The sequence below is a fragment of the Kribbella sp. NPDC002412 genome, assembly GCF_053592935.1.
Genome location: NZ_JBSFBL010000014.1, coordinates 111,088 through 153,265 on the forward strand (window position 1 = coordinate 111,088; position 42,178 = coordinate 153,265).

General features: G+C 70.1%; 33 protein-coding genes, 1 tRNA gene and 1 riboswitch (1 of these 35 cut by a window edge). Of the genes, 5 read left to right on the forward strand and 29 right to left on the reverse strand.

Annotation, left to right across the window (positions count from 1 at the left end):
- On the reverse strand, positions 1 to 2,930 hold the 5' portion of the coding sequence (eccCa, locus tag ACWCOV_RS14375; RefSeq protein WP_449829683.1) for a type VII secretion protein EccCa. 1,099 nt of this gene lie to the left of the window's left edge; only the first 2,930 of its 4,029 coding nucleotides appear in the window; its start codon is at positions 2,928 to 2,930; its stop codon lies beyond the left edge, outside the window.
- Between the two features lie 134 nt (positions 2,931 to 3,064).
- Between eccCa and ACWCOV_RS14380 the strand changes: the two genes are divergently transcribed.
- Positions 3,065 to 3,913, forward strand: coding sequence for a hypothetical protein (locus ACWCOV_RS14380; RefSeq protein ID WP_449829684.1), 849 nt, complete (start codon positions 3,065 to 3,067; stop codon positions 3,911 to 3,913).
- A 16-nt stretch (positions 3,914 to 3,929) separates the two neighbouring features.
- Here ACWCOV_RS14380 and ACWCOV_RS14385 read toward each other — a convergent pair whose 3' ends face one another.
- The 13 genes from ACWCOV_RS14385 to uvrA form a co-directional block, all read right to left on the reverse strand.
- Positions 3,930 to 4,205 carry a hypothetical protein gene (locus ACWCOV_RS14385; protein WP_449829685.1) on the reverse strand — a complete coding sequence of 92 codons (276 nt, stop codon included), beginning with the start codon at positions 4,203 to 4,205 and terminating at the stop codon, positions 3,930 to 3,932.
- On the reverse strand, positions 4,205 to 4,678 hold the full coding sequence (locus ACWCOV_RS14390) for a hypothetical protein (protein ID WP_449829686.1): 474 nt from the start codon (positions 4,676 to 4,678) through the stop codon (positions 4,205 to 4,207). The genes ACWCOV_RS14385 and ACWCOV_RS14390 overlap by 1 nt, the downstream gene beginning before the upstream one ends.
- Positions 4,678 to 12,573, reverse strand: a complete 7,896-nt coding sequence (locus ACWCOV_RS14395; RefSeq protein ID WP_449829687.1) for a toxin glutamine deamidase domain-containing protein — start codon at positions 12,571 to 12,573, stop codon at positions 4,678 to 4,680. The genes ACWCOV_RS14390 and ACWCOV_RS14395 overlap by 1 nt, the downstream gene beginning before the upstream one ends.
- Before the next feature lie 64 nt (positions 12,574 to 12,637).
- Positions 12,638 to 12,919, reverse strand: coding sequence for a hypothetical protein (locus tag ACWCOV_RS14400; RefSeq protein ID WP_449829688.1), 282 nt, complete (start codon positions 12,917 to 12,919; stop codon positions 12,638 to 12,640).
- Positions 12,916 to 13,287: a DUF6507 family protein gene (locus ACWCOV_RS14405; RefSeq protein ID WP_449829689.1), complete on the reverse strand. Its 372-nt coding sequence runs from the start codon at positions 13,285 to 13,287 to the stop codon at positions 12,916 to 12,918. Before ACWCOV_RS14405 ends, ACWCOV_RS14400 begins: the two co-directional genes overlap by 4 nt.
- A gap of 100 nt (positions 13,288 to 13,387) precedes the next feature.
- Positions 13,388 to 13,693, reverse strand: coding sequence for a pore-forming ESAT-6 family protein (locus ACWCOV_RS14410; RefSeq protein WP_360521496.1), 306 nt, complete (start codon positions 13,691 to 13,693; stop codon positions 13,388 to 13,390).
- Between the two features lie 14 nt (positions 13,694 to 13,707).
- A complete protein-coding gene (locus ACWCOV_RS14415) occupies positions 13,708 to 14,046 on the reverse strand; it encodes a hypothetical protein (RefSeq protein ID WP_449829690.1) in 339 nt (112 codons plus the stop codon).
- 172 nt (positions 14,047 to 14,218) lie between these two features.
- On the reverse strand, positions 14,219 to 14,743 hold the full coding sequence (locus ACWCOV_RS14420) for a hypothetical protein (protein WP_449829691.1): 525 nt from the start codon (positions 14,741 to 14,743) through the stop codon (positions 14,219 to 14,221).
- Positions 14,740 to 19,842: a toxin glutamine deamidase domain-containing protein gene (locus tag ACWCOV_RS14425; RefSeq protein ID WP_449829692.1), complete on the reverse strand. Its 5,103-nt coding sequence runs from the start codon at positions 19,840 to 19,842 to the stop codon at positions 14,740 to 14,742. The genes ACWCOV_RS14420 and ACWCOV_RS14425 overlap by 4 nt, the downstream gene beginning before the upstream one ends.
- Positions 19,843 to 19,848: 6 nt before the next feature.
- A complete protein-coding gene (locus ACWCOV_RS14430) occupies positions 19,849 to 19,971 on the reverse strand; it encodes a hypothetical protein (RefSeq protein ID WP_449829693.1) in 123 nt (40 codons plus the stop codon).
- Complete coding sequence (locus tag ACWCOV_RS14435; protein ID WP_449829694.1) at positions 19,968 to 20,414, reverse strand: DUF6507 family protein; 447 nt, start codon at positions 20,412 to 20,414, stop codon at positions 19,968 to 19,970. The genes ACWCOV_RS14430 and ACWCOV_RS14435 overlap by 4 nt, the downstream gene beginning before the upstream one ends.
- A gap of 34 nt (positions 20,415 to 20,448) precedes the next feature.
- Positions 20,449 to 20,616 (reverse strand): hypothetical protein, encoded by a 168-nt coding sequence (locus tag ACWCOV_RS14440; protein ID WP_449829695.1) that lies wholly within the window; start codon positions 20,614 to 20,616, stop codon positions 20,449 to 20,451.
- 124 nt (positions 20,617 to 20,740) lie between these two features.
- Complete coding sequence (gene uvrA / locus ACWCOV_RS14445) at positions 20,741 to 23,800, reverse strand: excinuclease ABC subunit UvrA (protein WP_449829696.1); 3,060 nt, start codon at positions 23,798 to 23,800, stop codon at positions 20,741 to 20,743.
- A 183-nt stretch (positions 23,801 to 23,983) separates the two neighbouring features.
- On the opposite strand from uvrA, the gene ACWCOV_RS14450 reads away from it, so the two are divergent.
- Complete coding sequence (locus tag ACWCOV_RS14450) at positions 23,984 to 24,643, forward strand: MBL fold metallo-hydrolase (protein WP_449829697.1); 660 nt, start codon at positions 23,984 to 23,986, stop codon at positions 24,641 to 24,643.
- A 6-nt stretch (positions 24,644 to 24,649) separates the two neighbouring features.
- Here ACWCOV_RS14450 and ACWCOV_RS14455 read toward each other — a convergent pair whose 3' ends face one another.
- From ACWCOV_RS14455 to ACWCOV_RS14465, 3 genes are all read right to left on the reverse strand, one after another.
- Entirely contained in the window at positions 24,650 to 25,171 is a 522-nt protein-coding gene (locus ACWCOV_RS14455; protein WP_449829698.1) for a CGNR zinc finger domain-containing protein, read from the reverse strand.
- Positions 25,168 to 26,022 (reverse strand): alpha/beta fold hydrolase, encoded by an 855-nt coding sequence (locus tag ACWCOV_RS14460; protein WP_449829699.1) that lies wholly within the window; start codon positions 26,020 to 26,022, stop codon positions 25,168 to 25,170. The genes ACWCOV_RS14455 and ACWCOV_RS14460 overlap by 4 nt, the downstream gene beginning before the upstream one ends.
- A gap of 80 nt (positions 26,023 to 26,102) precedes the next feature.
- Complete coding sequence (locus ACWCOV_RS14465; protein ID WP_449829700.1) at positions 26,103 to 26,591, reverse strand: cupin domain-containing protein; 489 nt, start codon at positions 26,589 to 26,591, stop codon at positions 26,103 to 26,105.
- Between the two features lie 87 nt (positions 26,592 to 26,678).
- Between ACWCOV_RS14465 and ACWCOV_RS14470 the strand changes: the two genes are divergently transcribed.
- The gene (locus ACWCOV_RS14470; RefSeq protein ID WP_449829701.1) at positions 26,679 to 27,812 is read left to right on the forward strand and encodes a LuxR C-terminal-related transcriptional regulator; all 1,134 of its coding nucleotides are present in this window, start codon (positions 26,679 to 26,681) and stop codon (positions 27,810 to 27,812) included.
- Here ACWCOV_RS14470 and ACWCOV_RS14475 read toward each other — a convergent pair.
- Positions 27,801 to 28,424 (reverse strand): tetratricopeptide repeat protein, encoded by a 624-nt coding sequence (locus ACWCOV_RS14475; RefSeq protein WP_449829702.1) that lies wholly within the window; start codon positions 28,422 to 28,424, stop codon positions 27,801 to 27,803. The genes ACWCOV_RS14470 and ACWCOV_RS14475 overlap by 12 nt on opposite strands.
- Positions 28,425 to 28,439: 15 nt before the next feature.
- Complete coding sequence (locus tag ACWCOV_RS14480; protein ID WP_449829703.1) at positions 28,440 to 29,384, reverse strand: S1C family serine protease; 945 nt, start codon at positions 29,382 to 29,384, stop codon at positions 28,440 to 28,442.
- A 117-nt stretch (positions 29,385 to 29,501) separates the two neighbouring features.
- On the opposite strand from ACWCOV_RS14480, the gene ACWCOV_RS14485 reads away from it, so the two are divergent.
- A complete protein-coding gene (locus tag ACWCOV_RS14485) occupies positions 29,502 to 30,050 on the forward strand; it encodes a TetR/AcrR family transcriptional regulator (protein ID WP_449829704.1) in 549 nt (182 codons plus the stop codon).
- Between the two features lie 48 nt (positions 30,051 to 30,098).
- On the forward strand, positions 30,099 to 32,261 hold the full coding sequence (locus ACWCOV_RS14490) for an MMPL family transporter (protein WP_449829705.1): 2,163 nt from the start codon (positions 30,099 to 30,101) through the stop codon (positions 32,259 to 32,261).
- A gap of 54 nt (positions 32,262 to 32,315) precedes the next feature.
- Here ACWCOV_RS14490 and ACWCOV_RS14495 read toward each other — a convergent pair.
- From ACWCOV_RS14495 to ACWCOV_RS14540, 10 genes are all read right to left on the reverse strand, one after another.
- Positions 32,316 to 32,389 (reverse strand) — tRNA-Pro (locus ACWCOV_RS14495).
- Between the two features lie 70 nt (positions 32,390 to 32,459).
- The gene (der, locus tag ACWCOV_RS14500) at positions 32,460 to 33,839 is read right to left on the reverse strand and encodes a ribosome biogenesis GTPase Der (protein ID WP_360521551.1); all 1,380 of its coding nucleotides are present in this window, start codon (positions 33,837 to 33,839) and stop codon (positions 32,460 to 32,462) included.
- Positions 33,832 to 34,560 carry a lysophospholipid acyltransferase family protein gene (locus ACWCOV_RS14505; RefSeq protein WP_449829706.1) on the reverse strand — a complete coding sequence of 243 codons (729 nt, stop codon included), beginning with the start codon at positions 34,558 to 34,560 and terminating at the stop codon, positions 33,832 to 33,834. Before ACWCOV_RS14505 ends, der begins: the two co-directional genes overlap by 8 nt.
- Positions 34,557 to 35,243 (reverse strand): (d)CMP kinase, encoded by a 687-nt coding sequence (gene cmk, locus ACWCOV_RS14510; protein ID WP_449829707.1) that lies wholly within the window; start codon positions 35,241 to 35,243, stop codon positions 34,557 to 34,559. The genes ACWCOV_RS14505 and cmk overlap by 4 nt, the downstream gene beginning before the upstream one ends.
- Positions 35,244 to 35,282: 39 nt before the next feature.
- A complete protein-coding gene (locus tag ACWCOV_RS14515) occupies positions 35,283 to 36,347 on the reverse strand; it encodes a prephenate dehydrogenase (protein WP_449829708.1) in 1,065 nt (354 codons plus the stop codon).
- A 7-nt stretch (positions 36,348 to 36,354) separates the two neighbouring features.
- Positions 36,355 to 36,723: a chorismate mutase gene (gene aroH, locus ACWCOV_RS14520; protein ID WP_360521563.1), complete on the reverse strand. Its 369-nt coding sequence runs from the start codon at positions 36,721 to 36,723 to the stop codon at positions 36,355 to 36,357.
- A gap of 516 nt (positions 36,724 to 37,239) precedes the next feature.
- The gene (locus tag ACWCOV_RS14525; protein ID WP_449829709.1) at positions 37,240 to 38,073 is read right to left on the reverse strand and encodes a bifunctional 5,10-methylenetetrahydrofolate dehydrogenase/5,10-methenyltetrahydrofolate cyclohydrolase; all 834 of its coding nucleotides are present in this window, start codon (positions 38,071 to 38,073) and stop codon (positions 37,240 to 37,242) included.
- A gap of 30 nt (positions 38,074 to 38,103) precedes the next feature.
- Positions 38,104 to 38,192: riboswitch (ZMP/ZTP riboswitch) on the reverse strand.
- Between the two features lie 5 nt (positions 38,193 to 38,197).
- Positions 38,198 to 38,833 (reverse strand): GNAT family N-acetyltransferase, encoded by a 636-nt coding sequence (locus tag ACWCOV_RS14530; RefSeq protein WP_449829710.1) that lies wholly within the window; start codon positions 38,831 to 38,833, stop codon positions 38,198 to 38,200.
- Between the two features lie 36 nt (positions 38,834 to 38,869).
- On the reverse strand, positions 38,870 to 41,506 hold the full coding sequence (locus ACWCOV_RS14535; protein WP_449829711.1) for a beta-N-acetylglucosaminidase domain-containing protein: 2,637 nt from the start codon (positions 41,504 to 41,506) through the stop codon (positions 38,870 to 38,872).
- An 88-nt stretch (positions 41,507 to 41,594) separates the two neighbouring features.
- Positions 41,595 to 42,178, reverse strand: a 584-nt coding sequence (locus tag ACWCOV_RS14540; RefSeq protein ID WP_449829712.1) for an NUDIX hydrolase, incomplete at its 5' end; no start/stop codon positions are given.

Genomic DNA, 42,178 nt, shown 5'->3' on the forward strand with positions numbered 1-42,178 from the left:
TGCAGGATGTCGGTGATCGGCTCGTCCAGCTCGTCGAACGTGGTCCGGATCGCGCCGAAATTGTCGATCACCAGGACGACGTCGGCGGTCGGCAGTTCCTGGATCCGGCCTGCCGCGTGGTCCTTCCGCAGGCCCTCCATGGTGTCGATGGCGTGGTTGCGGAACACCCGCTCGCGGTGGTCGATCATCGCGCGGATCTCCTCGACCGTCCGCCGGATCCGCTCCCGGTCTGTGCGCAGCGCGACGCCGCCGACGTGCGGCAGCTCGGACAGCGCCTGCATCCCGCCGCCCGCGAGGTCGAGCGCGTAGATCGCGACCTCCTGCGGGGTGTGGGTGTGCGCCAGCGAGGTGACGAGCGTCCGCAGCGCGGTCGTCTTGCCGGACTGCGGACCGCCGACGATCGCGGCGTGCCCGCCGGCCCGGGTCAGGTCCAGCCGGAAGACTTCCTGGCGCTGGTTCGCCGGGTCGTCGACGACACCGACCGGCGGCTTCATCTGCGGCGCCCGGACCGCCAGCTGCAGGCCGCGGCCGTCGACGTAGTCCGCCCGGCCGCCCAGCGCGTCCAGCGTGCACGCGGACGGCAGCGGCGGCAGCCAGATCTTCAGCACCTGCTGCGCGGCCCGCCGTACCTGGTCGACGAACACGTTCAGCTCCGTCGGCCCCGTCGTACGCTCCGTCGCCTTCGCCTCGGCGGCCGGTTTGGCCGCCTCCAGCTCCGCCTCGGACAGCTGGTACGGCGTCAGCTCGTGCGGCCGCACGCCCGTGCCCTCGTCCTCGATGACCTCGTCGTTCGGCGGGACGTACGGACCGGACACGTACGCCGCCCGGAACCGCTGGTAGACGCTCGTGTCGACCTTGAGGAACCCGAAGCCCGGCAGCGGCGGCAGGTGGAAGGCGTCGGTGGTGTCCAGCACCGTCCGGCTCTCCTCCTCGGAGAACGTCCGCAGCCCCAGCCGGTACGACAGGTAGGTCTCCAGGCCGCGCAGCTTGCCCGACTCGACCCGCTGGCTGGACAGCAGCAGGTGGACACCGATCGACCGGCCGATCCGGCCGATCGACAGGAACAGGTCGATGAAGTCCGGCCGCTCGTTCAGCAGCTCGCCGAACTCGTCGATGATCACGAACAGGTGCGGCAGCGGCGGCATGTCGGGCTTCTGCCGGCGGTGCAGCCGGTAGTCGGTGATGTTGGCGATGTTGCCGGCGTCCTTCAGCACCTGCTGACGGCGCAGCACCTCGCCTTCGAGGCTCTTGTACGCCCGCTCGATCAGGCTGGCGTCGTCGCGCAGGTTGGTGATGATGCCGGCCACGTGCGGCACCCGCTCGAACGGCGCGAACGAGGCGCCGCCCTTGAAGTCGACCAGGACGAACGAGAGGTCCTCGGGACTGTGGGTGGCCATCAGTGCCATCACCATCGTCCGCAGCACCTCGGACTTGCCGGAACCGGTGGCGCCGACGCACAGGCCGTGCGGGCCCATACCGAGCTGCGCCGACTCCTTCAGGTCGACCAGTACGACGGCGCCGCTGTCGTCGACGCCGAGCGGCACCCGCAGGAACGCCCGGTCGGACCGCGGCTGCCACAGGTGGTTGAAGTCCAGCTTGGCCACGTCGGTGATCCCGATCAGGCCCATGAAGTCGACGTCGTCGTGCTGCCCGTCCTCGTCCAGCGACTCCGCCGACAGCCGCAGCGGCGCCAGCTCCCGGGCAATGCCCTCGGCGACCGGCGCCTCCATCCGGTCCACCTGACCGCTGGCGGCCATCGGGTACTGGCCGCGCAGGTCCTCGATCCGGACCTCGTCGCCGTACACGGTGATCCGCATCGTCACCGAGCTCGGCTCCTGCAGCCGGTCCGAGACCAGGTGCAGGACGGTGACCCCGAGCTCACCGGGAACGAGCGAGTCGTCGGCCTGCGGGCGAACCTCGGCGGCGACGTCGCCGTACGTGTCGTGCAGCACGAGCAGCCGTCGGGTCAGCCGGCGGCGGTCCTCGAACGCCACCGACCCGCGGCGCGACTCGGTCGCCCACTGCACCCGCTCGCTCAGGTCGTCGGACAGCAGCCGCGACAGCTTGAGCGGGGTCTCCGCGATCCGGCGGAACGGCGTCGGGCCGTCCTTGCGCTCCGCGTCCTGCACGTGCGGCAGCCAGTTCAGCCAGTGCCAGTCCGGCATCGCGGCCGGCGGGTACGCCGCCGCGATCATCACGTCCTCGGGCGCGTGGAACACCGCCGTCTGCACCAGCAGCGAGCGGGCGACCCGGACCACACCCTCGCGGTCCCCGACGATGCTGACGTTGCCGACGTGGTCCAGCGGGACGGTCAGCGGCATGTCCGGCATCTCGGTGAACCGCCGGACCAGCGCGTTCGCCTCGGCCATCATGAACTGGTCCGGCGGCTCCATCGCGGAACCGCCCTGACCGACCGTCGCCGGCACCACCGGCACCCGTCCGCTGCCGCACCGCGGCTGCAGGAAGTCACTGTCGGTACGGCGCCGCTCCCACAGCCGGGAGACGTCCGTCACACAGTCGAGCAGCGCGTCCGGCGGCGGGTTCAGCTCGAGCGCCTGGGCCCGGGCCTTGCGCTCCTCCTTGGCGAAGTCGTCGCGCATCCGCTCGAGGTAGTCCAGGTAGCGGGTGCGCTGGCTCTTGCGGTCCTTGCCGCCCCTGCCGCGGGACGCGAGCATCCCGCCGACCGAGCCGACCAGGGTCAGCCCCAGCATGCCGATACCGACCATGACCATCGGGCCGGAGCGGCCCATCGTCATCATCGCCACCGAGCCGATGCTGCCCACCATCGGCAGCAGCATCTGCAGCGCGCCGCCGCCACCCCCGCCGCCTCCGCCGTCTCCGAGGCTCGGCGCGACCTCGATCACGCGCTGCTGCTGCACCCCGGGGGCAGGTGTGCGCCGCGCCGGGCGGTGCACGATCCGGCTTGCCACTAAGGTTTTCCTCCGCTGGACCAGCCCGCGGTTGCGCGGGGGACTTCGTACTTCTTACCGACGGACGTGCGAGACACTGTAGTGGTGGGTGAGGTCATCGAATGACAGGCACGAACGATTCCACCGTGGTCGAAATGATTGCGGAGCTGGCGCCGATCTGGCTGCCGGGCTGCGTGGTGGACGCCACACAGCGCACGGTCGAGGTCGGCTGGGGACGCGGCGCGTTGCAGATGTCCGCGGTGGTGGGCGTCGGCGAGATCGTCGATCGTTGCCTTCAGCTACCACAGGAACGCTGGCCCGAGCAGATCGAGGCGTGGCTGCGCGCGGTCGTCGCCGAGGGTGAGCTCGCCACCCAGGAGCACCGGTTCGGCGACGTCGCGGAACGCCAGCGCGCGCTGCTCGTGCAGCGCGGCTGGTCGGCGCGCACGGCCGGCCCGGTGGCCGACGCCCTGCTGCCGTTCGGCGACCACTTCGAGGTGGTCGTGTTCGTCCGGACCGGCGAGGAGCTCCGGCGGCTGACCGTCGTACGGCGTTCCATGCTGGGGCTCGGGGATCCGGGCGTGCCCTCGCCGGTGCGGCTCACGCTCGACGAGATCGCCGACCTGGTGCCGCAGGAGCGGGACGGGATCTCGATCCTCAGCCGGGACAGCGACCCGCTGGTGTCGATGGCGATCGTCGACCGGGAGAACTTGTTGCCACAGGCATCCATAGGCGCGGGGGTGCTGATCGGCGTGCCCCGGTTGAGCACCGTCGCCTACTGCCCCGCCGACGCGGGTCAGGAGCGCGCCGACGCTCTGGCCCGCTGGGTCGCCGACAGCTACCGCGGGGCCCCGGACCAGTGCTCCCCCGACCTCTACTGGCTGCAGGGCGACCAAATGGTCCAGGTCCCGGTGACGCTCGCCACACCGCCCAGCGCCGTACTCCCCGCCGCCCTGAAGCCACAGCCGCGCCGGACGTGGCTACGCCACCTCTTCGGCCGCTAGCCCTACTAGGTGGCGGTCACTTGGACGGCGAAGGACTGACCGGGCCAGAGGTGGTCTGCGTCGGCGTCGGCTGCTGCTTCTCTTTCTCCTTCGCCTGCGCCGACTGGAAGTACGACACCCCCGCACAGCCGGCACACGCCACCGCGCCGATCATCACACTGGCCAGCACCTTGCCGGTCTGCTCGTTCAACGTGTTCTTGGCCCGCTCGGCCCCAAACAACCAGGCCTCCCGCAACCGCCGCCGCCGAACAGCGACCGACTCGATGACCTGCGTCCCATAGTTCCCGGACATCAGGCCGGCACCCACCCGCGCCACTGGCCGGCGTCCGGCTCGTCGATCGTCGTGCCGGTAGGGAACTCCTGGACGCCCTTCCCCGGCAGATAGGCCGCGATCAGCAGGTCGAGATCGTGACAAAGCAGCATCGGAACATCTGGGCGCGACTCGACCAGACGGTCGAAGACCAATCGCGCCTCGTGCCGCTGGACCGCCTCGTCGCGTCCCAGCCAGATGTCGACCTCGAGCGGGTACGCGTCGATCGCCTGCACGTCTTCCGGTTCCGCGTCCGGGACGACGTGGTTGTTCGGCTGGACGACGTACCCCAGGACACCGTCGACCGTCCGGGCCGGACCACGCAGGCCGAACTGGTCCGGCCCGGCCGCCGACTGGTCCGGGATCGGCTCCAGCCCCAGCAGATCCTGCAGCAGCTTCGTCTCGTCACGCACCGCCGAACTCGACTGCAGGAAGATGTTCTCCCGCACTGCCATCAGTTCTCCTTCACGTACGTCACGACCTGTCCATCGCCGAGGATGATATGCACCCTCGCGGCGACCGTCTTTCCCGGTTGTCCCTTCGCACCGCCGTACGCCCGGTCCGCGAGCTCCCGGGTCAGGCCGACGTTACGGCCGTCGATCACCACCTCACCGTCCGGCGGCACCTGGTCGCTGGCCTCGTTGATGTTCCGCCGGATCGCGTTCCTGCCGCCGCTCTTCGGCGTCTTGAACTCCGTGGGCAGACCCTCGTCGCCCGGATCCTTGCGCACCATCGAGTCCGGGTTCTTCATGCCCTTCTTCGAGTCGTCCCGGAAGCGTGCATCGACACGCCAGCCCTCGTCCTCCAACCGGTCGGCGATGTCCCGTTCCCAGGGCTCGAAGACACCTTCCGGGTCGTGCACGCTCGGCGCGAACTCGTCCCCGAGCGCCTTGTGGTGGAAGGCGGGATCGAAGCCGGGCTTGTTCGTGACGCCGAACCCGCTGTCACCCGGGCGCCAGTCCTGTCCGTCGGCCGAACCGGAGCTGGACGCTCCGTCGCCGCTCGGTTGTGACTCAGGCGCTGCGCCGTACGGGTCGGGCTGCGAGCCGTACGGATCCGGCTGCGACCCGTACGGGTCCGGCTGCGACCCGTACGGGTCCGGTTGGCCGCCGTACTGGTCGGGCTGGTTGTGGGGTTGGCCGGGGGTGTGTGGGGCGTCGGGTTTGAGGTGGCCCAGGCCGTAGTAGTCGAGGTCGTCGACGTCGACCAGGTGGACGACGATCTTGTCCACCCGGGGGCCGCCGTCGGTGCCCGGCTTCATCGACTCGAAGTTGACCTTCTCGCTGACCGCGACCGGGACGAACCTCTCGTTGTCGGGCAGCGTGTACTCGCCTTCCGACTCGTCCCGCGAGCTCAGCTTGCCCAGCGGCGCGCCCTTGCGGGTGTGCATCTCGAACACCACACCGATCCGGTCCGAGACGGTCGTGAACGCGGCCCCGACCTTCGGGTGGATCGACGTGTGCTGGAACCCGCCGAAGTGGATCGGCTCGCCGATCTTGAACTTCTCCCGCGCCCAGGCGAGCAGGTTCTCCGGCTTCATCCCCTTCGGCGCGCGGACACCCCGGTACAGGGTCCGCGGCGCGTCGGCGAGCGGCGCCTTCCGGATCAGGTCCCGGAACTTCCTGGCCAGGTCGATCGCTTCCGGTGTGATCCCGCTGTTGCCGTCGTTCAGCAGTTCGGGCAGGTCCTCGACCCGGTGTCCCCGGTGCATCGCCCGGTTCACGAACGTGTGCGTACTCGCGGTGAACCGGCTGGCCGCCTCGGCCTCCTCCGGCGTAGCCCGCCGCGCGAAGTCCTCCGACTCCTCGTCGAACTTTCGCTGCGCCACCGGATCCGTCTCCCGAGCCCGCTGAGCCGGCGGGAACCCAAAGTCCTCCGGCGCCACATCCGGCACCCGCTCCCCACCAGCCGCATCCTGCCTAGGCGAATGCCCAGCCTGCTCAGGAGTGCGCTGCTCAGGCGTCCGCTGCCCCGGCGCGTGCTGGCCTGGGGCGTGCTGCTCCGGTGCGTGCTGTCCGGGAGTGTGCTGCCCCGGCACCTGGTGCTGCTCCGGCGCCCGCGACTGGCCGGGCGTCTGCGGTTGTTCCGGCGTGTGGCGCGCGTACGGCCCGAACTCATCCGGCCGAGCCCCCGGCCCGAACGGCTGCCGCGGCACCTCGTACGGCGCCTGCCCCGGGTGCCGCGGGTCGTAACCCGGCTGCTGGTACGGGTCCTGGCGCCCAGGCTGTTGGTAGGGGTCGTGGCGACCGGGCTGCTGGTACGGGTCCGGTTGCCGCGGGTCGTATCCCGGGTGCTGCCCCGGCTGACCAGGCTGTTGCCCCGGCTGCTGGTACGGGTCGTGGCGACCCGGCTGCTGGTACGGGTCCGGCTGCCGCGGATCGTGACCCGGCTGGCCCGGCTGCCGCGGGTCGTACCCAGGATGCTGACCTGGGTGCTGACCAGGCACGCCTGGCTGTACGGGCTGCTGATACGGATCCGGCTGCCGCGGGTCATAACCCGGCTGACCAGGCTGTTGCCCCGGCCGCTGGTACGGATCTGGCTGCCGCGGATCGTAGCCAGGTCGCTGCCGCGGATCGTAAGCCGGCTGACCGGGCTGCCGCGGATCGTGGCCCGGGTACTGACCCGGCTGACCTGGCTGTCCAGGGTGCTGTCCAGGCTGACCGGGGTGTTGACCCGGCTGACCCGGGTGCTGGCCGGGCGGCGGGAACTGCTGCGGTTGCCGCGGATCGTACCCAGGCTGTCCGCCTGGCTGCTGCTCCGGATACCGGTGCGGCGCAGGCACCTCGTACGGCGGCCGCCCCGGCTGCTGACCGGGCTGGAACGGATCCGGCTGCCGCGGGTCATAACCCGGCTGCTGTCCCGGATACCGCCCAGGCTGCTGACCCGGGTACTGCCCAGGCTGGCCCGGCTGCTGGGGGTACTGCCCCGGCTGCCGCGGGTCGTACCCAGGCTGCTGCCCAGGTCCGGGCGACTGCTGCGGCTGTCCGTGATGCCGCCCAGGTGCCTGCGACTGCCCCGGCCCGAACGACTGCCCCGGACCATGCGGCTGCTGACTCGGCGACTGCGACTGCCCGGGAGCGTACGACTGCTGCGGCGGACCGTAGTTCGGCTGCTGCGGCCCCGGACCGTAGTCAGGCTGCTGCCCAGGACCGAACGACTGCTCCGGCTGCTGATGCGGCGCCTGCGACTGGCCCGGACCGTACTGTCCCGGCTGACCGGGCTGATGCCCCGTCGGACCGAACTGGCCCTCGGGCTGCTGCCCCGGGTGGTAGCCCGGCTGCTGGCCGGTGGGGCCGAACTGGCTTTCAGTGTGGTAGCCCGGGTGCTGTGGTCCGAACTGGCCCTGCGGTTCGTAGGAAGGCGCCTGCCGCTGAGCGTCGTCGATCGTGTTCCGCGGGATCGCCTGCGTCGTCTCAGGATCAAACACCGGCTGCTGCGGTGCCTGCTGCCCCGGGCCGAACGGCGTCTGCTGCGGCGGCCCGTAGTTCGGCTGCTGCGACTGCCCCGGTCCGTACGACGGCGCTGGGCCGTAGTCCGGCTGCGACTGGCCTGGGCCGTGCGACGGCTGCTGCCCCGGGCCGTACGACGGCTGCTGTTGCGCGGGGCTGTAGCCCGAGGGCGGGCCGTAGTCCGGCTGGGGGCTGGGGTCGAACGGGGTGAACGGCGGCTGCGGTGTGTTCTGCGGGGTCGACTGGCGGACCGCCTGCTGTGCCCAGTAGTTGTTCGCCGCTGGGCGCTCGACAACGATCGGCGCCGGGCGCTGACCGGGTGGGAGGTCCAGCGGACCGCCGTGGTCGCGGACATGCAGGTGCCAGGTGTCGGTCTCCGGGTCGTGCTCCAGCTTCGTCGGGTAGAACGGCTGGTGCGGCCCGTGCATGACCTCGTCGATACCGACGGCCGGGTCACGCATGAACGACATGTCCTTGCCGTGCCGCGCATCGATGTGCAGTACGACGCGGCCCGCGGCGTACCTGCCTCCGCTGAAGTCCTGGGCGCCGTTCTCACCCTTGGCAGAGTGCGTGAACGCCGGCTCCCGGACCGAGTTGCCGGGCAGGTACCGGTTCAGGAACGCCTCCAGCTCGTCCGCCGACTGGAAGCTGAGGCCGCGATGGATCGTGCCGCGGAAGTCGGGCAGCTTGTTCATCACCGACGCCGCGACCCGGGCGACCGGGTTCTGCTCGACCGAACGGTCACCCGCCCGGTAGGCGTCGTTGATGTCCTGGTGGTCGTGCCCGATCAGCATTCGCTCCAGGGCGGTGAGCTCGGTCTCGGACAGATCGTCGACCTGATCTCCGAGCTGCTGCCGGCCGCGCTCGCGGATCAGCGCCAGCTTGCCCGGCTCCAGACCGCCTTGGGCACGCAGCGCCGCCAGGTCCCGCTCCGAGGCCCGGAAGTTCCGGTCCCCCAACGCCGACCCCACGAACGGCCCGTCATCCGGCACCGCACCATACGGATCAGCCCCACCATCCGGCACCCGCGACTCCGGCACACGACCGTCAGGCACCTGCGACTCGGGCGCACGACCGTCCGGCGAGTGCCCGTCCGGGGTGCGCGAGTCCGGCGAAGCGGACTCGGGTGTGCGTGACTCGGGAGCACGAGACTCCGGAGCGTTGCTCTCCGGCGCACGGCCGTCGGGTGTACGCCCGTCCGGCGCATGCCCATCCGGGGCGTGCGCGTCCGGCGTACGCCCATCCGGGGTGCGTGCGTCCGGGGTGCGTGCGTCCGGTGTACCAGTGTCAGGCGCACGACCGTCCGGGGCATGCCCGTCCGGCGTCCGCGAGCCCGGGGGCCCCGTCTCCGGCGTGCGCCCGTCCGGGGTCCGCCCATCCGGCGTACCGGTCTCCGGCGTTCGTCCGTCAGGTGTGCGTCCGTCTGGGGTGCGCGCGTCCGGCGTACCGCTCCCAGGCGCACGACCGTCCGGCGCACGACTGTCCGGGGTGCGGCCGGTTGGTGCGCCTGTGTTCGGGGTGTGGGTTCCGGGGGTGTTGATGTCCGGGGGGCGGTTCGCGCCGAGGGGGGTTTGGGGGCGCATGAACTGGAGTTGCGACGCCGGCGGGGTGTCCGGGGTGCGCGGCGGGCCTTCCCAGCGGCCGCCCGGCTCGCGTACGGCGAACTGGATCGAGGTGATGTCGCCGGGGTTGCCGTTCGCGGGGTCGGCGTACGGGTTCTTCGGGTACGGGCTGTGGTGACCGTCCGGGAACGCCTCCACGATCCGGCCGCCGGGCGGCTGGGCGTCGAGGAACTTGACCCGGCCGTGCTGGTCGACGAACGCGTTCAGGACGTGCCCACCGCCGGGGATGTTGGGCATCGACGATCGCCAGGTGACGAAGATGTTCGCGTGCGTGCCCGGCGGACGGCCGCTCAGCGCGTCGTAGACCCGGCGGTAGGCGGCGTTGGTGAAGTCGGCCGGATCGGCGTTCCAGTCCTGCACCGCCATCTTCTGGTCCGCCGGGAAGTCCTCCAGGTCCATCCACTCGAGGGTGGCTTCCGGGTTCTCGCCGTTCGCGAGCTTGCGCCCGGCGGCCAGGTCCGGGGTGCCACCGTTCAGGATGTCCGCGACCTTGCGCGAGACGTCCGCGCAGTTCATCCGGTACTGCGGGCCGATGCCGTGGTCCGGGTTGACGTTGCCGACCCAGTTCTCGGGGTTCTCGTGCGGCGGGCGGCCGACCGACTCGCGCAGATCCGACCGGCGAGGGTCGGCCGCATGCGGCTCGATGTACTGGTCCGGGTCGATCTGCGACCGGGGCTTGCCCGGTTCCGGACGCAGGTACTCCGGCTTCAGCCGGTCGATCTCGATCTGACGCGCCAGCGGGGTGTCGTACGTCGGGTCGTTGCCGCCGTCGGGCGAGTCCGGTTCCCGCCGTACGGCGGTCGGGTCGTGCTCCGGGTCGTAGCCGCGCGGGCCCCAGGACTCCGGGTTGGCCGCCGGCGGCTCCACCCGACCCGGCCGGAGCAGCGCGCTGGGCGTCTGGGCCGGGTCCAGCGTGTGCGGCTGGTTCGGAGTGTGCGGCTGGTTCGGCGTGTTGGGGGTGTTCGGCGTGTTCGGGGCGTGGTTGGTGTGACCTGGTACGCCGGGATGCAGCGGCATGACCGGTGCGACTGCCGGGTCCGCGTTCCGCGCCGCGATCGGGTCGGGGGTGTGCGTGGTCGGTGCGTTCGGAGCGTTCGTCTCCGGGACCCGGGAGGTGCCGGGCGTGTTCGGAGTCCCCGTCTCCGGCACCCGGGAGGTGCCGGGCGTGTTCGGAGTGCTCGTCTCCGGCGTGCGCGTGGTGCCCGGCGCGTGCGTCTCGGGCGTCCGCGTGGTCCCCGGCGTCGCCGTCTCCGGAGTCCGTGAGGTCTCCGGCCTGTGTGTCGTCGAGTCCGGCGTCCGCGAAGTCTCGGGCGTGTGTGTCGTCGAGTCCGGCGTCCGCGAGGTGCTCGCCGCGTTCGAGTCGGGAGTACGCGAGGTGCTCGGCGTATTCGAGTCCGGAGTACGCGACGTCTCCGGCGTGTGCGTCGTCGAGTCCGGCGTCCGCGAGGTGCTCGGCGCGTTCGCGTCGGGAGTACGTGACGTGTTCGGCGTATTCGAGTCAGGCGTACGCGAAGTGCTCGGCGCACTCGAATCCGGAGTACGCGACGTACTCGGCGCGCTCGAGTCCGGCGTGCGCGTCGTACCCGGCGAAGTAGACGAGTCCGGCGTGCGCGAAGTACCGGGCGTCGTGGTCGAGTCCGGGGTGCGGGTGCCGGGCGATGTCGGGGCGTCCGGTCCGCGGCCGCCCGGAGTCGTCGTGGTCGTGTCGGGGGTGCGCGTGGTCGGCGACGCCGTCGTGTCCGGTGTGGTGGTGCCGGGAGAAGTGGTTTCCGGCGCGCGGTTGGTCGGCGTCGTCGTACCGGGGTCCGAGTGCGAGACAGGCGTCGACGGCGAGTCCGCGCTCGGCGCATGCGTCGTGCTCGGTGCATCGACGTTCGGAGTATTCACCGAAGGCGCGTCGACCGACGGCGCGTTGACCGCGGGGGCATCCACCGACGGAGCGTGAGCCGAAGGAGCGTCCACCGACACGTTCGGCGTGTCGACGCTCGGCGTGTCCACCGACGGCACGTCGATCTTCGGGACGCCCTGCATCTTGAAGGTGTCGCCGACGATCGGGATCTTCGACAGTCCCCCGACCACGTCGCCGACCTTCGGGATCTTCGTCACCGCGCCGAGCGCCATGTCGTGCATGGCGACCCGCATGCCCTGCAACTTCGAGGCCGCGCCGGCCACCTTCGACACCGCCATACTCGCGGCGCCGAACTTGCCGGCCATCGCCGCGGTCTTGACCGCGCCGGCAGTGCCACCACTGGCCACGGTCGCGACGACGTTGGTGAGCGCCATGCCGAGCGCCTTGCCCGGGTTCTTCGCCCACTCGTCCCAGGCGACGAAGCCCTTGAACATCTGCTCGCCCATGGTGAGGCCCATCTCGCCCCAGTCCTTCACCCAGTCGGGGCGAGTGTCCTGGCCGGTGAGCTTGTCCATACCCCACCAGGCGAGCTGGATCGGCGCGGTCACGATCTGCCCGACCATGGTGCCGAGGCCGACCCAGGCGTTGCCCGCGTCCTCCCAGGTCGGGATGTCGTACCCGAGGGTGTCCTTCGCCCAGTCCTTCAGGCCGGGGATCATGCCCAGCAGCGGCAGCACCGGAATCAGCGTCAGGACGCCCTCGATGGTCTCACCGACGACAGTGGCGACGCCGACGACGAAGTCCACCGGGAACTCGACGATGTCCTGCCACAGCGGCTTGTCCCGCTCTTCCGGCGTACCCCACGCGGGCTCCGGCGGGTCGCCTTCCTCTTCCTTCGGCTCCGGCGGCTTCTCGCCCTCGCGGACACCGGTCTCCGGGTCCCAGGTCTTGCCGCCGTGCAGCTTGACGATCTCGTTGGCCGCGGTGAAGCAGAGGTCGGGCAGTTCCTCCTGGACGATCCGGGTGACGTCACCAACCATCCGGTTGTTGTCGTCGATCATGTCCTGGTCGTTCTGCCACTCCGGGTTCCGGTTCTTCCGGCGGTGCCACTCGTAGGCCTCTTCCCGGATGTCCTTCAGCGTCCCCAGCCGGCTGCGCACCGCGTCGGCGAGCGTGTCCAGGTGCCCGGAGATCTTCGGCAGGCTCGGGCCGAACTCGGTGAGGTTGGTCTGGATCTTCTTCGTCGAGTTGACCAGCAGCTCGCGCTCCGGCGCGTGGTACACGCCGTTCAGCCGCTGGAAGGTGTTGTGCACACCGTTGCCCACGTCGGTGAAACCCTGCCCGAGGCCGCCCAGCTTCGACACGTTCCGGTCGAGGGCGGAGACCACTTTGTCGAGCTCTGTGATCGGGATGCCTTCGGGTTTGATCATGTCAGTTCAGTCCTCGGTCAGACACGGGATCAACGATTGCTGCTGGTACGGCGTACTGCCGGGATCACGACTGCGGGCGGGCCTCGGCCATCGCCTGCTCGAGCGTCCGCTCGCTCGGCGCGAACGAACTGATGCCGTGGTCGGCCACCAGGAACATCAGGTTCGCGTAGCCCGGCGGCACGAAGACGAGGTACTCCTGCACCTGGTACGCCGCCCAGTCGGCCAGCTCCTCGGCCGTCGCGCCCAGCTCGGGCGACGGCGCTTCGGCGGTCAGCCACTCCGCGAGCCGTACCCGGCCGGCCTGTGCGACCTCCGGCGGCGCGACCGCCGCTTCCTGCTCGCTCATACCGCCTGGTTCCTTCCGGTCGGCTGCGGGTTCCCACCCGGCGGGTTGGGGATCTCACCCTTGGACGCGTTGCGCTGGGCGTTCAGGACCATCTCTTCCTGGCCGTCCATGTAGGCCTGGAGCGCGTTCTGGGCGCCGGTCAGCGATGCGCCGACCTGCTTCGCCGCGGCCTCCAGGGTCGGCTGCCAGTGCTGGCCGTACTCGCTGAGGGCGACCGCGACGATGGTGAAGGTCTCGTAGTTGAGTCCCTCCATGATCGCGCCCAGCTGCTCGCCGTACGACTTGGCCAGCCCGTCGAACGGCTCCGCCTCGGTCACCGTGTCGGTGAGGACCTTGCTCGCTCCCGCGACGTCGATGTCCCAGTCCACTGTCACTCCTCAGATCTGCCGGACCCTGCCCACAACAAGCCCGGACGTGCCCCGCCGAGCGGGGAACGTCCAGGGCGGATGCTGCTGTGCGGTACGGCGGTCAGCCGCCGATACCGTCGACCGCGGCCGACGCCTTCTTCAGGGTCGCCGCGGCGGTCGAGTCGTTCTGCGCCAGCGTGTCCTTCAGCGACTGGATGATCGCCAGGGTCTGGTCGGCCGCCTTGTTGAAGCGGTCCTCGACGCCACGGTAGTTCTCGGTCACGCCGCTGGCCGAGGCGTCCGACAGGGCCGCGGTCACGTTCTGCTTGTGGGTCGCGATCAGGCCCGAGATCTGGCCGGAGAGGCTGTTGATCTTCGACTGCACCTCGCCCGAGGCGGCGGTGTCGTAGCTGTTGCGGTTTGCCATCGTCGATTCCTCTCTCAGCGCTTGCCGAACTTGGCGGCGTTGAAGTCGGCCGCACCCTGGTTCTTCTTCGCGGTGTCGGCCATCTCGCTGTCACCGGTGCGGAAGGCGGCGTCCATCCCGGACTGGCCCTGGTTGATCGCGGCGAGCCCGGCGTTCAGGTCGGCGGCGATGCCGTCCACGTTCGCCTTGAACGCGTCGAACATCTGCTTGCCGGCGCCGCTCATCTTGCCTTCCAGGGGCTGCGCAGCGGCGACCAGCTGCTTCACCAGGCCACCGAGGTCCTGGGTTCCGGTAGACGTCTTCTTGGCCAACTGGCTCAGGGTGTCCTGGCCCATGTCCCAGCGTCCGGTCACGGTCTCTCCTTCGAAGTGTGGTTTCGCCGCACCGTCACGATAGTCGGAGGTACGGGTCAAGGTTCGGCTGCCCGCCGCCTGCCCGCACCTTTCGACCACGATCGAAAGGCCCCCGCGACACGCCCGTGAGAATCCGCCGACCAGCGGCCCCGGAACTTGTTGCCTAGATCAACTACTCGGTCCGGTCCGCCAGGTCCAGCGCGGCCTGGTCGATCGGCACCGGCGCCAGCGCGGCCCGCTCGGCCACCGAACCGATCGGGTACGAGCCGTAGCCGAGCTCGATGAACCCGTTCGCCACCGAGTAGCCGCCGCCCCGGCCGAGCATCGTGAGGAGCGGCTCGTACGGATCGTCCAACTGCGGGAACCGTTGCCGAGGCAGGTCCCCGAGCGCAGCCCACCGCACGATCGCGGCAGCGTGCGCCGGCCGGATCGGAAACCCTCCTGCGGTTGCCGCGTCGATCTGGAGCTTGGCCAGCAGCGCTGGGTCGACGGCAACCTCCGGATCCAGCGCCCCCGCCAGATCGCTGAACGGCCACCCGTCCTCGGCGCCGACGGCCAGCGCCCATTGCGCCGTACGCCGGAGGAACTCACCCGCCAGGCGACCGCGAGACCGCCGATGCGCGCGCGCCGCGTCCTCGTCCCAGTGCACGGCGAGCAGGCGGTCGGCCATGCGCTCTGCCGCGGCGGTGTCGGTCACCATTCCATACCTTCGATCGCTCTCTGGACGATGTCGTCGAGGTTGGACAGATCGGGCGCGAGACCCCCGGGAGGCGGGGTCAGGCCGAGACTCTTCCAGTGCCCCAGCAGGACCTCGAGGTCAGCCTGCAGCGACCGCGGCGCCACCGTGTGGGCACCCGCGTTCTCGCGGGTGTAATCGTAGGTTCCTTCCTTCCACCCATCGGCGAAGTTGTACGGCACGCCGGCCGCCATCAACTTGGCCTCCGCGTACTCGTGAGCGATCAGCGACCGCAACTGGTTGTCCTCGCCCTCCCGAAGGTTCAGTGTCCCGTTCATCCCCGCCTTCCACAGGTCCGCGATGTCCTTGTCAGCGGTGAAGTTGCCTTTCACGATGTCCCCGGGACCGACCGAGACGTGGTGCTGGTTCACGAAGAGGTTCCGCTTCGCCACGTCCACGACAGCGGGATCGAGCTCGAGCTCCTCGGCGATCTGCGGAACGTCGTCGGTCAGGTCCCGGATCCGCCGGTACGCCGCTTCCGCCGCGGGCGAGTCCCGGGAAACGAACTCGCTGTCCGGCAACTCCCGCACCTCGTACCCAGCGTTCCGCGCACTCGGAACCGCCCTGCCCGCCGACCCGGCCGGCTGACCCTGCGGCGGGCCGCCGTACTGCGGTCGCGCCTCCGGCCGCTGCGCCGTGCGCTGCCAGGGCGGCTGGTACTCCGGCGACGCCGGCTGACGCGGCGGAGAAGGCTGCTGCGGGTCGTACCTGGGTTGCTCGTCCAGGGGCTGCCCCGGCCGCTGACCAGGTTGCCGATACTGCGGTTGTTGACCCGGCTGGTCCGGCCTGTACTGCGACGCCCGGTCAGCGAACGGATCAATCGGCGTCTGCGGGGTCTGAGGCGTGGCCGGCGGATGGGTCTCCTGCACCCGTTTCCGGACGGCCGCAAGCCGGGGATCGACGTCCGGAACCGTCGGCAACGACGGCCAGCCGCCTGGTGGAGGCTCCGGCGGCCCGCCGTGGTCACGGATCTTGATGTGCAGCGTGCGGTTGGCTTCGTCGTACCGCATCTCGGTGGCATGGAAAGTGGTGTGCGGCGGGTGCATGACCTCCTGGAAACCGGGGCGAAGGAAGCTGAGATCCTTGCCGTGCCTGGCATCGATCTCCAGCTGCACGTTGAACCCGAAGGCACCGTCCGGTGTCTTGGCCGAGTGCTGGAACGCCGGTTCCCGAACGGTGGAACCGGGCGCGTACCGCCGCATGAACGCCGCCAGATCCTCTGGCTCGATCTGGATGCCGCGGTGGACGGTCCCGCTGACGTCCGGCATCTTGTTCATCGCAGACACCGCCAGGCGGACCGTCGGATCGTGCTCGATCCTCAGGTCACCCGCGCGGTAGGCAGTGTTGATGTACTGGTGGTCGGTCGTCAGCAACTTTTCCAGCGCGCGGATGTCGACGTCCGTCAGATTGGCGATGGCGGAGCTGGGCTGCAGCCGTCCACGGCGCCGGTGCTGCTCGATCCGGCCTGCTTGGTAGTCGGGGTCCCTGCGCAGGAACTCAGCCTCGTCGTGCCTCGACGCCTGGAAGCTGCGGTCTGCCAGTTCCGGCTCCGGGTGCCTGCCTGGCGAGGCCGGGTGCTCGCCGGCGCGGATCACGTCCGGCGTGTGCGGTGCGTCGACGCGGTGGGACTGCGCGCGCGGGATCTGCGACAGGGACGCCGGTGGGGTGGTCGGCGTGCGCGGAACGCCCTCCCAGCTCCCGCCCGGCTCGCGGACGGCGAACCTGATCGAGGTGATGTCGATCGGATCGCGCCGCGTGCTGCCGTCCGGCAACGTCGTCTCGGACCAGTACGGATTCGCGGGATCCGGTCCCAAGTGCCCGTCCGGGAAGGCGTCCTCGAGCTTGCCACCCGCCGGCTGGGTGTCGAGGAACTTGACTCGCCCTGTCTCGTCGACGAACGCGTTGAAGACGTGCCCACTGCCCGGGATGTCGGGGTTGGAGCTCCGCCACGTGACGAAGATGTTGGCGTGGGTGCCCGGCGGCCGGTCGATCAGCGCGTCGAACACCCGGCGGTAAGCGGCGTTGGTGAAGACGGCCGGGTTGGCGTTCAGGTCCGGATGCGCCCACATCTGATGCTCCGGCTTGAAGTCCGCCAGGTCCATCCACTCCAGCGTGCTGTCGGGTTGCTCGCCAGTTCTGAACTTGTTGCCGGCCGCCAGCCGCGGCTTGCCGCCGTACAGGATGTCGGCGGCGTTCCGCGCTGTCTCCGGGCAGTTCATCTCGTGGGGCTTGCTCGTGCCGTAGTCCGGGTTGACGTTGCCCATCCACTCGGCCACGTTGCTGTGCGGCGGGTCACCGACCGAGCGGATCAGCTTGCCCGCCCGCGGATCCATGGGGTCCGCCGGGATGTGGCTGAACGGATCGACCTCCGGCCGGGGCTTGCCGGGCTCCGGACGCAGGTAGTCCGGCTTCAGCTTGTCGAGCTCGACCTGCCGCGCCAGCGGGTCGTCCCACCTCGGGTCGTTCGCGTCGTCTGTGTGCGTGTTCGGCTGGCGCTGCGGACGCATCGGGTCGTTACGCTGCCACGCCGGGGTGTTCGCGTCCGGTCCGCGCACCGGACCGCGCGGGTCGCTGCGCTGCCACGGCGGCGTGGAGTCCCATCGGCCGTGGTCACCACTGCGCGGAGCTCCGGCGGACGGTGTGTGCCGCGCGGCCGGCGCATCCACGGCGCCCGGCTGGTTCGGCGTACCGGGTCGGCCCGGCGTGGTGGGCACGTTGGGTGCACCACCGACATACCCGGGTACGCCGGGATGCATCGGCATCACCGGTGTCCCAGGATCGGCGTTCCCGGCCACCCCCGGATCCCGCCCCGGCGACGTGCCCTCAGCCGATCGCGTCCCCGAGGCCGCCGAACTCCCCTCCGGCACCCGCGCCGCCCCCGGCGTATTCGCCGTCCCCGCCTCCGGCGAACGCGACGTCTCGGGTGTGCGCGTGGTCTCGGGTGTGCGCGTGGTCTCGGGTGTGCGCGGCGTCTCCGGCGAATGCGTGCTCTCCTGCGTCCGCGACGTCGCGGGGGTGCGCGTGCTCTCCGGCGAACTCGACGTCTCGGGCGTCCGCGACGTCTCCGGCGAACGCGATGGCTCGGGAGAGCCCGTCGTTTCCGGCGCGCGTGAGGTGTCCGTCCCGCGGGAGGTGTCCGGGGTACGGGATGTGTCCGTCCCACGCGACGTGTCCGGAGTACCGGACCTGTCCGTCCCACGCGACGTACCCGGCGCGCGTGAGGTGTCCGTCCCACGCGACGTGTCCGGGGTGCGGGACGCGTCTGTCGTGCGGGACGTGTCTGGGGTGCGGGGCGTGGTTGTGTCGGGGGTTCTTGTGCTCGAGGCCGGCGTTGACGGGGTGCGGGTGCCCGGGGTTGTGGGCGTATCCGGCGTACGGGAGCTCGGCGGGGTCGTACTGGGATCCACGTGCGGACCGGGCGTCGTCGTCCCGGGATTCAGGTGTGTGGCCGGTGGGGTGATGACCGGGTCTACCTGCGACAGCGGCGGCGAGTCGGCATCGGGCGTGTGGTCGGGTGTGTCGATCGACGGGCGGTCCGTCGTGACGTCGGACGTGTCGACCGGCGGACTGTCCACGGGAGCACTCACGTCCGACGTGTCCACCGGCGGACCGACCACGGACGAACTGTCGACCGGCGAGGCGTCGACGGGTGAGGTGTCGACAGAGGTGCTGTCGACCGCGGAGGTGTCGACCGCCGAGGTGTCGGCGGACGAGGTGTCCGTTGTGGCGTCGGGTGAGTTGAAGGACGTGGGTGCGGTCGAGTCGGTGCCGTCGGGGACGTTGGCCGGAACGTCCACCGGCTCGACGCCCTCGAACCGGAAGGAGTCGCCGAAGACCGGGATCTTGGACAGCCCGGAGATCACGTCGCTGACCGTCGGGATCTTCATCGCTGCGGCGAGGGCCGCGTCGTGCATGGTGATCCGGACGCCCTGCACCTTGGACGCCACGCCGGCGAGCCTCGCCACCGTGGTGCTCATCGCGCCGAACCGGCCGGCCAGCGCCACGGACCTGACCGCCCCGGCCGAGCCGCCGGAGAAGATCGTGGCGACGATGTTCGTGGTCACCATCCCCAGTGCTTTGCCCGGGTTCTCCTTCCACTCGTCCCAGGCGAGGAAGCCCTCGATCATCTGGTCGCCCATCGTCACGCCCGTCTGGCTCCACTCCTTGAGCCAGTCGGGCCGCTCGATGCCGAGGAGTTCTTCGGCGCCCCAGGCGATGAGCTGGCCCGGAGCCGACGCGAGTTGCCCGGCGAAGATGCCCAAGCCCTTCCAGGCGTTCCCCGCGTCCTCCCAGGTCGGTATGTCGTAGTTCAGGGTGTCCTTCGCCCAGTCCCTCAACCCGTCGATCTCGCCCAGCAGCGGCAGCACCGGCACCAGGGTCAGGATGCTCTCGAGCGTCTCGCCGAGGACGGTGAGGACGCCCTGGCAGAAGTTGCCCGGGAACATGAGGGTGTCCGCCCACCACGGATGGTCCACGTTCTCTGAAGTCCCCCACGGCGGGTCTTCCGGTTCCGGCGCGTCCGCCGGCGCCGCGGGCGCCTCCTCACCTTCGCGCAGGCCCGTCTCCGGGTCCCAGGTCTCACCGCCGTGGAGCTTGACGATCTCGTTGGCGGCCGTGAAGCAGATCTCCGGGAGCCTGTCTGTCATGATCGTGCCCACCAGCGCGACCAGCATGTTGCACTCGTCAACCATTGCCTGATCGCTCTGCCAGTCCGGGTCGGCGTCTTTCCGGCGCTGCCAGTCGTAGGCGTCTTCCTGGATGCTCTCGAGCATTCCCGCATAGCCGCGCATCTCGTCGGCGAGGGTGGCCAGGTGCCCCGCCATCGCCGGCAGACTCGGGCCGAACTCGTCGAGGTTCGTCTTGACCTTCAGGGTCGAGTTGACCAGGAGCTCCCGCTCGGGCGCTTCGTAGACCTCGTTCAGCCCCTGGAAGGTGTTGTGGATGTCGTTGCCCAGGTCGGTGAACGGCTCTCCGAGCCCGCTCAGCTCCGAGACGTGCTCGTCCAGGGCCGAGGCCACCAGGGTCAGTTCCTCGACCGGGATGCCTTCCGGGTGGATCATGTCAGCTCAGTCCTCGGTCACACTCGGCGCGGCACAACTGATGCCGTGATCGCCCACCAGTAACAGCAGGCAGACGTAGCCGGACGGAACGAGGACTTCCGGCGCCGTCGCCGGCTGCTCGTCGCTCATACGGCGACGTCCCCGCCCTTGGTCGGCATCGCGTCCGTCGGGTCCGGGATGTACCCGTTCGCAGCGTTCCGTTGCGCGTTCAGGACCATCTCTTCCTGCCCGTTCAGGTAGGCCTCGAGGGCATTCTGCAAGCCGGTCAGTGAGGCTGTGACCTGCGTCGCCGCGGCTTCCAGGGTCGGCGCCCAGTGCGCGGAGTACTCACCGATGGCCGCCGAGACGACGTTGAGGCAGCCCAGCGCCGCGGTGTCCCCGGCCAGAACACCTTGACCGCCGCGTGCCCCAGCCCGCCGAGCACCGGGAGCCACGACCATGTACGTCGTTCCCAGCATCAGAGCCGTCAGCGCCTCGCCGTACGTCGTCAGCAGGCCGTTGAACGGCTCCGCGGCCGTCGCCGTGTCGATGAGCACCTTGCCCGTGCCCTCGACGTCGATGTCCCAGTCCACTGCCCCTCCTTGGTCCGCGATGTTGTGGGGCAGATCAGCCGTCGATGACGTCGTCGGGGCCCACGACTTGCCAGGTGTCGTGAATGTCATCGCCGATGTCGCTGATCTGCTGCGCGAGACCGCGCAGGGTCGCCACACTCGCGTCCAGCGCCTTGACCGCTGCGGTCACCTCGTCGACCGGGACACCGTCGGGTTCGATCACGGGGCCACCCTGCCAATCCGACCTTTCCACCCGCTTTCCACGAGCTTTCGGGTGGCCAGGATTCCGGTCAGACAGCAGCAGCCCCCAGCCGGTTGAGTTGGCTGGGGGCTGCTGTGCTGGAGGATCAGCTGGCTGCGCGCTTCCTGGTCGCGGTGGCCTTCTTCGCGGGCGCCTTCTTGGCGGCGGCGACCTTCTTCGCCGCGGGCGCCTTCTTCGCAGTCAGCGCCTTCTTCGTCGCCGGGGCCTTCGTGGCGGCTGTCTTCGCTGCCGCCGCCTGCTTCTTCGCGCTCGGCTTCGCGGCCCGCCCGTTCAGGATCTCGGCCAGGAACTCACCCGTGTACGACGCCGCGTTCGCCGCCACGTCCTCCGGCGTACCCTCGGCGACCAGCGTGCCACCGCGGCGGCCGCCGTCCGGGCCGAGGTCGATGATCCAGTCGGCGGTCTTGATCACGTCGAGGTTGTGCTCGATGACCAGCACCGAGTTGCCCTTGTCCACCAGGCCGCCCAGCACGCCGAGCAACTTGCGGATGTCCTCGAAGTGCAGACCGGTGGTCGGCTCGTCCAGCACGTACACCGTCCGGCCGGTCGACCGCTTCTGCAGCTCGGACGCCAGCTTCACCCGCTGCGCCTCACCACCGGACAACGTCGGCGCCGGCTGGCCCAGCCGGACGTAGCCCAGGCCCACCTCGGTCAGCGTCGTCAGGTGCCGCGAGATGGCCGGGATGGCGGCGAAGAACTCCGACGCCTCCTCGATCGGCATGTCCAGGATGTCCGCGACCGTCTTGCCCTTGTAGTGCACCTCGAGCGTCTCCCGGTTGTACCGGGCGCCGTGGCACACCTCGCAGGGCACGTACACGTCCGGCAGGAAGTTCATCTCGATCTTCAGCGTGCCGTCACCGGAGCAGGCCTCGCACCGGCCGCCCTTGACGTTGAACGAGAACCGGCCCTGCTGGTACCCGCGGACCTTCGCCTCCGGCGTCTCCGCGAACAGCTTGCGGACGTGGTCCCAGACCCCGGTGTAGGTCGCCGGGTTGGACCGCGGCGTCCGGCCGATCGGCGACTGGTCGACGTGGATGACCTTGTCGACCAGCTCCATGCCGGAGATCTTCGTGTGCCGGCCGGGCACCGCGCGGGCGCCGTAGATCTGCCGCGCCAGCGAGGTGTAGAGGATGTCGTTGACCAGCGTCGACTTGCCCGAGCCGGACACGCCGGTGACCGCGACGAACACCCCGAGCGGGATGGTGACGTCGATGTCCTTCAGGTTGTTCTGCCGGGCGCCGTACACCGTCAGCTCGCGGCCCTCGGTGAGCGGCCGGCGAACCGCCGGGATCGGGATCTCACGGCGGCCGGACACGTAGGCGCCGGTGATCGAGTCCGGGTGGCTCTTCAGATCCTCGACGGTGCCCGACACGACCACCTGGCCGCCGTGCTCACCGGCGCCGGGGCCGATGTCGACGACCCAGTCGGCGTGGTCAATGGTGTCCTCGTCGTGCTCGACCACGATCAGCGTGTTGCCGAGGTCCTTCAGCCGGACCAGGGTCTCGATCAGCCGCCGGTTGTCCCGCTGGTGCAGGCCGATCGACGGCTCGTCGAGCACGTAGAGCACGCCGACCAGGCCGGAGCCGATCTGGGTCGCGAGCCGGATCCGCTGCGCCTCGCCGCCGGACAGCGAACCCGCCGGCCGGCTCAGCGCCAGGTAGTCCAGGCCGACGTCGAGCAGGAACCGCAGCCGCTCACCGATCTCCTTGACCACCCGCTCCGCGATCTGCTTCTCTCGCGGGCTCAGCTCCATCTGGCGCAGGAAGTCGTGCACCTCGTCGATCGACATCGCGCTGATCTCGGCGATGTTCTTGCCGCCCAGCGTGACCGCCAGCGAGATCGGCTTCAGCCGCGCGCCGTTGCAGGCCAGGCACGGCACCTCGCGCATGTACTCCTCGAACCGCTCCCGGCTGGTGTCGCTCGACGCCTCCGCGTGCCGCCGCTCGACGTACGGGATCACACCCTCGAAGGTGGTGTAGTACGACCGCTCGCGGCCGTACCGGTTCTTGTAGGAGACGTGCACCTGGCGGTCGTGGCCGGTGAGCAGCGACTTCTTCGCCTTCGCCGGCAGCTCGCCGAACGGCGTGGTGGTCTTGATCTTCAGGTCCTTGGCCAGCGCCGCCAGCAGGCGCTCGAAGTACTGCGTGACGTTCGCGCCGGACCACGGCTGGATCGCGCCCTCCTCGAGCGACTTCGACGGGTCCGGGACCAGCAGCTCGGGGTCGACCTCCATCCGGGTGCCGAGTCCGGTGCACACCGGGCAGGCGCCGTACGGCGAGTTGAAGGAGAACGACCGCGGTTCGAGCTCGTCGATGGCCAGCGGGTGGTCGTTCGGGCAGGCGAGCTTCTCGGAGAACCGGCGCTCGCGATGCGGGTCGTCCTCCGGCAGGTCGACGAAGTCGAGCACGACCAGGCCGCTGGCCAGGCCGAGCGCGGTCTCGATCGAGTCGGTCAGCCGCTGCTTCGCGGAGCGCTTCACCGCGAGCCGGTCGACCACGACCTCGATGGTGTGCTTCTTCTGCTTGTCCAGCTTCGGTGGCTCGAGCAGCTGGACGGTCTCGCCGTCCACCCGTGCCCGGGACAGACCCTGACCACTCAGCTGGCGGAAGAGATCGACGTACTCCCCCTTGCGGCCGCGGACGACCGGCGCGAGCACCTGGAACCGGGTGCCCTCCTCCAGCTCGAGCACCCGGTCCACGATCTGCTGCGGGGTCTGCCGCGCGATCGGCTCCCCGCACTCCGGGCAGTGCGGGCGGCCGGCCCGGGCGAACAGCAACCGGAGGTAGTCGTAGACCTCGGTGATCGTGCCGACGGTCGAGCGCGGGTTCCGGGAGGTGGACTTCTGGTCGATCGAGACCGCCGGCGACAGGCCCTCGATGAAGTCGACGTCGGGCTTGTCCATCTGGCCGAGGAACTGCCGCGCGTACGCCGACAGGGACTCGACGTACCGCCGCTGGCCCTCGGCGAAGATCGTGTCGAACGCCAGGCTGGACTTGCCGGACCCGGACAGCCCGGTGAAGACGATCATGGCGTCCCGCGGCAGGTCGACCGAGACGTCCTTCAGGTTGTGCTCACGTGCTCCGCGCACGATCAGACGGTCAGACACAAGCTCACTCTCAGCCGTTCTCGAGGGGTTCCATGGCATGCCCCGGTCATGCTAACCAGGCCCACCGACAAAAACTTCCGGCGCCGGATGCGGGGGTCCTGCTCGACCCGGCTTCGAAAGTATATTCGACCGCGGACCGTGGTTGTGGCAAACCGGCCGGACATGACCCGGCCGGCGATTGATGCAAGGATCGGGCGGGAGGACCGATACCCAGGAGGGCTGATGGCGGAGTACCACGGCAACGTCAAGGTGGGCGGGCCGGTGCAGACCCACGAGCTGGCCGAGCTGATGATCACCAAGGTCGCTGTCGGGCCGATGGACAACAACGCGTACCTGCTGCGCTGCCGCCGTACCGACGAGCAGGTGCTGATCGACGCGGCCAACGACGCCCCGACGCTGCTCAGGCTGATCGGCGACGGCGGGCTCGAGCGGGTCGTCACCACGCACCGGCACCAGGACCACTGGCAGGCGCTCGCCGAGGTGGTGGCCCGGACCAACGCGACCACGGTGGCCGGCCGGTACGACGCCGAGGGCATCGACGTACCCACCGACGAGCTCGTGGACGAGAACGCCACCATCCCGGTCGGCCAGTGCTCGCTGCGGGTCATCCACCTGGTCGGCCACACCCCGGGCTCGATCGCCCTGCTGTACGACGACCCGGCCGGCGCACCGCACCTGTTCACCGGCGACTCGCTGTTCCCCGGCGGTGTCGGCAACACCCAGGGCGACGCCGAGCGGTTCACCACACTGATCAACGATGTCGAGGCCAAGCTTTTCAACGCCCTCCCCGACGAAACCTGGGTCTACCCCGGCCACGGCGGCGACACCACCCTCGGCAAGGAACGCCCCAGCCTCCCAGAATGGCGCGCCCGCGGCTGGTGACGAGCGTCAGTGATGGGTCGCTCGGTAGCGGGCGGCTTTGGACTGGTTGCCGCAGGTTTTCATGCTGCACCAGCGGCGGCGGCCGCGGGAGAGGAAGAACCAGCCGCAGCGGTCGCAGGTGCGAACCGGTCGGGGCGGTGGGCTCAGCGCCAGCTTGACACCGTGTAGTGCGATGGCGGCGAGCGCACCCTGCATGGATTGTGGGGCGATCACGCCGTTCGCGGCCACGGAGACGTCCTCGCGCGCGAGATCCATCAAACCGGTCAGGACCTCGGGAGGTAGGTCGTGGCCGCTGGCCTGTGCGTCGAGGAGTGCCCAGAGCAGTCCCCGCAAGCTCCGGGCTCGGGGCAGTAACCGGCCGTCGGCGACTGGTGCTGACAGCAGCCCGGCGTGGGCGAACCAGCCAGCGAGGTCTTCCCCGCTCTCGAGTAGGTCGGGGCCGAGCTCAGGGATGCGCCGGTAGACGGTGTTGGCGAAGTCCAAGGCAACGTCACCGGCGATGAAGTGGTCATCGGTGAAGGTAGTCATCGAACATCAGCAACAAAGGTGATGAGCAGCGCCGCGACCTCCGGAGCGTGCGTCTCCAGCATCAAGTGCCCAGCGTCGTAGACGTGGATATCGAGGGTTGACATCTCCTGGTGGTAGGCCATCACCTCCGCCAGGTCGAAGAACGTGTCATGCCGTCCCCATAGCACCAGGCATGGCGGTTGATACCGCTTGTGGTACTCGGCGATCTCCGCGAAGCGAGCCACGTGGTTGCGGTAGTCGCAGAAGAGCTGGAACTGGATGTCGGTGGCGCCGGGTCGCGACAGCCGCTCCCAGTCGAGGTGCCACGACTCGCGCGGGTGCAGTTCCTGCACTTCCGCCGGCAGTCCGGCGAGGTACTGGTCCCGCGTCCCCGGGAAGTTCAGCCAGTCCGGCAACGCCGCCTTGTTCTCCTCACTCGGGTCCGCCCAGAACCGACGGGCCGTGTCCCACCCCTCGTTCAGCCCGGCCTCGTGCGTGTTCCCGTTCTGCACCACGAGGCCAAGCACCCGCTCTGGGGCACGCATGGCCATCAGGTACCCCACAGGCGTCGCGAAGTCCGTCACGTAGAGCACGTAGCGCTCGACACCCAGGTCCGCGACCAAAGCCTCGATCACCGACGACAGGCACTCGAAGGTGTACTGCGGTGGCGCGTCCGAGAACCCGGATCCCGGCAGGTCCGGCGCGATCGTGTACACGTGCTCCCCCAGCGCGGGCACCACGTCACGGAACGAGTACGACGAGGTCGGGAAGCCGTGCAGCAGGAGTACGGCGGTCGAGCCCGGCGTACCCGCCTCGCGGTAGTGCACCTTGAGCCCGTCCACCTCCCGGTACAGGTGTCGTGTCTTGGCCACGCGTTGCACAGGAACCACTCCAAAGTAACCGTATTGGATGCCAACACCGGTTACCCAGGGCCCTGAGAAGCAAACCGTGGCTAGAAGGCCAGGCCGTGCCGCTCCACGATCGGCATCGTGCGCTCGAAGTCGACCTCGCACCCGTAGCTCGCGGCCAGCGCCGGGAGCGTCTCGGGGTCGTACTCGCCCCCGGGCTCGGCCAGTTTGCGGAACAGCGCCTCGATCCCGCCGGGCGAGATCATCTCAAGCAGCCGGAGCGGCACGTCGCCTGCGTTCCAGAACGTGTGCCACTGGTTGCGGGGCTTGTAGACGAGCGTCCCCGGCCCGGCGAACACCTCCTGGTCGCCCAGCAACACGCCCAGCCGGCCCTCGAGGACGAAGCTGTACTCGTCCTCCCGGGTGTGCATGTGCAGCGGCGCCGCGAGCACGTGCGGCCCCACGGTGTGCTCGACGAGCGAGAACTGACCACCGGTGTCCACGCTGTCGATCAGGTACCGGTCGGCCCAGGTCCCTTGCTGGTCTCTCGTCGTCAGGCCGTCCGACGGCCCGATCACCCGTACTTGTGTCATGCCTCGACGCTAGGAACGCGACCGGCCGCTGCCCATTCCAGAAATCTGGTATCCCGCGCATCGGCCCGGCCGCCGTACCTTGGAGCTGTGAGCGGGTACGCGAAGCAGCGTGCGAGCGACCGGATCGCGGGTCTGACACGCGAGGGGCTCGACCTCGTCACGTTCTGGCGCGAGTCGGCCGAGGCGCTGCGGCCCGCCGTCCCGTACTACCAAGCCCCCTGCTGGTACACGCTCGACCCGGCGTCACTGCTGGTCACCAGCCACTTCAACGAGGGCATGCCGGAGTTGCCGCCGGAGTGGCTCGCCCAGGAGTACTACGAGGACGACGTCAACAAGCTCGCGGACGTCGCCAGGTCCGACCGCGGCATCGCGACCCTGCACGAGGCCACCGGTGGCGACCCGGCCAGCAGCCCGCGCTGGCACCAGAACATGACGATGGGCGGTGACCAGGAGCTGATCGCCGGCCTGCGGACGAAGTCGGGCCAGGTGTGGGGCGCGCTCGGCCTCTACCGCGAACCGGGGCAGCCGGTCTTCGACGACGAGGACCAGGCGTTCATCCGGACCGTCGCACCAGTCCTCGCCGCCGGGGCGCGCAACGCGCTGTTCCTCGGCGAGGCCACCGACCCGGAGGGCGTGGATGCGCCCGGTCTGATCGTCGTCACCGCCGACTGGGAGATCGAGTCGGCGACTCCCGGTGTCGAGCGCTGGCTGCATGAGCTGCCCGACGGCGACTGGAACAGTGGGCGGCTGCCGTCCGCCGTACTGGCGGTCGCCGGCCAGGCCCTGCGTACGGCGGCCTTCCCCGACGCTGGCGAGGTCGCGGTGTCGCGAGTCATGTCCCGCTCCGGCCGCTGGGTCGTCCTGCACGGGACCTCGCTGGTCTCGTCGACCTCCCGCCGCGTCGCCGTGATCGTCGAGCCGGCCCATCCCGGCCGCATCGCTCCCCTGCTGATGGCGGCGTACGGGCTGACCGAGCGCGAGCAGGAAGTGACCCGGCTGGTGCTGCAGGGCGACTCCACCACCGACATCGCCGAGCGTCTGGTCGTCTCGGCGTACACCGTCCAGGAGCACCTGAAGAGCATCTTCGCCAAGACCGGCGTCCGCAGCCGCCGCGACCTGGTCGGCAAGATCTTCTTCGCCCACTACGAGCCGCGGGTCCGCGACAACGAGCAGCGCGCCCAGACCGGCCAGCCCCTCCGCGGCGGCCCGCTACAGCCGTGAGCGGGCCTCGTCGATCTGCTTGCTGATTGCCGCGGCACCGACCGAGCTCGCGAGCGCAGCAGCTTCGTCGGCCAGCTTCCGCGCCTCGTCGCCACTCGACAGGTAGATCAGGCCAACAAGATTTGCCGCCACACCTGCAGTGAAGCCGAGGGTACGGCGCAACGCCGTCGACTCCTCGAGCAGCGCGCGGGCCTCGTCCGCGTTGCCTGCCACGTGAGCGGCGACGCCCAGATGGCGGAGGGCGTAGGACAAGGTCAGATCGTCGCCGCTCTTGCGCGCCAGCTCACGCGAGAGGGTCAGCGCCGAGACGGCGGGCTCGCTGTCGTCGCGGACAACCTGGTGGAAGCAGCCGATCCAGAAGAACGCCTCGCCCTGGCCGCGCTCGTCACCCACTGCGTTGTAGAGCGCCAACGCTCGCTCGAACAGCTCCAGCTCCCGCGGATCCTCGACCCGGTTCTCCAGGAACCGCCCGTGCAGCACCTTCCCCCGCGCCAGCACGAGTTCAGCCTCGGCCGCGTCCAACTCCCGATCGGCCCGCGACCAAACGCCGGCCTCACCGTTGAAGATCGCGCGCTCGTACAGCTCCCCCGCCAGCCTCACCCGTTCGTCCACTCGCCGATCCTAGGGCTACCTGTCGGTCAACTCCGCCGGAAGTGCGACCACGTCGACCAACGCGCCGTTGCGGATCGCGGTGATCTCGGTACGGCGGTTGATCGCGTCCTCGAACAGTTGACGCTGCAGCGACTGGGCGTCCCGCAGCGGTACGCCGTCAACCGCCAGCACGAGATCGCCTTGGCGGAGACCGGCCTGTGCGGCGGGGCTGCCGGCGATCACCTCGACCACGCGGAGCGCGGTGCGCTGCTCGAAGCGCTCGGCGAGCTGTGGACGCAACGGTGCCGGCGTCGTCACCAGTCCGAGGTACGCGCGACGCACCCGCCCGTCATGCAGCAGCGAGTAGATGATTCGCCGGGTGGTCCGGTTCATCGGGACCGCGAGGCCGAGGCCGATCCCGGCCACCGCGGTGTTGATGCCGATCACCCGCCCGTTGCCGTCGGCAAGCGCTCCGCCGGAGTTGCCCGGGTTCAGCGCCGCGTCGGTCTGGATCACGTCCTCGATCACCCGGGTCGCGTTGCCGGTCCGCACCGGCAGCGACCGCCCGAGCGCGCTGACCACGCCGGCCGTCACGCTCCCGGCCAGGCCCAGCGGGTTGCCGACCGCAACCACCAGGTTCCCGACCTTGAGCTGGTCCGCGTCCCCGTACTCCGGCGGATCCGGGATGTCCCGGTCGGACCGCAGTACGGCGAGGTCGGACAGCCGGTCGACTCCGATCACCCGGGCCTGCGCCGCCGTACCGTCCGCGAACTCGGCCGTCGCCTGCTCGGCGCCGCCGACCACGTGGGCGTTGGTGAGCAGGTGGCCGTCCTCGGTCAGCACCACTCCGGACCCCGACGAGTCACCCCGCCGGCTCGCGATCCGCAGGCTCGCCACCCGCGGGATCAAGTGCTGCGCCACACCCGAGACGACCCGGGAGTAAGCGTCCAGTACGTCGTCCCCAGCAGTCTCCTCAGCCATCTCGCCTCCCGAATTACAACATTACGCCGCAAGCAAAGGCGGTGCTCCCGGTGAGGCAGGCCACAATCCTGACCGATCGGTTGAAAACTGGCCGATCGGTCAGGGAAGCTTGCTGACATGGCAGTCACCACCCCCGCCCGGGAGCGGACCAGGCACGAGATCGTGCGGCAGGCGATGGACCTGTTCCAGGCCAAGGGCTACAACGCGACGTCGCTGCAGGACATCGCGACCGCGGCCGGCTGCTCGAAGGCGACGGTGCTCTATCACTTCAACGGCAAGCCCGCCGTGCTGGCCGCCGTCCTCGAGCCGGCCGCCGCCGACCTCGCCGCGCTGATCAGGACCGTCGACCAGTTGCCCCGGGCCGAGGCCCAGGAGGTCGCGATCCGGCAGTTCACCGACCTCGCGGTCGTCCACCGCGGCGTCATCGACGTGATCCAGGACATCCTGCCGGTGATCGACCAGCACCCCGAGTTCGCCGGGCTGATCGCCGACGGCATCAAGCTGACCGAGTACCTGGCCGGCAGCGACGACCAGCTGGAACGCGACCTGGCCGGCTTCGCGATCAACGGCCTGCTCGGCGAGTGCCGGCATCCCGGCGAGCGCACCGACGACGAGCTCCGCCAACTCTGCGACCTCGCGCTGCGGCGGCTGCTCAAGCGCGCCTGACCCCTGCACAGCAACCTCCCCTGCACACGAAACGGACGCACCTTCCCGATGGCCAATCTGCTGTACCGGCTCGGCCGGTTCTCCTACCAGCGCCGGCGGCTCGTCGCCGCCGTCTGGGCGGTCTTCCTCGTCCTGCTCGGGGTCGGCGCGCTGACCCTCGGCGGCAAGACGACCAACACGTTCTCGATCCCGGGCACCGAGTCGCAGCGCGCGCTCGACGCCCTGAAGACCGAGCTCCCCGCGGCGAGCGGCGCCTCCGCGACCGTGGTGGTGAAGGCGCCCGAGGGCAAGACGCTCGCCGACCCGGCCGTCAAGGCCGCCGTCGGCACGACCGTCGCCAAGGTCGCGAAGGTGCCGGAGGTGATCGGCGCGGTCGACCCGTTCACCAGCAAGGCGATCAGCCCGGACGGGGCGACCGGCCTGATCAGCGTCCAGTTCGCCAAGCCGGCCGACGAGCTGAGCAAGGCCAGCACCGAGGCGTACGACGGCCTCAGCAGACTCAGCTCCGGCGATCTTCAGGTGGTTCCGGGTGGCCAGGTCGTCGGCGGCGTCCCCGAGGTCGGGGCCACCGAGGTGATCGGGGTCGCGGTCGCGGCCGTCGTACTGGTCGTCACGTTCGGGTCGCTCGTGGCTGCCGGCATGACGCTGCTCACCGCGCTGCTCGGCGTGCTGGCCGGCATGGCCGGCCTGTTCCTGGTCACCGCGTTCACCGACGTGTCGTCGACGGCGCCGATCCTGGCGCTGATGCTGGGGCTCGCGGTCGGGATCGACTATGCGCTGTTCATCAGCTCACGGCACCGGACCCAGCTTGCCGAGGGTATGGACGAGGAGGAGTCGGTCGGCCGCGCCACCGCGACCGCGGGGTCGGCGGTGCTGTTCGCCGGTGCGACCGTCGTGATCGCGCTGGCCGGGCTCAGCGTGGTCGGCGTGCCGTTCCTGACCGCGATGGGACTTGCGGCTGCGGCGACCGTGCTGACCGCCGTACTGGTGGCGTTGACGCTGCTGCCGGCGTTGCTCGGGTTCGTGGGCAAGCGGGTGCTGCCGCGGAAGCTGCGGAAGGCGCCGACCGCCCCGGCGGCCGAAGGGTTCGGGTTCCGGTGGGGCCGGTTCACCACGCGCTTCCGGGTACCGATCGTTGCTCTCGGCATCATCGGTCTCGGGGTGCTGTCGATCCCGGTGCAGGACATGCGGCTGGCGTTGCCGGACGGCGCCTCAGCGGCGGCCGGGACCAACCAGCGGGTCGCGTACGACCTCACTGCCGCCGCCTTCGGGCCGGGCGCCAACGGCCCGCTCGTGGTCGTCGTCAAGAGCAACAATGCGGAGGCGGTCGTCCAGCAGGTACTCGCGAAGACGCAGGGCCTGCCGGATGTCGTCGCGGCGCAGCCGGGTCCCGCGAGCGCCGACGGTACGACGCGGTTGCTGCAGGTGATCCCGGCGAGCGGACCGGCGACCGAGGAGACCGCGGACCTGGTGAAGAACCTGCGAACCGCGATCGCGCCCCTCGCCACCGGCGACACGACCATCTCCGTGACCGGCAACACGGCTGTCGGGGTCGACGTGTCCAACAAGCTGTCCGACGCGTTGCCGACGTACCTGCTGGTGGTCATCGGGCTGTCGTTCCTGCTGCTGCTCCTGGCGTTCCGGTCGTTGCTGGTGCCGTTGAAGGCGACGCTCGGGTTCGTGCTGACGATCGGGGCGACGTTCGGGATCACGGTCGCGGTGTTCCAGCAGGGCTGGGGCGCCTCGCTGCTGGGCGTGGACTCGCCCGGGCCGCTGGTCAGCTTCCTGCCGATCATCATGATGGGCGTGCTGTTCGGGCTGGCGATGGACTACGAGGTCTTCATCGTGTCCCGGGTCCGCGAGGAGTTCGTGCACGGCAAGCACGCCACCGAGGCCACCGTCGAAGGCCTCGGCCACGGCGCCCGCGTCGTCACGGCGGCCGCCCTGATCATGGCCTCCGTCTTCGCCGGCTTCATCTTCGTGCACGACCCGATCATCAAGGCCATCGGCTTCGGCCTCACGATCGGCGTCCTGGTCGACGCGTTCATCGTCCGCATGACCCTGGTCCCCGCCGTGCTGAGCCTCCTCGGCGACCGCGCCTGGTGGTTCCCGAAGTGGCTGGACCGGATCACCCCGAAGGTCGATATCGAGGGCGAGTCGCTGCGCACGCCTGACAAGCCGTCCGAGAAGGAGCTCGCCGGCGTCAGCTGACGGCTACGCAAGGCACGAGGGCCTCGGCGATATGCCGAGGCCCTCGTGTTTCGGTCGGGCTGACAGGACTTGAACCTGCGACCCCCGGTCCCCCAGACCGGTGCGCTACCAAACTGCGCCACAGCCCGAAACCCGCCTTCGCAGGCGGACCGGGGTAAACCTTACCCCATCGGCCGGGATGGTTCTGACCAGGGCAGGTCAGCGCTTTTGCTTCTTGGAGCGGGCCCGGACCTGGACGTGGACCGGGCTGCCGACGAAGCCGAAGTCCTCGCGGAGCCGGCGTTCGATGAAGCGCTGGTACGACGGTTCCAGCGCGCCGGAGGTGAAGATCGCGAAGGTCGGCGGCATCGTGGTGGCCTGGGTGCCGAACAGGATCTTCGGCTGCTTGCCGGACCGGACCGGGTGCGGGTGCGCGGCGACCAGGCGGCCCAGGAACGCGTTCAGCTGGCCGGTCGGGACGCGGGTCTGCCAGCCCTCCAGCGCCGCCTCGATGGCCGGCACCAGCTTCTCCATGTGGCGGCCGGTGAGCGCGCTGATGTTCACCCGCGGCGCCCAGCGGAACTGCACCAGGTCACGGTCGATCTCGCGCTCCAGGTAGTAGCGCCGGTCCTCGTCGACCAGGTCCCACTTGTTGTACGCGATCACCAGCGCCTTGCCGGCCTCCTCGACCGCGTTCATGATCCGGATGTCCTGCTCGGACATCACCTCGGAGGCGTCGATCACGACCACGACCACCTCGGCGCGCTCGATCGCCGCGTTGGTCCGCAGCGACGCGTAGTACTCGTGGCCGCTGGCGTTCTTCACCTTCCGCCGGATGCCGGCCGTGTCGATGAACCGCCACTCCTGGCCGCCGAGCGTGATCAGCTCGTCCACCGGGTCGACCGTGGTGCCGGCGACGTCGCTGACGACGACGCGGTCCTCCTTGGCGACCTTGTTCAGCAGCGAGGACTTGCCCACGTTCGGCTTGCCGACGATCGCGATCCGGCGCGGGCCGCCCGCCTCGGCGTCCCGCTCCGGCGGCGCCTCCGGCAGCGCGGCCAGTACGGCGTCCAGCATGTCGCCGGTGCCACGGCCGTGCATCGCCGACACCGGGAACGGCTCGCCGATGCCGAGGCTCCACAGGTTCATCGCCTCGGACTCGACCCGCTGGTCATCGACCTTGTTGGCGGCCAGCACGACCGGTTTGCCGGACTTCCGCAGCACCCGGACGACGGCCTCGTCGGCGTCGGTGATCCCGACCGTGGCGTCCACCACGAACAGGACCGCGTCGGCGGCGTTGATGGCGACCTCGGCCTGGGCGGCGACCAGCGCGGCCATCCCGACCGCGTCCGGGTCCCAGCCGCCGGTGTCGACGACCGTGAAGCCGCGGCCGGCCCAGTTGGCGTCGTACGAGACCCGGTCCCGGGTGACGCCCGGGGTGTCCTCGACGACCGCCTCGCGGCGGCCGATGATGCGGTTCACCAGCGTGGACTTGCCCACGTTCGGCCGGCCGACGATCGCGAGCACCGGCAGCGGGCCGGTGTCCTCACGCTCGTGGGTGGGCTCGGCAAAGTCGTAGCCGGTGGGCAGGTCACTCATCAGGATCCTTCACGTCTGGCGCGCCCGGGAGCGGGTGGCCGGTGGCTTCGACGGCCGCCCTGACATGAGCCCGCAGCACGTCGCCGATCTGGTCGGCAACCGCCCGTACGTCGGAATGCCTCCTGGGAAAGGGTACGCGGTCGATCGAGAAGGGCTCGCCATAGACCACGTCGATCCGGCTCCCGGCCGGTGGAAAAGCCTCCACGGAGCCGTGCGGCAGCCTGGTCCCGAGCAGCGCGACCGGCAGGATCGGCGCGCCGGTCACCATCGCCAGGTACGCCACGCCGGTCCGGATCCGGCCGAAGTCGCCGGCCCCGCGGGTCCCCTCCGGGTAAATGTTCAGCACCCGCCCGTCGCGCAGCACCTGGATGGACTGCCGGATGGCGAGGACGTCGTACGCCGACCGATCGACCGGGATCTGGCCGATCCGGCGCAGGATCCGGCCCTGGAGGCCGCCGAACGCCTCGATCTTGCCGAGCTGGTGCAGCATCCGGGGCGCGATCGCGCCCAGCAGCGGACCGTCGAGCAGGCTCAGGTGGTTCGGCGACATCAGCACCGGTCCGGTCCGCGGGAACAGGTCCTCGTGGTGGACAGTCAGCCGGTACTTGCGCTGGAAGTACTGCTTGGCGAACCTGCGGACCGGCACCGCGAGCCGATAAGGCAGCCGGGGCAGGTCATCGGTCCGGGGCAGCTCGAGGTGCCCGGTCAACTCAGCTGTCATAGGTCCCGGTCGCGAGGGGCGGCCTCGGCCTCTTTTGCCAGTCTGCTGATCACGTCGACGACCTCCTCCAGGGACAGGTGCGTCGAGTCGATGGTGACCGCGCCGTCCGAGGCCACCAGGAACTGCGAGACGGTCGCGTCGTCCGCGTCCCGCCGGACGATCTGGTCCCGCAACTGCTCCGCCGTGACCGCGCCGGCCGCCAACTCGGCCCCGCGCCGCGCCAACCGGGCGTCCTGGTCGGCGGTCAGGTGCACCTTCAGCTCCGCGTCGGTGGCGACCACGGTGGCGATGTCGCGGCCCTCGACCACGATCCCGCCGCTCGGCTGGGCGTCGTCGATGATGGCCCGCTGCCGCCGGATCAGCTCCTTGCGGACGTCCAGGTTGGTGGCGATCTTGCTGACGCTCTCGCTGATCCGCGGCTCCCGGATAGCGCTCGTCACGTCGACGTCGTCGGCGATCACGTACTGCTTGCCGGGGTCGGTGCTGACCTCCAGCCGCAGCTCACGGGCCCGCTCGGCCACCGCCGCCGTGTCGTCCAGGTCGAGGTCGTGCTCGAGCGCCGACCACGTCACCGCGCGGTACGTCGCACCGGTGTCGAGGTAGCGCAGACCCAGTCTGGTCGCGACGCCTCGGGCGGTGCTCGACTTGCCGGACCCGCTCGGGCCGTCCACAGCGATGATCATGGCCCAGAGATTACCCGCGGCCGGGGACAAAGCTGTGGCCTACCGGTGCACGACCCAGCCACGCTCCGTCAGTACGGCGACCAACTGGTCGACCGAACCGGGTTTGACGGCCAACTCGACCTCACCGACCGGGCGGCCCGGGCTGTGGTCGATGCGCAGGTCCTCGACGTTCGCGCCGGACTCGGCGGCGTCCGCGAACAGCCGGGCCAGCTGACCCGGACGGTCGGGAATGGTGACCAGGACGGAGACCAGGTCGATGTGCGGGGCGCCGTGCTTGCCCGGCACCCGGACCGCGCCCGAGACGCCCTGGCCGAGGATCGAGGTCAGCTCGTCACCTGCCTCTTCCTTGCCCAGGGCAACAAGAACCCGGTCGAGCTCGCCGCGGATCTGCTCCAGCAGGCCGGTCAGCGCCGACGAGTTGGCGGACACGATCTGGGTCCACAGCTTCGGGTCGCCGGCCGCGATCCGGGTGACGTCGCGGACGCCCTGCCCGGACAGCTGCAGGTGCGAGTCCGGCGCGTCCGCGAGCGTCCCGGCGGCGAGGGCGGACATCAGGTGCGGCAGGTGCGACACCCGGGCGACCGCGAGGTCGTGGTCCTCGACCGACAGCTCGACCGTCCGCGCACCGGACGCTTCGGCGAGCCGCCGTACCAGCTCGACCGCCTCCGGCGCGCTGGTCTCGTGCGGGGTGATGGCCCAGGTCGCGCCGTCGAACAGGTCCGCGCGCGCGGCGAGCGGCCCGTTTCTCTCCGACCCGGCCATCGGGTGACTGCCGACGTACCGGCTGAGGTCTGCCGTCAGCCGGCGTGCGTCGGCGAGCGGTTTCGACTTCACGCTCGCGGCATCGGTGACGACCGCGCCGGTCTGCTCGAGCTGCTCGGCGACCACGCGGCCGACGTGGTCCGGCGGTACGGCGACCACCACGAGCTGGGGCTCGATCTGGACCAGCCGGGAGCCGGCCCCGATCCGCTCGGCCATCAGCGCGTTGCCCGGGTCGGCGTCGACCAGCTCCACGACCACGCCCAACCGGCCCAGCGCGAGGCCGATCGACGTGCCGATGAGTCCGGCGCCGACGATCCGGACCGGCCCGCGCAGCTCGGTCACGAGGCCCTCACTGGGCGCCAGTCAGGTCCGGACGGAGCGCGACGGCGCCGTGCAGGTAGACGTGCTGGATCTTCTCCCGGGACCGCGGCGTCTCCGCGTGCACCATCATCCGGACCACCCGCGGCAGCGCGTGCGGGACGTCGATCTCCTGCATGCACATCAGCGGTACGTCGGTCAGCCCGATCTGGCGGCCCGCCACGGCCGGAAACTCCGACCGCAGGTCCGGCGTGACGGTGAACAGGATGCTGATCAGGTCCTCGTGGTCCAGATCATTCGCCTCCAGGACCGCCTTCACCAGCTCGGCGGACCGCTCGAGCAGGTGCTCGCGCTCGTCCACCTCCAGCTGGGTGGCACCCCGGATCGCCCGTACCGCCACGTTGCCGCCTCCTTAGTCGTCTAGGTCCAACCCTAGGACAGTCCGGCCAAAGAGTGGACACGCGTCTCGGATTGCGCGCCACCGGACCTGCGCTCGGCAACGAACACCGCCTTCGGCGGCAACAGTCCTTCTGAGCCGCAACCGCTGACACGAGCCGACACCATCCGCGCGGAACAACCCACACAGCTGCGTGCGGACCCGCCGCGGCACACAGCAGACACCCGAACCCGAGTCGTGCACCCCCGCCGCGTTCGAGGGGATCTCCCCTCGGATGCTGCCTTCTCCCCTCTCATACGAGGGGAGAAGGCAGCATTTCAGGGGAATCCCCGGAATGCCCAGTGCCGGTTGGTGCTGCCCAGGTTCAGCGCGGAGCCCATAGGCCGGTCCCTGCGAGTGTCCGGAACACCTTTTCCGATGGCCGGCCACGACTCGACTCCGCGCGCCGCGGAAGGCGGCCAGAAGAACAGCAGCGGCCGGAGGCCGTGTCCTCTCCAGGAGCACCGCCGACCATGTGGACTACAGGCGTTCGGCGGCGTCGACGGTCTGCTCCAGGAGGAGGGCGATCGTCATCGGGCCGACGCCGCCCGGGACCGGCGTCACCAGGCTCGCCACGGCGGCCGCCTCCTCGAAGTGGACGTCGCCGACGTTGCCCTCGTTGTAGCCGGCGTCGACCACCACCGCGCCCGGCTTCAGCCAGTCGCCGCGGACGAAGTTCGGCTTGCCGACCGCGGCGACCACGATGTCCGCGGTCCGGACGATCTCCGGCAGGTTCGTGGTCCGCGAGTGCGTGTAGGTGACGGTGGCGTTCGATGCCAGCAGCAACATCCCGGCCGGCTTGCCGAGGATCGGGCTGCGGCCGATGACGACCGCGTGGGCCCCGGCGAGCGGTACGTCGTACGCCTGGAGCAGCCGCAGGATGCCGCCCGGCGTGCAGGACCGGAACCCGGGCTCGCCGAACGCCATCGCGGCGAACGCGTGCATGGTCACGCCGTCGACGTCCTTGGCCGGGTCGATCGCCTCGAACGCGGCCCGCTCGTCGATGTGTCCCGGCACCGGGTGCTGCAGCAGGATCCCGTGCACCTCCGGATCGCCCGACAGCTTCTCCAGCTCGGCGACGAGCTCATCGGTCGTGGTCTCCGCGGGCAGTACGACGCTGCGGGACCCGATACCCGCCTTCTTGCACCGGTTCTGCTTCATCCGGACGTACGTCGCCGACGCGGGATCGTCGCCCACCAGCACGGTCGCCAGGCACGGCTGGACGCCGGTCTTCTGCTGCAGGTCCCGGGCGCGGTCGGCGGCTTTCGCCACCATCTCGGCGGCCAGGTCGGTGCCGATCATCAGGTTGGTCATACGGCGCGCTCCTTCGGGCGTCGACATCAGGTCGGGTGCCCAGGCGCGCGGCTCAGCCGGTTGTCCGGCAGACCGTTCCCCGGTGGTTCTCCACCTCAACGCCAGTCGCGGTCCGGCGTCCAGCCTACGCGACGAACCAGGACCGGCACTCCTCCAGCCCGGTGACCTCGACCCGGCCGGAAGGCTGCCAGTTGTCCCGGGTGAGCCGGAGCCGGTCCGAAACCACCGCCCTGCCGTCCAGCACATCCCGCGAGATCCCGTCCGGCCGGTACCCCAGCTTCCGGGACACGCCCTGCGAGCCGGCGTTGTCCTGGAACACCTCCGTCAGCGCCGCGACCGCGTCCAACTCCTCGAACGCGAGATGCAGCAGGGCACGGCGCGCCTCGGTGCCGAAGCCCTGAGCGTGGTGCGGCAGGCCGAGCCAGGACCACGTCTTCACCTCCCGGAGGACGGCGAAGTCCCGGGCCCGCAGAGCGACCATCCCGATCGGCGTCCCCTCCCGGAACACACCGAGCTCCAGCTCCCAGTCCTGCGCACTCCACGAGGACAGCGAACCCCAATGCCCCTGCACCACGCCCCGGGCGCGCTCGGCGGGCGGCGCGTCCGTCCACGGGGTCAGGAACGGCCGCTCCCCCGGCTTGTGCACTCCGGCGGCAGCGACGTCAGCCAGCGCCGCGAGCTCTTCCTCACCGGGCTGGCGGAGGACGAGTCGTTCGGTGGTCAGCCGGAGGCGGCGCAGCGGCCAGTGGTCGGTCAGCACCGGGCCATCCTCTGGCCCGGTGCGACCGTGGGCAACCTAATTCCCGGCCCGGTGCAGGATCACCTCGTGCACCCGCGGCGGTACGGGGCCGGCCGCCCACGCGACCCGGAACGCTTCGATCGTGGTGGCCGGCAGCTGCACCGCGCTGTAGGCCGACTTCACCGGTCCCGCGTCCTGCCAGCCGGCACTCGTCCGGACCTGGATGCGCCCTGCGGCGGCAGCGCCTTCGGCCTGCAGCACCGTGATCCGGTCGACTGATGTCGCCGACGAGAGCTCGACGGTCAGCGCGTCCGACGCCGTCGGTGCTGTGCCCGCGACGTACGCCGTACTCACCTCGCGGTCGACGGCATCGGACAACGACGAGCCCGCTGCCGGCGCCGGTGTGCCGGTTGCCGTGAGCACCAACTCGGAGCCGTCGGTGACCTGGACCGCGAACTCGCGGACCACCAGCCAGAACGAAGGATTGTCGGCAATCGCGCGATAGCGGACGTAGCGAGCGGTCACGTCGGCGGTGAAGCGGATCTCGGCCGTGGTCGCCCGGGTCAGCTCGGTCCAGGTGGAGCCGTCCGTCGAGTACTCGAGGACGCCGGAGTGGATGAAGTCGTTCGGGCTGCTCGACTTCCCCATCAGTACGGCGATGTCGCCGACAGACCGTGGGGCCCCGAGGTCGACGCGGATCTCGTCCCCGGCCACCGGGGCGGCGTTGCTCCAGAAGTACGTCGACTCGTCGCCGTCGACCATGCGGTCGGGAGTGTTCTCGGCGTACGTGCCTTGTGAGCTGGACGCCGTCCGTCCGGGCTCGATCCCCATCCACTGGTCGGGCACCCGGCCGGCCTCGGCGAGGAACGCGTCGGCGACGCCCTCACCGATGCGCGGATAGGTGTTGGAGTGCGGCAGCCGGACGTCCCGGATCTCCTTGGCCTGGGCAACCAGCGCGTCGATCCGTTGCCGGCTCGCCCAAGCAGCCGCACCGTTGCCGTCGGCCACTTCGTCGAGCAGTCGCAGCGACCGCCGGAGCGCCTGGCCCCACAGCACGGTCGCATCCAGCCACGCCTTCGCCTCTTCGGCGAACGCGGGATCCTGCACTCCACGCCTGAGCTGGTCGGGCGCCATCTCGATGGCGTTGAAGTACGGCGCGAGGGCCTCGATGGCCTCCTCACGGTCCCCGGCTTCCCAGGTCTTCCAGAACGTCGCGGTCCGGGCGGCCAGCACCGGCGCCTTCTCCGGGTGCAGCGTCGAGTCGTAGGTGTTCAGGTCGGCGAAGACCTCGAGCGCCGCGATCGTGTTGCGGTCTCCCCCGGCGCGCTCGGCGATCGCCCGGCGCCAGGAGGCCTGTTCGTCGTACTTGGCCGGGTTCCAGCCCAGCTCGGCGAACGAGTAGAGCGCGAGCTTGCTGACCGCGGCCTGGTTCATCGGGTTCGAGATCACGCCGGCGACGTGCTGCGCGATCCCGGGCTCCCGGCCGCTGTAGTCGGCCAGCGGGATCCGGCCGGCCAGGTAGTCGTTGACCGGGTAGTTGTCCCAGATCAGGATGTCGTGCCCGAACACCGCCTTGGCCTGGGCCGCTTGTGCAGTCGTGATCGTGCGCGGGATGACGCCGATACCGGTCCAGTGCACGACGACCGCGCTGTCCAACTGCTCCCGCAGCGCCTTCTTGTACGGCGTCTCCGACACGTTGTAGTACTCGGTCGGGACCATCTGCAGCGGCGCCAGGTCCGGCTTCGAGGCGACCCATTCGCGCTGGATCCGGTTCAGCAGCTCGCTCTGCGCCTGCCCGGCCGCTCCGCCGCCGGTGCCGTACTTCTCCCGGTCCTCCGGGCAGTGCCAGGTGTTGTAGTCGATGTCGTCGAGCGGCACGTTGAACGCCCGAGCGCCCAACCCGTAGAGCGCCTCGAACTTGGCGATCAGCGCCTGGTAGTCGCTGTCGGAGGTGTAGCAGATCGACAGACCGGGCGAGAGCGCGAAGGTGAAGTCGACCTTGTTGCTCCGGGCCCGCTCGACCAGTTCGCCGAGCTCGGCCAGCTTGTCGGCCGGGTACGGGTCGCGCCACTGCTCGCGGTGGTACGGGTCGTCCTTCGGCGCGTACTCGTAGGTGTTCATCCGGTGCGCGCCGAGGTAGTCGAGGTGGTCGAGGCGGTCCGCGTGCGACCACGGCGTACCGTAGAAGCCCTCGATCGAGCCGCGGTAGCGCATCGTCGGCCAGTCCCGGATCTCGACCCCGGCCACCTGGTTGCCCTGGACAAGTTGTGCGAACGTGCGGGCCGCGTAGTACGTCCCGTCGGTGTCGACTCCGTCGAGTATGACGTTCTTGCGGCCGGCGGCGAGCACGTAGCCCTCAGCGGGCAGACCCTTGGCGGGCTCCACGTTCAGTTGCCGCAGCACCTGCTCGTTCCCGCCCAGCCAGATGGTCACCGCCGCCGGCTGATCCTGGACCGTCCGTACGCCGGCCCGCTCGAGCGTCTCGCGGACGACGCGCTCGGCGTCCGGATCAGTGGTCGGTCCGCGCATCAGGCCGACAGTGCGGCCGAGGGCGAAGCCGTCGGGGCGGCTGGTGGTCTGCTGAGGCTCAGGAGACACCGGCGGCGCCCCTTTCGCGACGTCGGCCGACGCGGCCGGAACGGACAGGGTCTGGGCGGCGAGCAGCAGGAGTGCGGGGAGGACGAACCGGCGCATGGCAACTCCTCGGGCGGAAGGCGTTTGCTCCCCCTATCCACTCAGTGCGCAGACCTGTTCGTCAAGCGTCTGGCGTGACCAGTTTCAGTCAAAGAAGGCCGGCGTGGTCGAGGGCCAGGTAGGCGGCGTCGATGCCGGTCATCGCTCCGGAGGTGCGCAGCTCGGCGCGGAACTCGGACACGGTGAGCTCGACCGGGACACAGTCCTCGAACTCGTCCAGCGCCTGCGTGCCGTCCGGACGGCAGCCGCGCGCGATGCCGACGTACTTGCGGTAGACCGAGGACGCCGCCGACCAGTTCCAGCTGACGAGCTCGAACGACTCGCAGGTGTACCCGGTCTCCTCCTCGAGCTCCCGCACGCCGGCCACGGCCGGATCCTCACCCGGCTCCACCAGCCCGCCCGGCAGATTGGTGACCACCTGATCCGGCCCCGGCCGAAAGATCCGGATCGTCACGACCTTCCCCTCCGGCGTCAACGGCAGCACCGTGATCCCGGAGGCGATCCCCGAAGCCGTCTTGGGCCCGAACACATCCCAGTCCACCTCCCGGCCGTCCGGCAACCGATACCGCCGCTGGTTGACCGTCAAGAACCCGTTGAACCCAGCCCGCTCCTCCAGATCACGGACGCCACCTTCCGCGAGCAGGCGTGCCAGAAGACCAAGGCGCTGTCGTA

Coding starts and splice junctions, on each gene's coding strand:
- ACWCOV_RS14385 (WP_449829685.1), bottom strand. CDS start 4,205: ATGTCCGGGAACTATGGGACGCAGGTCATCGAGTCGGTCGCTGTTCGG.
- ACWCOV_RS14410 (WP_360521496.1), bottom strand. CDS start 13,693: ATGGCAAACCGCAACAGCTACGACACCGCCGCCTCGGGCGAGGTGCAG.
- ACWCOV_RS14525 (WP_449829709.1), bottom strand. CDS start 38,073: ATGACCAACCTGATGATCGGCACCGACCTGGCCGCCGAGATGGTGGCG.
- ACWCOV_RS14485 (WP_449829704.1), top strand. CDS start 29,502: ATGGCAGTCACCACCCCCGCCCGGGAGCGGACCAGGCACGAGATCGTG.
- cmk (WP_449829707.1), bottom strand. CDS start 35,243: ATGATCATCGCTGTGGACGGCCCGAGCGGGTCCGGCAAGTCGAGCACC.
- ACWCOV_RS14535 (WP_449829711.1), bottom strand. CDS start 41,506: ATGCGCCGGTTCGTCCTCCCCGCACTCCTGCTGCTCGCCGCCCAGACC.
- ACWCOV_RS14465 (WP_449829700.1), bottom strand. CDS start 26,591: ATGACACAAGTACGGGTGATCGGGCCGTCGGACGGCCTGACGACGAGA.
- ACWCOV_RS14400 (WP_449829688.1), bottom strand. CDS start 12,919: ATGAGCGAGCAGGAAGCGGCGGTCGCGCCGCCGGAGGTCGCACAGGCC.
- ACWCOV_RS14480 (WP_449829703.1), bottom strand. CDS start 29,384: ATGGCTGAGGAGACTGCTGGGGACGACGTACTGGACGCTTACTCCCGG.
- uvrA (WP_449829696.1), bottom strand. CDS start 23,800: ATGCCATGGAACCCCTCGAGAACGGCTGAGAGTGAGCTTGTGTCTGAC.
- ACWCOV_RS14425 (WP_449829692.1), bottom strand. CDS start 19,842: ATGATCCACCCGGAAGGCATCCCGGTCGAGGAACTGACCCTGGTGGCC.
- ACWCOV_RS14490 (WP_449829705.1), top strand. CDS start 30,099: ATGGCCAATCTGCTGTACCGGCTCGGCCGGTTCTCCTACCAGCGCCGG.
- ACWCOV_RS14455 (WP_449829698.1), bottom strand. CDS start 25,171: ATGACTACCTTCACCGATGACCACTTCATCGCCGGTGACGTTGCCTTG.
- ACWCOV_RS14380 (WP_449829684.1), top strand. CDS start 3,065: ATGATTGCGGAGCTGGCGCCGATCTGGCTGCCGGGCTGCGTGGTGGAC.
- ACWCOV_RS14390 (WP_449829686.1), bottom strand. CDS start 4,678: ATGGCAGTGCGGGAGAACATCTTCCTGCAGTCGAGTTCGGCGGTGCGT.
- ACWCOV_RS14430 (WP_449829693.1), bottom strand. CDS start 19,971: ATGAGCGACGAGCAGCCGGCGACGGCGCCGGAAGTCCTCGTTCCGTCC.
- ACWCOV_RS14450 (WP_449829697.1), top strand. CDS start 23,984: ATGGCGGAGTACCACGGCAACGTCAAGGTGGGCGGGCCGGTGCAGACC.
- ACWCOV_RS14395 (WP_449829687.1), bottom strand. CDS start 12,573: ATGATCAAACCCGAAGGCATCCCGATCACAGAGCTCGACAAAGTGGTC.
- ACWCOV_RS14505 (WP_449829706.1), bottom strand. CDS start 34,560: ATGACAGCTGAGTTGACCGGGCACCTCGAGCTGCCCCGGACCGATGAC.
- der (WP_360521551.1), bottom strand. CDS start 33,839: ATGAGTGACCTGCCCACCGGCTACGACTTTGCCGAGCCCACCCACGAG.